The sequence below is a fragment of the Mesorhizobium waimense genome, assembly GCF_003601975.1.
Classification (GTDB): domain Bacteria; phylum Pseudomonadota; class Alphaproteobacteria; order Rhizobiales; family Rhizobiaceae; genus Mesorhizobium; species Mesorhizobium waimense.
Genome location: NZ_QZWZ01000019.1, coordinates 56,027 through 110,487, shown reverse-complemented (window position 1 = coordinate 110,487; position 54,461 = coordinate 56,027). Strand labels below are relative to the sequence as shown.

The window sequence follows — 54,461 nt, the reverse complement described above, 5'->3', positions numbered from 1 at the left end:
TGCTGCCGCCGGTTGTGGATATCGAATTTGGAGGCAATTGCCCGAAACGGCCGTCGCCCGAACATTTGAACGCCGAACTCCAAGCTTTCCTAGGTCCAGTGGAGGCAGCCTTCGGTAAGCCGGCGATCATCTATCTGATCGACGAGGCGGCGGATGCCTATTCCGGACAGATCGCCAGCCGCCAGCGCTGGGTCCGTTCACTGGCGCTGTGGCCAGGCCATGACGACTGGATTTACTGGCAATACCACAACAGGGGTCGCGTCGATGGCATCAGCGGCGATGTCGACATGAACGTCCTGCAGGGCGGGCAGGAAAAGCTGGCCGAGCTGTTTGCCAAGCCCGACTCTATCTCTGCAGAAACGCCGCGATCTCCCTGAACACGTTGACGAACATCGCTTCGGTCAAAACACCGGTATTGGTGTTGTAGCGCGAGCAGTGATAGCTGGAAAACAACGTGACGGCGCTGACCAGCTGCTGTCCGCCATGCCGGAACGGGTAGGCGGCGACGCGCCCACCCAGCGCCCGTACCGTCGACTGATGCGCGATCGAGCCGAGCGCCAGCACGACGCGCAAATTGGGAAAGCGGGCGATGGTCGGCACCAGGAATGTCCGGCAGGTGGTGATCTCCGCACCCACCGGCTTGTTTTCCGGCGGCACGCAGCGCACCGCATTGGTGATCGCCGTGCCGACGAGCTCCAGCCCATCGTCGGGTCTTGCCTTGAACTCGCCGCGCGCAAAACCATGCGCGATCAGCGTCGAGTAGAGCAGGTCGCCGGCATAGTCGCCGGTGAAGGGTCGCCCCGTCCGGTTCGCCCCGCGCAGGCCGGGCGCCAGCCCGACGATCAGCAGCTTGACGGCCTTATCGCCTTCGGGCGGCAGGAAGGTCGGCACCGGCGCGTTGAACCAGGACGGTTCGCGTTGCCGCCAGTCGGCGATGAAATCATGCAGCCGCGGGCAGAGCGGGCAGTCGCGGCCGGGTTCGGGTGAGGAAGCGGCGACCAAGGCCGCCGCCGTCAAAAATCATCCTCGTCGACTTCGGCCGGCTCGGGCCGGCGCACCGGCCGCTCGGACGGATCGCGGCCGACTTCGTTCTTCAGCGTCATCAGGTCCATGAAATGATCGGCCTGGCGGCGCAGATCGTCGGAGATCATTGGCGGCTGCGAGGCCATGGTCGAGACGATCGAGACCTTGCGGCCGCGCCGCTGCAGAGCCTCGACCAGGGTGCGGAAGTCGCCGTCGCCGGAGAAGATGACGTAGTGGTCGACGACATCGGCGAGCTCCAGCGCATCGACGGTCAGCTCTATGTCCATATTGCCCTTGATCTTGCGGCGTCCGGTCGAGTCGGTGAACTCCTTGGCCGGCTTGGTCACCACCTTGAAGCCGTTATAATCGAGCCAGTCGATCAGCGGCCGGATCGAGGAATATTCCTGATCCTCGACCAGGGCCGTGTAATAGTAGGCGCGCAGGAGATAGCCGCGCTTCTGAAAGCTCGACAGAAGCTTGCGATAGTCGATGTCGAAACCCAGCGCCCGCGAGGTGGCGTAGAGATTGGCGCCGTCGATGAAAAGGGCGATTTTCTCACGAGGGTCGAACATGGAAAAATTTCCTTTTCGAAAATAGGCGGTCGTCTAAATGCGTGCGTGACTATCGGCCGGTCTCTGAAAATGGACCTTATGGCCTTCCTTATCCGAGATAGCGCCAGTTTTACGGCAATCCAAGCTGCCTTGCCGCATTGCAAGCAATTGTGATCGGTGCGCAATCGTCGCAGCCAGGCGTGTCGCCAGATCTGGTACCGATCCGCCCTCCGCGCGGGCCAGGGGCGGGTATTGCCAAGAAGCTTGTATTTCGGCGGCGTTCGGGTTATGGACCGCGCCTGTTTTCCATCAAATCCAGGCTGAAAGGGGCAATTCATGGCCCGCGTAACCGTTGAAGATTGCATCGACAAGGTCGACAACCGCTTCGAGCTCGTGCTCTTGGCCGGCCACCGCGCCCGCCAGATCAGCCAGGGCGCGCAGATCACCGTGCCGCGCGACAACGACAAGAACCCGGTCATCGCGCTGCGCGAGATCGCCGACGAGACGCTGTCGCCCGACGACCTCAAGGAAGACCTGATCCATTCCCTGCAGAAGCATGTCGAGGTCGACGAGCCGGAAGCCGACGGCGAGGTGATCGCCGACCAGACCGGCACCGCCGTTGCGGCGACCGATGCCGACGACGCCGAGGACAACATCGCTTTTGATCGCATGACCGAGGAAGACCTGCTTGCCGGCATCGAAGGCCTAGTCCCGCCGGAAAAAAGCGACGACTATTGATCTTCGCCGACGCTGCCGACACTTTCGCGTCGGCAGTTTCGTGGCTATCTATGACATGCGCCGGATGCATATTCGGCGCATGATTCATTTCAGCACCGCGAGATCCCGCCCATGATGCGTCAGTATGAGCTTGTCGAGCGCGTCCAGCGCTACAAGCCTGACGTCAACGAGGCGTTGCTCAACAAGGCCTACGTCTATGCCATGCAGAAGCATGGCCACCAGAAGCGCGCCTCCGGCGACCCCTATTTCTCGCATCCGCTCGAAGTCGCCGCCATCCTCACCGAAATGCACATGGACGAGGCTACGATCGCCGTCGCACTGCTGCACGACACGATCGAGGATACGACAGCGACCAGGGCCGAGATCGACGAGCTCTTCGGCCCGGAAATGGGCAAGCTAGTCGAGGGCCTGACCAAGCTGAAGAAGCTCGACCTCGTCTCCAAGAAGGCCGAGCAGGCGGAGAATTTACGCAAGCTCCTGCTGGCGATCTCGGAAGATGTGCGCGTGCTTCTGGTCAAGCTCGCCGACCGCCTGCACAACATGCGCACCCTCGACCATGTGCCGGAAGCCAAGCGCTTGCGCATTGCCGAGGAGACGATGGAGATCTATGCGCCGCTTGCCGGCCGCATGGGCATGCAAGGCATGCGCGAGGAGCTGGAGGAGATCGCCTTCCGCTACATCAATCCGGAAGCCTACCGCGCCGTCACCGCCAGGCTCGCCGAGATATTCGAGCGTAACAAGGGCGTGCTGTCTGAGATCGAAAAGTCGCTGTCCACGCTGTTCGAAAAGCACGCGATCAAGGCCGGCGTGAAAAGCCGCCAGAAGAAGCCGTGGTCGGTGTTCCGCAAGATGGAAGCCAAGGCGCTGTCCTTTGAGCAACTGTCCGACATTTTCGGCTTTCGCGTCGTGGTCGATACGGTCGAGGACTGTTACCGCGCGCTCGGCGCCATCCACACCGCCTGGTCGATGGTGCCCGGCCGCTTCAAGGACTACATCTCGACGCCAAAGCAGAACGACTACCGCTCGATCCACACCACCATCGTAGGGCCCTCTCGCCAGCGTGTCGAACTGCAGATCCGCACCCGCGAGATGAACAAGATCGCCGAATATGGCGTTGCCGCGCATTCGATCTACAAGGACACCGGCGGCAAGACGAACGGTGCCGCCCACGCGATCTCGAAGGAGACCAACGCCTATGCCTGGCTGCGGCGCACCATCGAGCAGCTGGCCGAAGGCGACAATCCCGAGGATTTCCTCGAGAACACCAAACTGGAACTGTTCCAGGACCAGGTGTTCTGCTTCACGCCCAAGGGCATGCTGATCGCGCTGCCGCGCGGCGCCACGCCCATCGACTTCGCCTATGCCGTGCACACCGATGTCGGCGACACCTGCGTCGGCGCCAAGGTCAACGGCCGCATCATGCCGCTGATGACTGAATTGAAGAATGGCGACGAGGTTGAGATCATCCGTTCCAAGGCGCAGGTGCCGCCGGCGGCGTGGGAATCAGTGGTCGTCACCGGCAAAGCGCGCTCCGCCATCCGCCGTGCCACCAAGAACGCCATCCGCAAGCAATATTCGGGTCTCGGCGCCCGCATCCTCGAGCGCGCCTTCGAGCGCGCCGGCAAGAGCTTCACCAAGGAAGGCCTCAAACCGGTGCTGCACCGGCTGGCGCGCAAGGACATCGAGGATGTGCTGGCCTCGGTTGGCCGCGGCGAACTCGCCTCCTCCGACGTCATGAAGGCAGTGTTCCCCGACTACAAGGACGAACGCGTCACCGTTGCCGCGCCCAAGCAACGCGAGGAGGGCTGGTCGAAGATCCGCAATGCCGCCGGCATGCTGTTCCAGATCCCGGGCCGTGCGGTACGCAAGGACAAGGACCAGCCTCGCGACGGAGCGGTTCCCATCCGCGGCGTGCGCGGCGATCTGCCGGTGCGCTTCGCGCCGGAAGGCGCGGTGCCCGGCGACCGCATCGTCGGCATCGTACAGCCTGGAACCGGCATCACCATCTATCCGATCCAGTCGCCGGCGCTGCAGGCCTTTGACGACCAGCCCGAGCGCTGGATCGACGTGCGCTGGGACATTGACGAGCGCACCAAGGAACGGTTCCCGGCGCGCGTCTCGGTCACAGCGATCAACGCGCCTGGCTCGCTGGCCGACATCGCCCAGGTCGTTGCCTCCAACGACGCCAACATCCATACATTGTCGATGGTGCGCACCGCGCCCGATTTCACCGAAATGCTGATCGATCTCGAAGTCTGGGATCTGAAGCACCTCAACCGGCTGCTGTCGCAGCTCAAGGACAATTCGAGCGTCAGCGATGCGCGGCGCGTGAACGGCTAACCACAAATTTTCGAGGACAAGGCAGGATGAATACCGACGAAGTGCTGGGCATTTTCCGCGAGGCCGGCGCCGTTCTCGAAGGCCATTTCATCCTGACGTCGGGGCTGCGCAGCCCGATCTTCCTGCAGAAGGCCCGCGTCTTCATGCATGCCGACAAGACCGAGCGCCTGTGCAGTGCGCTGGCCGAAAAGATCCGCAACGCCGTGCCCGGCCGCATTGACTATGTCGTCGGCCCGGCGATCGGCGGGCTGATCCCGGCCTATGAGACCTCGCGCCATCTCGGCGCACCTGCGATCTGGGTCGAGCGGGAAGGGGGCGAGTTCAGGCTGCGCCGCTTCGAGATCGCCAGGGGATCGCGCGTCGTCATCGTCGAGGACATCGTCACCACCGGCCTGTCGATCCGCGAGACCATCGACTGCCTGCGCGAGCTTGGCGCCGAGGTGGTGGCGGCCGCCTGCATCATCGATCGCTCGGCCGGCAAGACCGATGTCGGCGTGCCGCTGATCGCGCTCGCCGAATATGAGGTTCCGGCCTATCCGGCCGACAGGCTGCCGCCCGAACTCGCCGCCATACCGGCCGTCAAGCCCGGCAGCCGCAATATCTGATGCCGCCATGCATGGAAACAAGCACTTGAGCGCGTCGCTTGAATCGCTTCGGGCGCGGCGCGCGCTGACCGTGGCGCCGTGATGATCGCCGGTATCGATCATTTCGTACTGACAGTTCGCTCGGTGGACGACACCTGTGACTTCTACCAGCGTGTGCTTGGCATGACGCGGCACGACGAGCCGAACCGGCCGACTGGATCGCAGAAGATCAATCTGCACGAGGTCGCGCGGACCTTCGAGCCGAAGGCCAAGGTGCCGACGCCGGGCTCAGGCGATTTCTGCTTGGTCGCCGCTAGGCCGCTTGCCGAAATCTGCGCCAGGCTCGCCGCCAACAACGTTGCCGTCGAAGTCGGGCCCGTCGAACGCACCGGCGCTCGCGGCCCGATGATGTCGGTCTATTTCCGCGATCCGGACGACAACCTCGTCGAGGTCAGCGATTACAATAGGTAACCGGTATTTTCCGCGGGTTGCGGCCAACCCTGTTCACGCCCGCCGCAGCGGTTAGGCCATCGTCCAGGTATGGCGAAAGCTTGGTTTTGCCATAGCCACAGCTCAGGCAAGTTCCGCTTCCACAGGGCAGTCGAGGCAAGCGGTATAGTTGCAGAGCCGGCAAATACGGTATGCATGGTCCTCGGTGCCAACGAGCCCACGCAGCAGTTTAGCGGCAAGTTTGCCGAATTCCTGCAACTCCTCCGAGCTTAGAACGGCGAGCGCCGACGCGAGCCCCGTCTGACGAGCAGCAAGGATAGCACTGCAGGTCGTCTCTCCCAAAGGCGTGAGCCTTAGCGCTACCGCGCGATGGTCGTCAGGCACCGAGAACCGAGCCGCCAATCCTTCCGCGACCAGTCGATCGACCAGTCTAACGGTGCCCGAATGGGACAGTGACAATGCGCGGCGCAGCCTCTCGATCGACAGGCCCGGTACGTGGCCAATCAGGGTGATCGCCGAAGCCGCAGGGCCGGGCTCCGGTGCTTTGGCTTGAGCGTCCCGCTGCAAGGTGTCCGCAAAGGCGAGCGCCAGGGCGCCAATCACATTTTCAATCTTGGAATCGGCCATCGGCAAAAAATATATGCTCCGAGCATATACATCAAGGTCAAATTATTATATGCTTGGAGCATACAAATCGAAGGAGGAAGGCTATGTTTACCTCTGCAACCGCCAACGCGCCGTTCGTGGCGCGTATCAACAAAGCTGGCAATCGCCTCACCGCCGTCGGTCGCGCGGTAACCCTTTTGGGGGTGGTGCTCCCTCTGCTGCTAATTGGCATTTTAAAATTCACCGCAATCGAGATCGAGGCGCTTAGGCCATTCGTCGAGAATACGCCTTGGCTGGCATGGCTCTATCCCGCATTCGGATCTGCGGGGGCCTCCTACTTCTTGGGGGTGGTCGAACTGGCCACCGCGCTTCTGCTGATGGCATCTGTCCGTAGCGTCTGGGCTGGCCTCGTGGGGGGTGCCATCGGTTCAGTCACCTTTGCGCTGACATCCTCGACAATGCTCACCCTGCCGATTTGGGAAACGGGATCTGGAGGGTTTCCCTTCCTCAACGGGTTAGGTGCCTTTCTTATCAAAGATGTTGCCTTGCTCGGAGTTAGCTTGGTCATATTGGGGAGCAGCCTTCAGCAACTCGTATCCGACCTCTACCGGGAAGTCGATCGTAGCGACGAACAACCAAGCAAGGGGTGGAGATCATGACTCTGCTCGCTATCTGGCGCAGGACGGACGAACCAGGTCACGATGTCGTGGAGCCAAAGCAGACTGACCTCGGCTGGCTCTTGAATGGAGCCGCCGTGTACCTGTCGGATGCGGGACCGGCACGGTTGGACTACACTGTGCAACTGGCCGAAGATTGGATGACCAATTCCGGCAGCGTTCGCGGGTTCATCGGTTCCCAGTCAGTTGATCTCACAATCATCCGCGACGAGATCGGCTGGACTGTCGATGGGCAGCGGCAGTCGGCGGTTCAGTCGATGGTCGACCTGGACTACGGTTTTACGCCGGCGACGAACCTGCAACAAATTCGCAGAATGAACCTGAAGGTCGGCGACAAGGCGGATTTTCCGGTGGCTTGGCTGGTTGCCGGCGCCTCGAGTTTGGTTGTTCTGCCGCAAACCTACCATCGTGTGAGTGAGACCGAGTACATCTACGAGGCTCCCGCAGTGCCCTATAGTGCCACGCTGCTCATTCCCGAGGCTGGCTTTGCTCAAGATTACCCCGACGGCTGGGTTTTCGAGACCGGCAGCGCCGGCCGTGCGCTATAGGATTGCGGCTGAAGCTTGGCTGCTCGCAAGCTGACCTTCAAAGGCACTTGCTACTTCGGGTGCCACCAAGGCGAACCGCCGCATCCCGGTGGCTCGGGCGGCGCCTTCCATACAGGTGCCCTGAAGTCGTCTCCTGTGTCAGAGCATCGCGGCAGCGTTTCGTTGTCTTGGGGCTTGGGCGTCGCTATATCAAAGCGTTATTGCCTTCCGGCGTGCTTGAAGCGCAAGATGTAAAGTCGCGACCGTTTATGGGATGGCCGGGGCCGGCGTGGTTAGTGGATCAGGGACTGGAAGAGAGTGCTTTTTCGACGCCGAGAGCCTGATCGCCTTGTAGAGCGGGTGCGTACCTATCTGTGGCCGCGCCGCTCGTTCTCTCGTTCGCTGCGGTATTTCTCCAAGCGGATTCTCCGGCTTAAGGCCACGCCGCACGCGGTTGCCGCCGGTGTCTCAGCCGGTGTCTTCGCCTCGTTCTTCCCGCTCGGCTTCCACTTCGTCATCGCCGCCGTGCTTTGCTGGGTGATCGCCGGCAATCTGGTGGCGGCCGCGCTTGGCGCGGTGTTCTTCGGCAATCCGCTGACCTTCCCACTGCTGTGGGGCGCATCCTGGGAAACCGGCAAGCTGATCCTGCACGAACACTTGCCGAAGCACGGGCCGCCTGAGCATCTAGGCGAAATGATGCACACGCTTTCATTTGCGAGGTTGTGGCACCCGGTGCTGGAGCCGATGCTGATCGGCGCCGTACCGCTCGGCCTGGTCTTCGGGTTTGTGTTCTACGGCATCACCCGCTGGGGCATGACAGTCTTTCGCGAGCAGCGGAAGAGGCGCATGGACGAGCGGGCGCAGAAGGCCAGGCACGGCGGACGGGAAGTTCCCGCGGCATGATCATCGGCATCGGCAGCGACCTGATCGATATCAGACGCATAGAGAAGTCGCTGGAGCGGCATGGCCCGCGCTTCATCCAGCGCATCTACACCGAGGTCGAGCAGGCGCGTTCCGAAGCTCGCCACGGGCGCGCCGCCTCCTATGCCAAGCGCTTCGCCGCCAAGGAGGCCTGCGCCAAGGCGCTGGGCACCGGTCTGGCGCAAGGCGTGTTCTGGCGCGACATGGGCGTCGTCAACCTTGCCAGTGGCAAGCCGACCATGGCACTGACCGGGGGTGCTGCCGCCAGGCTGGACAAGATCCTGCCGGAAGGACACCGCGCGGCAATCCACCTCACCATCACCGATGATTTTCCGCTTGCTCAAGCCTTTGTGATCATTGAGGCGTTGCCCGTCGAACAAGCGCCACATTGATTGCATCTGACGACCGGCATGACGTTGCCCAGCGCGCGCCGAGACTCTATACCATCCAACGCACAATCGAGGACGACATGAGCGTGGCTGAAAAATCCGAGAAGAAATCCGGCGGGCTTGGCGAAACCGTCAGCGTCATCATTCAGGCGTTGGTGCTTGCGCTGGTCATCCGCACGCTCCTGTTCCAGCCGTTTTCGATCCCGTCCGGGTCGATGCGGCCGACCCTGCTCGAAGGCGACTATCTGTTCGTCACCAAATGGTCCTACGGCTATTCGCACTATTCGCTGCCGTTCGGCCCCGACATCTTTTCGGGCCGCATCTGGGGCGCCGCGCCAAAGCGCGGCGATGTCGCGGTGTTCAAGTTCCCGCCGGACCCGTCCGTCGACTACATCAAGCGAGTCGTCGGCCTGCCGGGCGACAAGATCCAGGTCAAGGACGGTCAACTCTTCATCAATGGCGTCGGCGTGCCGCGCGTGAAGACGGGACAGATCGACAACCCCGACATCACCGAGGCCCAGGGGCCGGTCGACGTCTATCGCGAGACGCTGCCCAACGGCGTTTCCTATGACACGCTCGACCTGACGCCCAATTCGATCGGCGACAACACGCGCGAATTCGACGTGCCGCCCGGCCATTATTTCATGATGGGCGACAACCGCGACAATTCCTCCGACAGCCGCTTCACCGTCGGCTTCGTACCGGAGGAGAATCTGGTCGGCCGCGCCAACATCATCTTCTTCTCGATCGCCGACGGCGCCAGCCCGCTCGAGATCTGGAAGTGGCCGTCGCTCATGCGCGTGTCGCGCCTGTTCAACTTCGTCGACTAGGCATGGCGGCGACAAAGCGGTTGACCGCCGATGCGCTCGCCGAAGCGCTTATGCAGCGCACCGGCCATGCCTTTGCCGACCGCCAGCGTCTGCAGCGCGCGCTCACCCATGCCAGCGCCCGCTCCAGCCATGCCGGCGTCGACTATGAGCGCTTCGAGTTCCTCGGCGACCGCGTTCTCGGCCTTGTCGTGGCCGATATGCTGCTCGCGGCATTTCCGGACGCCGCCGAGGGCGAACTGTCGCTTCGGCTGAACGCCCTGGTCAATGCCGAGGCGCTGTCCGAGATCGCCGAGGAGATCGGGCTGCCGGAACTGATCCGCGCCGGTTCCGACGTGCGCGGTCTCGATGGGCGCAAGCGCGTCAATTTGCGCGCCGATGCGCTGGAATCGCTGATCGCCGTGCTCTATCTCGACGGCGGCCTGGAAGCCGCCCGTGCCTTCATCCATAAATACTGGCAGCCACGCTCGCAGGCCATCGGGGCCGCTCGTCGCGATGCCAAGACCGAATTGCAGGAATGGGCGCATCAGGCGGCGGCAGGCGCCATGCCGGCCTATCGTATCGACAGCCGCGAGGGACCCGACCACGATCCCTTGTTCACCGTCAGCGTCAAGGTCGGCGCCTTTGCGCCGGCAACCGGCAACGGCCGCTCCAAGCGCGAAGCCGAGCAGGCCGCGGCCGCCGCGCTGCTTATGCGCGAAGGCGTCTGGATCACCGCATCGGCCCAAAAATCGGACTCGATTTTTGGAAAGCACGATGCGTAATTTCAAAGTTCTAGAGCGTCCTTTGCGCATCCAAAAGGACGCGCGGCGCTCTTGTGAAGGGAGCGCGGCATGACCGCCACCGAAGACCTCGTTCCGGCAACAGAAGTTCCCGCCACGCGCTCCGGCTTCGTCGCGCTGATCGGCGCGCCCAATGCCGGCAAATCGACGCTGGTCAACCAACTGGTCGGCGCCAAGGTGTCGATCGTCACCCACAAGGTGCAGACCACCCGCGCCATCGTGCGCGGCATCGCCACGCATGAGAACGCGCAGATCGTCTTCGTCGACACGCCCGGCATCTTCAAGCCGAAGCGGCGGCTGGACACGGCCATGGTGACCACCGCCTGGGGCGGCGCCAAGGATGCCGATGTCGTGCTGCTCTTGATCGACGCCGAGCGCGGCATTCGCGGCGATGCCGACGCCATCCTCGAGCGGCTGAAGGATGTGCGCCAGCCGATGGTGCTGATCCTCAACAAGGTCGACCGCGTCAAGCACGAGGCGCTGCTGGCGCTCGCTGCAACCGCCAACGAACGCGTGCCGTTCAAGCGCACCTTCATGGTCTCGGCACTGACCGGCTCCGGCTGCAAGGACCTGCTCGACTACCTGGCGGAGACGCTGCCGGCCGGTCCTTGGTATTATCCGGAGGACCAGATCTCCGACCTGCCGATGCGCCAACTGGCGGCCGAGATCACCCGCGAAAAGCTGTATCTGCGGCTGCATCAGGAACTGCCTTACTCCTCCCATATCGAGACCGAGAAATGGGAAGAGAAGAAGGACGGCTCGGTGCGCATCGACCAGACGATCTATGTCGAGCGCGACAGTCAGAAGAAGATCGTGCTCGGTCACAAGGGCGAGACCATCCGCGCCATTGGCCAGGCGGCGCGCATGGAAATCGCAGGCATCCTCGAGCAGAAGGTGCATCTCTTCCTGTTCGTCAAGGTACGCGAGAATTGGGGCGACGACCCCGAGCGCTACCGCGAGATGGGGCTCGAGTTTCCGCACTGAACCGGAGAAAGGCACGGCACCGGGTATGGCGCCGCGCTCATTTTGCGGGATTGGTTCAGGCGCCGGCGACGGCAAGCTGCGTCTTTTGCCGGCGCACGAAACTCTCGGTGCCGTACCAGGCGACGATTGCCGCTGCGATCGCTGCCCAGATTGCAACACCGATCCATTGCTGCTGCACAGAGTCGCCGCCGGTGAACACCTTGCCGAGGAAGCGCACGCTGTTCTGATGCGCGACGTGCATGATGAAGGCGAGAAACACGCTGCCGGTGTTCTGGTAGAGCCAGGTGAACACCACGGCTGCCAGTACGACGTTGATCGTGCCGTAGAGGCTGAGGTCACCGACCAGGCCGAGCGGGACGTGCCAGATGGCCCAGATCGCGCCGAGGATCAGGCTACCGGTGAGCGCCGAATGACCGGCAAGCAGGCGAGGCGTGGCAAAGCCGCGCCATCCGGGTTCTTCGCCGAGCGGGCCGCTGAAGACGGCATAGAGCGCGATGATCGGCAGCATCTCGGCCATGGCGGGAATGTTGCCCCAGGCGGGTGTCGCGGCTCCAAACAACGGATTGATCAGGATCGAGACCAACTGGGCCCCGAACGGCAGGCCGAACGCCACCAGGTACCAGACCGGATGCACCCGCCACTTCACCATCGAGGCGAGGATGACCTTGACCGAACCCCAGCCACCGGACAGGGCCGCGACGATGAAACCGGAAACGATCGGGCCGAAGGTGAACCAGGGAATGCTGTCGCCATTCGACAGCCAGAACGGGATGAAGGCCAGCCAGGTCAGGCCGAGCGCCAGCGAAAAGAAGGATATCAGCTGGTGCCTCCGCACCAGGTCCAGGAAGGAAGTCATGTCGGGTCCTCTCAGCGGGCAGGTTTGATCGCGAGAGGTCGCCGGGCTGCCCGATCGGTCGACATGCATCTGGGAGCGAGCCCGGCGAATTGTTCGGCAGGCTGCGTCGACCGCGTCGGTCAACCCGTCTCTATTGCCGCCAGCGCGGCAAAAAATCCCGAGCGCTTTCTGATGGATTTCCGATATTTGCTATTGGCAGCATTCCCCGAGGCCGGCCCATCCCAATCTTGATTTCGCCCTCCAATAGGTGAAATGCTCCGGCATGGAATGGCGCGACGAGGGAATCATTCTCGGCACCCGCAAGCATGGCGAAACCAGCGCCATCCTCGAGGTGATGACGCGCGCCCATGGCCGCCACCTCGGCCTGGTGCGCGGCGGCCGCTCGCGCAAGCAGCAGCCGGTGCTGCAGCCCGGCAACCGCGTCGACCTGCTGTGGCGGGCGCGGCTCGACGAGCATCTCGGCACCTTCCAGGCCGAGGCGATCGAGATGAACGCCGCCCGGCTGATGGACAGCGCTGTCGCCGTCTACGGCCTGCAGACCATGGCAGCGCATCTGCGCCTGCTGCCCGAACGCGACGCCCATGGCGGCCTCTACGAGACGCTTGCCGTGATGATCGCCCATCTCGACGATGCCGACGCCGCCGGCGAACTGGTGGCGCGCTTCGAGCTGCTCATCCTCGACGAGCTTGGCTTCGGCCTCGATCTCAGCCAGTGCGCGGCGACTGGAGTGAGGCAGGATCTCGCCTATGTCTCGCCGAAATCCGGCCGAGCCGTCTCGCGCCAGGCCGGCGCGCCCTGGCACGACAAGATGCTGGCGCTGCCGGCCTTCCTGCAGCGCGGCTCGGGTTTGCGCGCCGATCCGGCGGCGCTGGAGGACGCCTTCCGGCTGACCGGCTTCTTCTTCACCCGCCATGTCTACGAGCCGCGCGGCCTCGAACCCCCGGACGCCCGCGCCGGTTTCCTCGCCGCGCTGCGCAGGCATCATGCGCCGGGCAAGGTGCCCGCTGCAGAAACCACCGGACAGTAGCGAGGCACCTATCCCGCTTTCCGCCGTTCCACGAAATCGTCCAGGATGGCGCGCTGACCTTTGAGGATCTTGAGACCGGCGTCGTGTAATGAAAACCAGCCGGCCCTGTCCACTTCGGGAAATTCCTTCATCGAGCCCGACCTTGGCGGCCACTCCATGGTGAATGTGTTGCTTCTAACGGCGTCCGTATCGACGTCTGATTCGACGCTCCATGCGATCACGATCTTGCCGCCCGGTTGACGATAGCTGCCGACAGGCTCGAAATGTCCGTCGATCGCGACGCCAAGTTCCTCTTCGGCCTCGCGCCTGGCTGCTGCCAGTTCATTTTCGTTGTCGTTGACAAGGCCCTTTGGGATCGACCACGCCCCTTCATCCTTTTTTGCCCAGAACGGTCCACCGGGATGGACCAGCAGAAACTCAAGAATGCCGACGTTTCTCCTGTAGATCAGCAGCCCTGCACTTCGATTCGGCATCGACAATCCCCATCGCATTTGCCGCAAGCAGCCGAGGATACCACGAGCATTTGGCAGCTGGCGGCAGGCAACTTCGTTATCAGCTCCATCCCGGCCTTTTCGACGCGACGGTGAGGGATAACGGCTGTAAGCCGCTGGCATTTGCCAACGAAACATGCTCGATCTTTCCTGCCGCCCGTCTGGCAGTGCGTTGAGCCTAGGAGCCGGCCGTCTGGCCGCCGCATTTGCCAGTGACAACTGGCCTGGTTTGGGGGAACCGCCATGTTTGAGAGCCTGATCGGCCTTGCAGCGATTATAGCACTCTTCGTCATCATCTCGCGCCAGCAGAGCCGCATCGGCCTGATCGAGCGCGAGCTTGGGGCGCTGCGCAGCCTGGTGCTTTCCAGCGCGGTGCCATCAGCGGCCAGGCCCGTCGAACAGAACGCCGCCGACGACAAGCCGGTCGAGGCGGCTGCTTTCGCGGACATGATTCCACCTTCGACGGCCAATGCCGAAGCACCAGCCGCGCAAGCCGGCGCTGCCGGCAGCGAAGCGGTGTCCGGCCCGTGGGCCACGGGCGAGGCGCCATCGGAAACGGCAGGGCCGGTCACGGCCGAACCCGCCGAGTCGGCCAAGCCAGCGGCGAAGGCCGCGCGCCAGTCCGACGTCGAGACGGCGCTCGGCACCCGTTGGGCGGTCTGGGTCGGCGGCATTGCGCTGGCGTTGGGTGGGCTGTTCCTGATCCGCTACACCATCGAGGCCGGCATTTTCGGCCCCGGCGTGCGGCTCACCATGGCAGCACTCCTCGGCCTGGTACTGATCGCCGGCGGTGAGTTCATCCGCCGCACCGGCTTCAGGGTGCCGGTGCAGGGCGCTGCCGGCGCCTACATCCCGGCAATCCTGACGGCGGCCGGCGCCTTCATCCTGTTCGGCACCGTCTATGCCGCGCATGGAATTTACGGCTTCATCGGCCCAACGCTCGCCTTCACCTTGCTTGGCGTCATCGGCGTGGCGACGATTGTTGCCGCACTGGTCCACGGCCAGGCACTGGCCGGCATCGGCCTAGTCGGCGCCATGCTGACGCCGATGCTGATCGCCGCCGAGGCACCCAATCCCTGGGCGCTGTTCGGCTATCTGGCGATCGTGCTCGCCGCTACCGGTGTTATCGCCCGCATGCGCGACTGGAAGGCGCTGATGGCGGCGGCCTTCGCCGGCACCGGCATCTGGACCATCCTCTACATGACCGACGCGCCCGGCGCGAACCTCTCCACCATCCTGTTCATCGATGCCGTCACGCTTGCCGTGCTCGCCTTTGTCTGGCTCGGCGGCCGCGGCGAGGAAGGACCGGCAAGCCGGTTCGATTGGCCGTCCATAGCGCCCGCTTTCTTCGTCGCCTTTTCGGCACTGGGCCTGTCCGTCGATCCGGCCTTTGCCGCCGCCGGCTATGCCTTGCCGGGCGCCGTTCTGCTCGCCGCCATGCTGGCCGTCGCGCTCTATCGGCCAACAGCGCTGCCGCTTCTCCATGCCGCCGGGCTGGTCACAGGAATGATCTATCTCGGCATCATCCCGCCGACCACCATCGCCTCCGATATCATCGGCGGCAGCCTTGGCGTCGGCGGCCAGCCGGCGGTGGTGTCCGACGCCCTAACGCGCAACATCGGCATCGGGGTTGGCCTGCTGTTCATCGCCGCCGGCTTTTGGGCCGCTCGCAGATGGGCGGCGACCGCCTGGATACGATCCGCTTCATGGGCGGCTTGGGGCGTCATCGCCCCGCTGGTCGTTCTGCTGGCGCTCTGGTTCACCTTCGGCAATCTCGATCGCGATCTTCTCTACGCTGCGGTTGCTGCTCTTCTGGTCGTCGTCTTTGCCGCCGGCGGCGAGTGGATTGCGCGCGCCGAGGAGCCGCCGCTCAAGGGCGATGCGTCCGTGTCCTTCGCGCTCGCTGGCGCGGCGGTCGCCGGCCTACTGCTGCTGCACATGGCTTTCGGCTCCGGCTGGACCACCGTCCTCATCGGCGCCACGGCCATCGTGCCGGCGCTGGCGACGCGCTGGCGCTCCTATCCGGTTCTCGGCTGGATCTCGGTCGCCGCCGTCATCGCCGTGCTCGGCCGCGTCGCCTACGACCCGACGATCGTCGGCGCCGGCTTGCTGTCGACGACGCCGGTCTTCAACTGGCTGCTGCTTGGATATGGCGTGCCGGCGCTGGCCTTCGGCTTTGCCGCCTGGCAGCTTGCCCGCACCACCAATGGCCGGCCGCGGCTCGCCATGGAAGCGGCGGCGGCGCTGTTTGCGCTGCTCACGCTCGCCATGCTGGTGCGCCACGCCATGCATGGCGGCGTCATCGACACCGGTGTGATGACGCTCGCCGAACAGGCGATCTACACGCTGATCGCCATCGGCGCCGGCGCCATCCTGGTCGCCATCGACATGCGATCGCCAAGCTCGGTACTGCGCTATGGTTCGATGGCCGCCGGTGTGGCTTCGGTCGCCTTCATCGTTGTCCGGCATTTCGTGGTGCTGAATCCGCTGTTGTCAGACGAATCGATAGGCCAGATCCCGGTGTTCAACCTGTTGTTCCTCGCCTATCTCTTGCCGGCGGTCGCCGCCGGGGGACTGGCGCTCTACGCTAGGGACAAGCGGCCGAAATGGTATGCGCAGATGCTGGCCGTGGTGGCGGCCCTGCTTGCCCTGGCCTACGCCACGCTGTCGGTCAGGCGCCTGTTCAAGGGCGAGTTCATCGGCCTGTGGAGCGGGCTTGGCCAGCTCGAGACCTACACCTACTCGGCGCTGTGGCTCGCCATCGGCGTGGCGCTGCTCACCGCCGGCGTCTGGCTGAAGTCGCAGGTGTTGCGCATCGCCTCTGCGGCCCTGATTGCGATTGCCGTGCTGAAAGTCTTCCTCTTCGACATGTCGGAGCTGGAAGGCGTGTTGCGCGCGCTGTCCTTCATCGGTCTCGGCGCCGTGCTGATCGGCATCGGCCTGTTCTACCAGCGGCTGCTGACAAGGGCGGCGAAGGACGCGGATAGAGACGAGCAAGAACAGACAGATTCCAATCCCGTCCGGGAATAAACCACTGGGCGCCAACGTTATTCCTTTGCTTGGGTGACTGGAGCGCCGACCGCTTCGCGCTGGCCGCTTGCGCCGCGTCGTGAAGGCGCGTTCAATCGCGATGAAACAGAGGCGACCTCGAAAACAGCGGTCATGAACGAGAAGAAGGCAGCGATCCTTGGCGAAATACCGCGTCTGCGCCGCTACGCACGCTCGCTGCTGCGCGACCGCGATTCAGCCGACGATCTTGTCCAGGACTGCCTGGAGCGCGCGCTGGTCAGGCTCGACAACTGGCAGACGGGAGAGAGCCCCAGGAGGTGGCTGTTTACGATCATGCATCATTTGTTCATCGACCAGATGCGCAAGGTGAACCGCCGCGGCGAGGCGCAGATGCTGCCGCTCGAGGCCGGTGAGGCGCAGGCCGCCCCCGCCGAGCAGGTCGAAAGCATCGCCTCGCGCGAGATCGTCGACGCATTGCAGGCGATCAGCCCCGACCGCCGCGCCGCCCTGGTGATGGTCGCCATTGAAGGCTTTTCCTATGCCGAGGCCGCCAACATCCTCGGCGTGCCGGCCGGCACGCTGATGTCGCGCATCGCACGTGGCCGCGAAGAGTTGCGCGGGTTGCTTGACGACAGCGCGCGCCGCCGCTCGATAAGGGTTGTCGAGAAATGACCCGGCGCGATTTCTCCGAACGCGATATCCACATGGCCCTCGACGGCGAGCTGCCGGGCGAGGAGCGCGTGGCCTACGACAGCTGGCTCGAGGCCAGTCCCGAGATGAAGGCGAAAAGCGTCCGCTACATCGCCGACCGGGCGGCACTGCGTGCCGCCTTTGCCGGCGTGATGGACGAGCCGGTGCCGGCAAGGCTCAGGCAGACCGTGCTCGGCGAAGCGACGGTGAGGGCGGCCGCCTGGCGCTCGCGCTGGTGGCTTTCGGCGGCCGCGGCCGTGGTGCTGGTGGCCGGCGGGCTCGCGGGTTATGTCGCCGGCATTGACGGTATCGGCAGGGGAGACAGCGCTGACGATCAGCTCGCCGAGCAGGCGATCGCCGCCCATGTCATTTATGCCGCCGAGAAGCGCCATGCGGTGGAGGTGCCGGCCAGCGACATGGAGCATCTGCAGACCTGGCTGTCCAACCGCGTCGGACTGAAACTGGTGGCGCCCGATCTGATGGCCGAAGGCTTCCAGCTCGTTGGCGGCCGGTTGCTGCCCGCCGGCCATGGCAAGGCGGCGATGCTGCTCTACGAGGACGCCAAGGGCGAGCGCATCTCGCTGTTCGTCACCGCCGAATCGGCCGACAAGGCCAAGGGCACCTATATGGCGGAGCAGGGCGGCCCCGAGGCCGTCTACTGGCTGGACAAGGGCTATGGCTGCGCCGTCGTCGGCTCGCTGCCGCGCGAGCGGCTGGCCGCGGTGGCCAAGAGCGCCTATGGCCAGCTTCTGGCCGGGCTGGCGAGCTGAACCGGCTGCTGTTTTCCGCAGCCGGCACCTCTCGAAGCAGCGGTCTTGTTCAAGGCCTCCGTGTTGCTGGACCACTATGCAACCTGTCACAATTCGGCCCTAATCGGGGTGCGAAAGCGCTTGATCAATACCGGCGCTTCGGCTGGTATGACCGATGTTTCGACCAGGGCCGTTTCCACAACCCAATCAAGGTTTTCTGAGCCCGCATGCCTGCCGAGATCCGCAAGGCCCGCGCGTCCGACGTCGATGACCTCGCCGCCATCGAGAAGGCTGTTTTCGCAAGCGATCGCATCTCGCGCCGTTCCTTCCGCCAGCTGATCGAGCGCGAGACCGCAGAGATGCTGGTCGCTGAAAACGATGGCCGCATTGCCGGCTATGCGGTGGCGCTGTTTCGCAAGGGCAGCGGTGTCGCCCGGCTCTACTCCATCGCCATCGGCCCCTTCTTCGGTGGGATCGGCATTGGCCGCCAGCTGCTGGCGGCGGCCGAGGAGGCGGCCTTCGAGCACGACCGCATGTTGCTGCGCCTGGAAGTGCGCGAGGACAATGCCCGCGCCATCCGCATCTACGAGCAGGGCGGCTACCGCAAGATCGGTCGCGAGCCGGGCTACTACGAGGACGGCGCCACGGCGCTGCGCTACGAGAAGACCTTGCGCGGCGAGATTCCGGTCGCCACCGAAGTGCCGTTCTACCAGCAGACCTGCGAGTTCACCTGCGGTCCGTGCTGCCTGATGATGGCGATGGCCAATTTTGATGCCGGTTTCGTGCCCGATCCGGTCATGGAGATCCGCCTGTGGCGCGAGGCGACGACCGTCTTCATGATGTCGGGGCCGGGCGGCTGCGAACCGTTCGGCCTCGCCGTCTCCGGCCATGAAAGCGGGCTTGCGGCGGAGATCTACGTGTCCTTCTACGGCGCACTGTTCCTGCAGTCGGTGCGCAGCGAGGACAAGCGCCGTGTGATGGAGCTTGCCCAGGTCGACTTTCGCCGCCGCGCGGAACAATACGGCATCCCGGTGAATTACCGTCCATTCGCCCTCGACGATGTCCGCAGCGCGATCGCCGAGGGAAAGCTGGTGCTGGTGCTGATCAGCGGCTTCCTGATGTTCGGCAAGAAAGTGCCGCACTGGGTGTTGGCCATCGGCGACGACGGCGACCATATCCTGATCCACGATCCCTGGGTCGAAGACGAACGGCAGGAGACCATCCTTGATGCGGCCAACATTCCCGTGCCTTACGGCATCTTCATGAACATGGCGCAGTTCGGCCGCGACGGACTGCGTGCCGCCATCACTCTGGGGAAGCGCGACATAAAATGACCTGGGTCATACTAACAGGCAGGCAGAACGACCTCGACCAGGTGGCGACGCCACACAAGATCATCACCAACCGTGATTATCTTGCGCATCCGGCGCTGTTTCGCGGCCAGCGGCCAAAGGTGATCAACCTGTCGAACAACTACGGCTACCAGAGCCGCGGCTACTATGCCTCGCTGCTCGCCGGCTCGCGTGGCCACAAGGTCATCCCGACGGTCGAGACAATGATCGACCTGTCGGAGCGCAAGCTCTACGAGCACGCGCTGCCGGAGCTGGAACTGGCGCTGAACAAATGCCGCAAGGATCTCGGCGGCGTCTTTCCGGCCAAGGTCGCAATCTTCTTCGGCATCGGCCCGTCGAAAGTATGGGACCGTTTCGCCAAGCTCCTGTTCGACTGGTTCCGCGCGCCGGCGCTGGAGGTGCACATCAAGGACAGCGCCGAATGGGCCTCGATCCGCAAGATCGGCTTTCTTCCGCTGGCCAGGATGACCGAGGACGAAGAGGCCTTCTTCCTGCAGTGCCTGGAGACCTACACCAACCGCGAGTGGCGTGACACCAAGGGCCGCACCCCGGCGCGCTACACTTTCGCCACGCTGGTCGATCCGCACGAGGAACTGCCACCGTCGGAGATTTCCTCGCTGCGCTATTGGGCGAGGATCGCCGAAAAGATGGGCGTTGAAATCGAGCCGATCACCAGGAAGGATCTGGCCAAGCTCGCCAATTACGACGCGCTGTTCATCCGCGAGACCACCTCGATCTCCAACCACACCTACCGCTTCGCCCGCCGTGCACAGCAGGAAGGCATGCCCGTCATCGACGATCCGCTGTCGATGATCCGCTGCACCAATAAGGTCTATCTCAACGAGCTGATGACCTACAACAAGGTGCCGGTGCCGCCGACGGTGATGATCGCCGGCACCTCGGATCTCGAAGTGGCGGCGCAGACGCTCGGTTTCCCGCTGGTGCTGAAGATCCCGGATTCATCCTTCTCGCGCGGCGTCAAGAAGTGCGCCAACCTCGAAGAGCTGAAGACGCTGGCCACTGAATGGCTGGAGGATTCCGACCTCCTGATCGCCCAAAAGTTCATTCCGACCGAGTATGACTGGCGCGTCGGCGTGCTCGGCGGCCAGCCATTGTTTGCCGTGCACTATCTGATGGCCAAGAAGCACTGGCAGATCGTCAACCACAAGGCCAATGGCAAGCCCGACCAGGGCGGCATCAAGACCTTCACGCTGAAGGAGACGCCGCCGCATGTCGTCGAGACGGCGGTCATGGCAGCGCGCTGCATCGGCGACGGCCTCTACGGCGTCGACCTCAAGGAGACCAAGGATGGCGTCTTCGTCATCGAGGTCAACGACAACCCCAATCTCGACCATGGCTGGGAAGATTCCGGCGAGAAGGACGAGGTCTGGGTGCGGCTGACGCAATGGTTCCTGGAACGGCTCGATCGGCCAGGGCGGTAATTCACCGAGGGGAAAAGATGCAGTTCATCGTAATTGAGGATTTTACCGGCTGCGATCGCAAGGAGATCTACCGTCGCTTCCGCGACCGTGGCCGCCTGAAGCCGGACGAACTTCTCGTGCACCATAGCTGGATCGCTGCGGATATGAGCCGCTGCTTCCTGCTGGTTGAGGCCGATGACGTCACCTTGCTTCAACGCTGGGTCATCGAATGGGCGGATCTGGTGGAGTTCGAGATCGTTCCCGTGGCGACGAGCAAGGACATGACAGAGACATTGAGCGGGCACCTCTGACCGGTGCAAACCGGCGCCGGCTGTCGGGTCACCGAGGGATCAGCGACGGCGAACCCACCGACCGCTGGCACTCGTCGGTCAGCCATGTCCTGAACGCCGCCACCACCTCGCGCCGGATGCTTCGCTGCGGGATCGTCAGGCAATAGGTCTGGCTGAGTTCGAGCGCCCGCGCGACGGGCCTGACCAGCTTGCCGTCTTCGAGCGCCTCGGCGCAGTAGATGCCTTGCGCGAGCGTGACGCCGAGGCCGGAAATAGCCAGGTCGAGCGCCGCCCGCGACGAGTTCGCCGACAGGCCGCGCTGCCCGGCCTGCCCGGGCGCCATGCCGGCGGCCCCGAACCAGTTGCGCCAGGACGGAAAGGATGCGCCGGTCGGTCCCCAATCCGTATGGATCAATGGAAGGCGGGCGAGGGTACTTTCCGAGCTGCCGATCTCGCGGGCGATGCCTGGCGCACAGACCGGATAGACGGCATCCCTGACGATCTCCTCGGTGACCTCGTCGCGATAATGGGAACGCCCATAAGACAGCCGGATGTCGATCAGGTCGTGGTCGAACGACACCGGATCGTCTTCGCCCCTGAGAGCGATGTCGACCGCGCCATGGCCGACGACGAACTTCGCCAGCCGCGTCGACAGCCAGCCCATCGCCATCGAAGGCGGCACCGAGACGACCAGCCGCGACCGCAGCTCAGCACCGCCCAATTCGCGCGACACGCTGCCGATCTCCTCGAAAGCCGTCGTCAGCCTGGGCAGCATCTCGCGCCCCGCATCGGTCAGCACGGCGCGGCGGTTCACGCGCAGAAACAGCTTGCGGCCCATCTGCTCCTCGACGGTGCGGATGAGCTGGCTGACCGCGGCCGCGGAAACCGAAAGCTCCTCGGCCGCCGCGGCAAAGCTGCCGCAGCGCGCCGCCGCCTCGAAAGCCTGCAATCCGCGCAAGGATGGAAGTGCGACCATGTCCACCAACAGATAAGTTCAGCTTATCTATCTGTCAGGATTCCTCGTTTTGCGAAAGCTATATTGTCGATTAGGGTCTTCCGATCGGCAAGCAGGGGAACGGAACACCAATGGATCATCGCGACGTGATCGCATCGTTGACGCAGCAGCAGCGTGACCGGCTGACCGCCAAGTCGGACCGCCTCGGGCTGGCTCAACTCGCCGCGCATTGGGGCGCGATCGTCGCCCTCGGCGCGCTGATCGCCGCGAAAGTGCCGTTCTGGCCGCTGCTGATGCTGCCGCAGGGCATATTGATCGTGTTCCTGTTCACGCTGCTGCACGAGACGATCCATCGCACCGCCTTCGAGACGCAGCGGATGAACGATCTGGCGGCGCGCGCCGCCAGCCTGGCGATCGCGCTGCCGGCGGACTGGTTCCGCTATTTCCACTTCGCGCACCATCGTTTTACCCAGGATCCCGAGAACGACCCGGAACTCGCCTTTCCCAAACCGGAAACCTGGCGGCAGTACCTTGTCCACGTCTCCGGCATTCCAGTGTGGTGGGGGCATGTCAAGACGCTCTACCTCAACGCCACCGGCCAATGCAGCGGCAGCTACGTGCCGCCGAAAGGCCATCCTAAGGTGCGCGCCGAGGCGCGCGCCATGATCGCCTTCTATGCCGTCCTGCTCATGCTGGCGCTATGGTTCAAGGCGACGGTGCTGCTCTACGTCTGGATCGTGCCGGCGCTGCTCGGACAGCCGTTCCTGCGCCTCTATCTGCTGGCCGAGCATGGCCGCTGCCCGCTGGTCGCCAACATGCTGGAGAATACCAGGACGACGCTTACCAACTGGTTTGTCCGCAAGCTCGCCTGGAACATGCCCTACCATGCCGAGCATCATGCCTATCCGGGTGTGCCCTTCCATCAGCTGCCGCAGTTTCACGCCCTGATCGAGCGCCATCTCAAGGAGATCGAGAACGGCTATGTCGGCTTCCACGAAAAATACATCGAGACGCTGCGCTGACGGCGGCTTCACCCGGACTGGCGCAGCGCCATCCCTGATCTCAGCAGCCGGTTGATGTTCGCTGCCTTCGACGGCACGCCGATCAAATAGCCCTGTGCCTCGACGCAGCCTGCCTCGCGCAGCATGTCGAGCTGCGCTTCGGTTTCGACGCCTTCGGCGGTGACCGTGATGCCGAGCTGCGCGCCGAGCCCGATGACCGTGCGCACGATCGCTGCCGTGTCGCGATTGTCGATGTCTCGGATGAAGGAACGGTCGATCTTGATCTTGTCGACGGGAAAGCGCCTGAGATAGCCGAGCGACGAATAGCCGGTGCCGAAATCGTCGAGCGCGATGCGGATGCCGAGGTCGCGCAATTGGCTGAGCGTCTTCAGCACCGTGTCGCTCTCGTCCATCAGCACCGTTTCGGTGATTTCCAGCTCGAGCCGGTCGGCCGGCACGCCAGAAAACGCCAGCGCCGAAATCACGCTGCGGGCGAAGGTGCCGCTTTTGAGCTGCACCGCCGAGACATTGACCGCAATGCGCATCGCATGCGGCCAGCCGGCGGCCACAGTGCAGGCTTTTCTCAGCGCCCAGTCGCCGAGTTGCACGATCAATCCGGTTTCTTCGGCGGCCGGGATGAAATCGTCGGGCGATACCAGGCCGCGCGCCGGTGAACGCCAGCGCATAAGCGCTTCCGCGCCGACGATGTCGCCGGAGGCGATGTTCATGATCGGCTGGAAATCGAGCTCGAATTCGCGCCGCGGCAGCGCCGCCTCGAGGTCGGTTTCGAGCACCCGACGCTCCCGCACCATGGCGTCCATGCCGGGTTCGAAGAAACGGTAGACGTTGCGGCCTTCGCTCTTGCCCCGATAGAGCGCCATGTCGGCATTCTTCAGCAGCATGTCGGCGTCCTTGCCGTCGTCCGGGTAGAGTGCGATGCCCAGGCTGATGCCGATATGCATGTCGCGGCTCTTGTCACGATAGGGCTTGCCAATGACCTCGACGATGCGCCTCGCCAGGCGTTCGGCATCGGCCGCGCCTTTGACGTTGAACTGGATGATGGCGAACTCGTCGCCGCCGAAGCGAGCGACCACATCCGTCTCGTTGCGCAGGCAGCGCATCAGGCGCTCGGCCACGCATTTCAGCAGCCAGTCGCCGGCCGGGTGCCCGAACGTATCGTTGACGGCCTTGAAGCGATCGAGGTCGAGCGAGAAGATCGCCAGCGGCGCGACCATGGACTCGCTCAGGGCCTGGTCGAGGCGCTCGCGGAACATCGAGCGGTTGGGCAGGTTGGTCAGCGTGTCGTGATGCGCAAGATGCGTCATGCGCTCTTCGGCGCGGCGGCGTTCGGTGATGTCGTCGAAGGTCGCCACCCAGCCGCCGCCGGCAAGCGGCCGGCGCGCTATCAGAAGGGTCCTGCCATCGGCAAGGCTGCGGTGGGTTGAACGCGATTCGCCGGCCTCCAGGCAGGCCATGGTCTTCGAAATTTCCCCGTCGATATCGATCTCGGCATAGATGCCGAGACGCACCAACTGCACCAGCAACTCGCGGTGGCTCATGCCGAGCGGGAAGTCGGCCGGTGCGACGTGATAGAGATCGAGGAAACGCTGGTTGCGCACGATCAGCCTAGCGTCGGTGTCATACATCAACAGGCCTTGCGACATGTTGGCTAAGGCGGCGTCGAACCGGCGGTGCTGTTCTTTCAGCTCCTGCCCGGCGTGCCGCTGCTCGGTGATGTCCTCGTAGATCGACACCCAGCCGCCGGACGCCAGCGGCCGGTGCGAGATATTGACGATGCGCCCATCCGACAGAACTTCCTCGTAGGTCGAGGCCCTGGCCTGGTCGATATAGGGTTTGCGGATGGCATAGAGCTCCTCGGCGCTGTGCGAGGCGACGCCGATGTCGACGCTGTGCTGGAGGATGTCGAAGAAGCGTATGCCGGGCCGCACGATCGCCGCGTCGAGGCAGAAGATGCCGAGATAGTTGCCGTTGCAGATGATCATCCGCTCGTCGGCGTCGAACATGCACAGCCCGTGCGACATGTTCTCGACGGCCGCCGAGAAGCGCTCGTTCTGGTCGCGCAGCTGGTCTTCGATCCGCCGTGGCTGGCCGATGCTTCCGGCGCTCCGCCTGCGCGCGGGCGAACCAGCCTTGACGTGTGCGACGGGCATGTAGGCGCCTGCGGACCGTGATCTGACACGGTACTGTGGTAGTCGCCGGTTAATTTAGCGTTCGTTCAGTCAGCCGAATGCACGGTAACCGTTGCCTGACGTGCGGAGCGTCCCTTTTGGACGCGTGCTGGTGCGGGGATCTAAAGGTTCCAGCATTTCAACTTTGATCGACCAGAATAAGGGCGATTTAAGGGGGCGACTCTATCAAGTATTCAGAAATTTATTTCTTGGGGGAAGAAATTAGGCGATGCTAAAATTGTTTCAATCAGGAAGCTGCGGCCCTATCGCTTATTTTTGCTTGCTTGTCCTTCTTCTGGCATTCGACTTCGCCAAGGGGCCGATTGAAACATTCCTCGTCCGAACCACGGAGGGCATGCAGCAACAGATCAGTGCCGCTGACGGCGAGAAGCTGCGGCAAGCGCAGGAGTCTTTCGTCAATGGGCTGAGAACCGGCAAACCCCCGATGGGCAAGGACGGAGCCTGGCGAGATCAGGTGCAAAACCACGCCTCGGCTATGGTGGCGGAAGCGCTGGCAATGGAAGCAAAGCGAACAGCTGCCGGATCGCTCTATGTTGTGATATTGATCGCGTTGGGCTTCGCGACGTTGGTTGCGATCATATGGCTGGTGTTCGCGCGGCTGCGCGACATCGGCTGGCCGGCCCGGGTAGGCTTTGCCGTCCTTGCACCAAAGCTTGCCCTTTCGCTTTACCGCGGAGACCTGCCCCCGCTGGCCTTCGATGCCCTTCACTACGGCTTTTTCGCCGCCCTGATCGTTCTGGGCTGCATTCCAGGTGGCTTTGGCACCCGCACGCCGTTCGAACCCGACACGAGGGCGCCGGCCGGACCTGAAACAAGGATGCCGATCAAGTCCGAGACGAAAGCGGCGAGCGCACCGCCGGTTTCGCGTGTTGCAGGGCAATTCGGCAAACGAGGCGCATAGACCGGACACGGCGGCGTCGGCCGGAGTTCTATCCCGGTCGATGCTACCGCTGCTTTTCAAGCGCCGCGTAACGCTTGAGGAATGCGGCCTGCGCCCAGGTCACCGAGCGTGGCGTGAAATCGAAGCGGTCGGCGTTGAAGCCGCGCGGGCGGCCGAAAAACTCCGTCGCCTCGCGAGTGGAGAAGCCGGCAAGCAGCGTCGCCTCGTAATAGGCGGCGATCTGGTCGGCGCGCTTGATCTCCTTGCGCAGGCCAGAACCGAGTTCCGCCGGCAGCGAAAAGCGCAGATGGATGGCGCGCTGCAGCCTCAGCTCGCAGTCCTTGTAGGAGCCGCCCATCACCGATTTGAACGGCGAGATCATGTCGCCGATGACATATTCCGGCGCATCGTGCAGCAGCGCCGCCAGCCGGGCACCGGCCGAAGCTGCCGGCACCAGTTCGGAAAACAGCGCCTCGACCAGCAGCGAATGCTGGGCAACCGAAAGGGCATGCTCGCCGCTGGTCTGGCCATTCCAGCGGGCAACGCGGGCAAGCCCGTGCGCGATGTCGGATATCTCGATGTCGAGCGGCGAGGGGTCGAGCAGGTCGAGCCGCCGTCCCGACAGCATGCGCTGCCAGGCGCGTGGCGGCGCCCCGGCACGATCGGCCGCCATCAGGCCTCCTCCGCGCCGACAGCATCCTGCGGAAAGCTGAACTTCGCCCAGGCCGGGACGGCGAGCGAAACTGCGACGTCGCCTGCCATGACCGACTGTCCCGCGTCGAGCGCCGCCTTGACCCGATCGATGCGAGCAATGGCGAGACCTGCGGCCCCTTGGGTCGAGCCGAGCGTTCCAACCGGCCGTCCGGAGACCGTCAGATCCGTGCCGGGCGCGGGCAGGGGAGCTTGCGCCGAGGCGATCAGCACGCGGCGCCTGGCAGTGCCGCGATGCTGCATGCGCGAGACCACCTCCTGGCCGACATAGCAGCCTTTCTTGAAGCCGACGCCGCCGGTCTCGTCGAGGAGCACGTCATGCGGAAAGGCATCGCCGAGCGCGTAGTCGCTGCCGCTTTCGGCAATGCCGTGGGCGATGCGCAGAACCTGCCATGCGGCGGCATCGCCGCCCTCGGCCGCGCCGCCATATCCGCGCCTGACGGCAATGTCGCGGAAGCGCGTGTCGGAAACTTCAGTTGAATCAGAGCGTGAAGCGGTTGAATCACTTCCCCACGCGACGCTGACAAGTGCCTTATCGGCCTTGGCAATCTCAACCTTGGCGCGCAAGCGGTAGAGCATCAGCCGGCGAACGAAATCGTCGGCAACGTCGGCACGACAATCGAGCCGCAAGGCATCCTCTCCATTACGCGAAATCAGAAAATCGAACAGAATCTTGCCCTGCGGCGTCAAAAGCGCACCCGGTTTTGCTTCGCCGGCAGCCAGCGCGTCGAGATCGGTGGTGAGGATGTTCTGCAAGAAATTCTCGGCGTCCGGGCCTGACACGGAAATGAGCGCGCGGTCTTTCAGCAGGGCAAAGGGCATGGGCGGAAACGAACCTGATCTTGCAAAACGGTCGGCCTTTACGTAAGCCGCTGATACTCCCCCCGCAAGAGACCGGACGCCCATGGCCAGCACCTACGACCTCATCCTGACAGGCGGCACGGTGGTCAACCATGACGGCGAGGGTTTTCGCGATGTCGGCGTGAAGGACGGCCGTATCGCGGTAATTGGCGATCTCGGCCAGGCCTCCGCCGGCGAGACGATCGACTGCCGTGGCCTGCACATCCTGCCCGGCGTCGTCGACAGCCAAGTGCATTTCCGCGAACCGGGGCTGGAGCACAAGGAAGATCTGGAGACAGGCTCGCGCGCGGCGGTGCTCGGTGGCGTCACCGCTGTGTTCGAGATGCCCAACACCAACCCGCTGACCACCAGCGAGGCGGCACTTGCCGACAAAGTGAACCGCGCCTCCGGCCGCATGCATTGCGACTTCGCTTTTTGGGTCGGCGGCACGCGCGACAATGCCGGAGATGTCGGCGACCTCGAACGGCTGCCGGGCGCGGCAGGAATAAAGGTGTTCATGGGTTCGTCGACTGGCGATCTGCTGGTCGAGGACGACGAAGGGGTCGCCGCGATCCTCAGAAACACGCGCCGCCGCGCAGCCTTCCACTCCGAGGACGAGTTCCGGCTGCGCGAGCGGTTGGGCGAGCGCATCGAAGGCGACCCGTCCTCGCACCCGGTCTGGCGCGACGAGATCGCAGCGCTGCGCTGCACCGAGCGCCTGGTGCGCATCGCCCGCCAGGTGCGCGCCCGCATCCACGTGCTGCATATTTCGACGGCGGAAGAAATCCTCTTCCTTGAACAGCACAAGGACGTCGCCACCTGCGAGGCGACACCGCACCATCTGACGCTCGCCGCCGACGACTATGCGCGGCTGGGCACGCTGATCCAGATGAACCCGCCGGTGCGCGCCGCACGCCACCGCGACGGCGTCTGGCACGGCATTTCGCAAGGCATCGTCGACGTGCTCGGCTCCGACCATGCTCCGCATACGCTGGCCGAGAAGGCAAAGCCCTATCCGGCCTCACCATCGGGCATGACCGGCGTGCAGACGCTCGTGCCGATCATGCTCGACCACGTCAATGCCGGCCGCCTGACCCTGCAACGCTTCGTCGATCTCTCCAGCCACGGTCCGCAGCGCATCTTCGGCATGGCCAGGAAAGGCCGCATCGCCGCCGGCTACGACGCCGACTTTACCATAGCCGACCTGAAGCGCCGCGAGACCATCACCAACGCGCAGGCGGGGTCAAAGGCTGGTTGGACGCCTTATGACGGCAAGCAAGTGACTGGCTGGCCGGTGGGCACAATCGTGCGCGGCCGGCGTGTGATGTGGGACGGCGAGATCGTCACGCCCAGCCAGGGCAGGGCGGTGGAGTTCTCCGAGGCGCTGGCGGGCTAGGCATCCACGGCGTTGGATTTGTTAAGCGCTCTGCACTATGTCGAGAGCGCTATGAATGCAGAAATCGCGCCAATGATTGTCCCTGCTGAGTTCCCGGAACTCCAGGCGCTCGCCTGGAACCGCGGCGCGGCGCGCCCGATTCCAGCCGAATAGGCATTTGCGCTGTACGAGCGCATTTGGCGTTTTGTCGATCAAAAGTGCCTTACGGCGCGTGAAAAACTGCTTATCCAGAATCTGGCCAAAAAATTCGGTCATGGCGTGCTTTTGACCACCAGCTGAGGTTTCGTTCCTCTCCTGATCTTCTGCTCGCAGTTGCAAATGGATGCTCACGTGGCGGCCGATGCGATTTCGTTGCTTCGGCAGGAAGGCATTCGCATCTGGCTGGATACGGATATCGACAGCGACATTATCCATCCGCGTCGACAGCTGACGAAGCTCAATCCCCGGCGACGAAGAACATCCACTGGCCGGCGGGCGTGATGCCGACACGGTAGAAGATGTAGGCGCCGAATTGTTTCATGCCGTCAAAGTCGCCGGCGGTGACGATCTTGAACAACTCGACGCGCTGCTTGGCGTCGAGCTTGTCGAGCGGCAGCGCGAAGAAATACGGCCAGACATAGAGTTCTTGCGGCGTGCCTGCATCGACATGGACGTAGCCGGCGCTGAGCACCTCTTCCATGATGGCCAGAATCTCCTGGCCCTCGCCATCGCCGGACAACCCCTTGAGGAAGGCGATCGGGTCGCCGTCGATGTCGCCCAGCGACAATTGCGTCATCTGATCACCCGTGCCGATCAAGGGCCTGAGCTTTTCTACGTCGCCGCTCCGGCAGGCCTCGACGATCAGATCGTGCATGCGCCTGACCGGCTCGGGCAGCTTGGTGAGGTCGTAGACGACTTCCGGTGGGGGCGTATCCGGGTCGGTGCGCGGGTTGGCCACGCCGCCATCGTTCGCAGGTCCTTCCGGCTCGCTCTTTTCGGGCTCGTCGGCGGGCGTCGGCTCCTTGGCTGCGGGCGGGGTCGTGCCGAGCGGATCGGGCGCCGGCACGGCGCTTCCGGGCGGGGCAATGTCGTCATCGGCGGGTGGCGTGATGGGCGAGGGAAGCTCCTCACGCTTGATTTCGCTCAGCGCGTGAGCCGGGCTGGTCGTGAGACAGAGCGCCAGCGGAATCGCGGCGCAGAAGGCGGCGAGCCAGATGCTGTAAACCAGGCCCCGCGGCTGGCCTGACGTCGAAAAATTCACCGCCTGCCTCTCCATGCTGCCCAGGCTTTCCGGGGCAGTTCAAGCGCCCCGACCCTGTCCGGATGTTCCGGGCATGATGCCCAAACGGTGCGCCATCGTCAAAGAACCGTACGTCGTTTAAGGGACGCGCGGCGCCTAGTGTCGCAGCCGCTCCGGCTCGAAAGCGCCAGCGACCACCTTTTCACGCATGCGGTCGAGCAGGGCAAGGGCCGATGTTTCGCCATTGGCGCGCAGCATCTCGCCGAAAGCGGTTTCCAACGCCGCCTCGGCAATGATCTCGGGCTCGATTCCGGCCGACAACCCTTCCGCCCAGGCCTCGCTGTGGCTTTCCACGGCAGTCAGGCGCTTTTCTTCCCTGACCAACGCGTCGATGTCGTTGACGGCATGTTCCATTGCGATGTCCACCCTTTTCAAGCGGCGATCCGTGGGTGCGGATCAGGCTTGGGCTGTCCCTTTCATGCGCAGGTCTCAGTAACTATTTGTAAATACGACATTTTTTTGGTCGTGCTCTACAAAGTCCGTCGCGTTGCAAAAACCTGCCTTCGATCGTTTTCAAACTTAGCCGATTAGACCGGCGAGCGGCATCAAAACCTTCAGTTTGAGTTAATTCCACATCTGCGCCGTAACGTTTCGTTAATATAGTTGCAGAAGTGCAACATCAGGATTGCACCAAGACGTCGGTGGACACAAGCAGGGAGCGGTGAAAAGCCTGTTGGTATCGAACGGGACAGCGACCCGGATGCCGGTCAGTTGCCGTAGCGCGAGGCGATGTCGCGCGTCAGCGTCTCGCCTTCCTTGGTGTAGCGACTGATGGCTTCTATCGCCGACGCCGTGCATTGCGTGTAGGTGCCGCCGAAGGAGCGGTAGCCGCGGTTGAAGCTGGCGATGAAGCGGGCGCGTCGCTCGGGATCGGGATTTTCCGAATCAAGCAGCTTTTCCATCTCGACCCGCCACTGGTCGCCCTTCTCGCCGCAGAGGTTGCGCAGGAAGTGCAGGGAGCCCAGAACCTCCGCCAGCCGCATCAGCCCAGGCTCGAACGGCGCCTCGGTGGCTAAAGCCGGCCGCGCTGCGGTGCTGGCGGCGAGGCATGCGGCGAGAAACAGCGAGGCACGTGTCATCAGGCTTTGTGGCCAAACAATTTGTCGCCCGCAAGACGATTTCTCATGGCCGGGCGCCAGCACCCTTGCCGGCGCCGAGCAACTGTTCCGCCACGGCAAACACCGCATCGGCGAGCGGCAACGCGGTCATCTCGGTGAGCGTATAGAAGGCAGCGGTCTCGGCATCGTCGCTGGCCATCGCTTCGCCGCCGGCATGGGTGGCGCCGAACACCGTCAGCAGATAGTCGACCGGGTGGTTCTCGCCGCTGCCGTCGACGTGGATTTCGCGCAGCGGCTGGTAGCCGTTCGCGCGCAGACCGGTTTCCTCCAGCAATTCGCGGGCTGCCGCTTGCGCAAGCGTCTCTCCGGGCTCGACCTTGCCGCCCGGAAAGGCATAAACCCCTTGCGAAGGCGGCCTTGCCCGCTTGACCAGCAACACCGTGTCGCCGCGCACGACGGCAACCGAGACTGCTGGAAGTGTCTTTCGCTTCTCGTCCATCAAATCCTCGATCTGCAGCCCTTGTGGACCAGCAGGAAGCAAACAGCTTTAGCGGTTGCGCAACGCCGGTTCCATCGCCACTTTCGCGTCTGATCAATTCAACGGGCTTGCCAATGTGCGGACGCTTTGCCTTGACCGCGACGCCGGATCAGACCGCCGCTCTTCTCGGCCTGGCGGAACTGGAGGATTTTCCGGCGCGCTACAACATCGCGCCGACGCAGCCCGTCCTGATCACGCTCGCGGGGTCGCCGCGGATGCCGGGCTCGAACCTGCCGGACCGGCAGGCGATGCTGGTGCGCTGGGGGCTGATCCCGGCCTGGGTCAAGGACACCAGGGAGTTTCCGCTGCTGTTTAACGCCCGCTCGGAAGGGGCGGTGGAAAAGGCTTCATTTAAAGCCGCCATGCGCCATCGCCGCGCTCTGGTGCCGGCTTCGGGCTTTTACGAGTGGCGGCAAACAGCTGGCAAGAAAGGCCAGCCCTACTGGATCCGTCCGAAACATGGCGGGCTCGTCGCCTTCGCCGCGCTGGTCGAGACCTATGCCGAGCCGGGCGGTTCCGAGATGGACACCGGCGCCATCCTGACCGTCCATGCCAATGCCGACATCGCCCATATCCATGATCGCATGCCGGTGGTGATCGCGCGTGAGGATTTCGACCGCTGGCTGGACTGCCGCACGCAGGAGCCGCGCGACGTGGCCGACCTGCTGAAGCCCGCACAGCCAGATTTCTTCGAAGCGATTCCCGTATCCGACCTCGTCAACAAGGTCGCCAACACCGGGCCGGAGATTCAGGAGCGGGGCGTGGTCGGGCCGGAACCCGAGAAGGTCAGGCGCCAGAAGCCCGGCGCGGACGACAGTCAAATGACCTTGTTTTAGAGCATGATCCCGAAAAGTGGTTCTGGTTTTCGGGAAAGATCATTCTCAATCAAAGAGACAGAAGCCGTTGTTTTCAGGCGCGCTTCAACGTCTCTGTTGCCGGCGCTCGGCGCCGGCTACATGCCTGTTCAGGCAGCCCGCGGCGACACGATCTTCTGCGCCGGCTTCTTCTTCTTCGCGGTGTGGAGAAGGGCAGCGACGATAGCGGCCGGGCCGATCGCGCGGTAGTGGCTGGCGAGCGCCGGTTGCTTGGCGCGGTTGGATTCCTGCTTGGTTCGGGGCATTGCTCTCTTCCCTGGTAACATTTCCGTGTCTGCATTTGATGGCCGATTCCGACCAAATCGTGACATCTGGTGACCTAGCCGGCGAATGTTTCATGACTGTGCCGACATGTTTAAGAAAGTGTTTCAGTGCCTCATTTCCTGTGATCCACCGACTCTTTTGCCTGTTGTTGCGACTTGACGGCAACACCGGGCAAGGCGATAAAGCCGCGCATGAAAACGTTTTTCGCCATTTGTGGCATTTGCATTATTGGCTAGCCTCGCGCTGGTCCGGACGTTTTCGCCTCATCTTTCCCCAGATTGGACAAACGCCCCGGCCAGCAGGCTGGAATCCGGTTTGCGTGTCGGCGCAAGCCCATCCAAACTCACGGACCGGGAAGGCACGCATGTCTGACGCATCGAAGGGTCTCAGCCTCTACAACACGCTGACGCGGACCAAGGACGAGTTCGTTCCGATCGATCCGCTGAACGTGCGCATGTATGTCTGCGGCCCGACGGTCTATGACTTTGCCCATATCGGCAATGCGCGACCGGTGATCGTCTTCGATGTGCTGTTCCGTTTGCTGCGTCATCTCTACGGCGAAAGCCACGTCACGTATGTGCGCAACATCACGGATGTCGACGACAAGATAAATGCGCGTGCGCTGCGCGATTTCGGCGACGAGATTGCTTCGGGAAAACTCTCGCTCAACGAGGCGATCCGACGCGTCACCGAAAAGACCGCCGACCAGTACCACAAGGATGTGGCGACGCTGGGCTGCCTGGAGCCGACGGTCGAGCCACGCGCCACCGAATTCGTCGAGCCGCGTGCCGACGGCAAGGCCGACATGATCACACTCATCGAGCGCCTGATCGGGCGCGGCCATGCCTATGTCGCGGCGGGCGAAGTGCTGTTCGATACCGCCTCGATGCCCGATTACGGCCAGTTGTCGAAACGCAATCTCGACGAACAGCAGGCCGGCGCGCGCATCGCCGTCGATACGCACAAGAAGAACCCGGGGGACTTTGTCTTGTGGAAACTGTCCTCGCCGGAAGAGCCGGGCTGGGACAGCCCATGGGGCAGGGGGCGTCCGGGCTGGCACATCGAATGCTCGGCCATGTCGGCCGCCTATCTCGGCGAGGTCTTCGACATCCATGGCGGCGGGCTCGACCTGATCTTCCCGCACCACGAGAACGAGATCGCCCAGTCGCGCTGCGCCCACGGCACCGCGGTGATGGCCAATGTGTGGATGCACAACGGCTTCCTGCAGGTCGAGGGGCAGAAGATGTCGAAGAGCCTCGGCAATTTCTACTCGATCAACGAATTGCTGGAGACATCGACCTTCGGCGGCCGCAAATGGCCGGGCGAGGTGCTGCGGCTGGCAATGCTGATGACGCATTATCGCGAGCCGATCGACTTTTCGGTGCGCAAGCTGGAGGAGGCGGAGAACACGCTGCGCAAATGGAAGCGCGCGGCGGACCTGGCGCCGGCGGCGGGGCAACTGCCGGCGGCGGTCGTGGCGGCGCTGTCGGACGATCTCGCCACCTATGCCGCCTTCCAGGTCCTGACGCAGCTTGCCGGCGAGGCGGTGGAAGGCAATGATGCCGCCGCTGCGCTGAAGGCCTCTCTTGTCTTCCTCGGCTTCGATGTCGGTGCGGCCAAGGTCGACGAAGGCGCGATCGCCAAGGCCATTGCCAGACGCCTCGAACTGATCGCCGCCAGGAACTGGGCCGAAGCCGACCGCATCCGCGACGAGCTTCTGGCGCAAGGCGTGCAGTTGAAGGACGGCAAGGACCCGGTCAGCGGCGAGCGCATCACCACCTGGGAGGTAAAAAGATGATTGACCATCTCGGCATCACCGTTTCGGATTTCGACGCCTCGAAGGCTTTCTACGACAGGGCGATGGCGCCACTCGGCGCGTCACTTCTTTACATGGTGCCGCTGGAATACACCGGCGGCGCCAAGGTTGGCGGCTATGGCCGCGACCGGCCGGTGTTCTGGCTGAGCAGCGGCAAGGACAGACCGAGGGACCACCAGCATGTTGCCTTCACCGCGCGCAGCCGCGCCGAGGTCGATGCTTTCCATGCCGCGGCCCTCGCTGCCGGCGGCAAGGACAATGGTGGGCCGGGCCTGCGGCCGCACTACCATCCGAATTATTACGGCGCCTTCGTCTTCGATCCCGACGGCAACAATGTCGAAGCCGTCTGCCATGATCCGGAGTGAGAGATGATGAGCCTCGATAACCGGCCGGTCTACACAGGCGGCTGCCAGTGCGGTGCGGTGCGCTTCCGCGTCGAGGGTACGCTCGGCGATGCCTCGATCTGCCATTGCCGCATGTGCCAGAAGGCGAGCGGCAATTTCTACCTGCCTCTGGTGTCTGTTCGCGGTGCGAAGGTAGACTGGACGCGTGGCGATCCCAAGCGCTTCCGCTCGTCCAACGCCGCCTGGCGCGGCTTCTGCGCCGATTGCGGCACGCCGCTGACCTTCGAGGCGCCCGATGGCATGGCGCTGGCGATTGGCGCCTTCGATGATCCGGCAGGCATCGCGCCGACCATCCAATGGGGCACCGAGGCAAAGCTGCCCTATGTCGATGCCATCCCGCGATTGCCGGGCGAGGACACGTCGGCCGACATCTCGTCCGCCCCCTATCTCGCCGAGCTTGTCTCTTATCAACATCCCGACCACGACACCGAGCAATGGCCGCCAGAGGAAAGATCATGACCGAGACCGTTCGAACCGGCGGCTGCCAATGCGGCGCCGTGCGTTTCCGCATCAAGGGGGCGCTCGGGCGCCCGTCCGTCTGCCATTGCCGCATGTGCCAGAAGCAGTTCGGCTCCTTCTTCGGTGCCCTGGTGACGGCGCCCAAGGACGGCGTCGAATGGGTGCGTGAGGAGCCGAGCTACTTCCAGTCGTCGGTCAACATCGATCGCGGCTTCTGCGCCCGTTGCGGCACGCCGCTGACCTACCGCCAACCCGGCGGGCTGGAGATCGCCATCGGCGCCTTCGATGACCGCTCCGACCTGGCACCGCAGATCCAGGTCAATTACTCCGCGCGGCTGCCCTGGGTGGAAAAGATCTTTGAGGCACCGGTGCATGACGATCCCGATTACTACGCCAGGCAGGAGCAGATCATCTCCTTCCAGCATCCGGATCACGAGACGGCCAACTGGCCGCAGCAGGGCCTGAAACTATGAGCTTGCGTACCCTCTATCCGGAGATCGAGGCTTACGAGTCCGGCATGCTCGATGTCGGCGACGGCCATCAGATCTATTGGGAGCGCTCCGGCACCAAAGGCGCGAAGCCCGCGGTGTTCCTGCATGGCGGACCGGGCGGCACCATCTCGCCAAAGCACCGGCGCCTGTTCGATCCAAAACTCTACGACGTCGTCCTGTTCGACCAGCGCGGCTGCGGAAAATCGACGCCCAACGCCTCGCTGGACGCCAATACCACCTGGCATCTGATCGCCGACATCGAGCGGCTGCGCGCAATGTGCGGCTTCGACAAATGGCTGGTGTTCGGCGGCTCCTGGGGCTCGACGCTGGCGCTCGCCTATGCCGAGACGCATCCCGATAGGGTCAGCGAAGTGGTGGTGCGCGGCATCTATACCCTGACCCGCGCCGAGCTCGAATGGTACTATCAATTCGGCGTCTCCGAGATGTTCCCCGACAAATGGGAGCGTTTTTTGGCGCCGATCCCCGAGGCCGAACGGGGCGACATGATGGCCGCCTACCGCAAGCGGCTGGTCGGGTCCGACCGCAAGGCGCAGGTCGAGGCCGCGCTTGCCTGGAGCCTGTGGGAAGGCGAGACGATCACGCTGTTGCCGGAGCCGGAGACCAGCGGCAAGTTTGGCGAGGACGACTACGCCGTCGCCTTCGCCCGCATCGAGAACCATTACTTCATCCATGCCGGCTGGCTGGAGGAAGGGCAACTGCTGCGCGACGCCTGGAAGCTGAAGGACATCCCCGGCACCATCGTCCACGGCCGCTACGACATGCCGTGCCCGGCGCGCTATGCCTGGGCGCTGCACAAGGCCTGGCCGAAGGCGGATTTCCATCTGATCGAAGGCGCCGGCCATGCCTACTCGGAGCCCGGCATCCTCGACCGGCTGATCCGGGCGACCGACCAGTTTGCAGGGAAATGATCATGGCTCGCGAGCGCCTCTTCTTCTTCGACACAACCCTCCGCGATGGCCAGCAGACGCCGGGCATCGATTTTTCCGTCGAGGACAAGATCGCCATCGCCAAATTGCTGGACGAGTTCGGCATCGACTATGTCGAGGGCGGCTATCCTGGCGCCAATCCGACCGACACGGGCTTCTTCCAGCAGAAGCGGACGCAAAGCGCTAAATTCGTCGCCTTCGGCATGACCAAGCGAGCAGGGGTGTCGGCCTCCAACGACCCAGGCCTTGCAGCCCTTGTCCAGTCGAAGTCCGACGCCATCTGCTTTGTCGCCAAGAGCTGGGACTATCATGTCCGCGTCGCGCTCGGCTGCACCAACGAGGAGAACCTCGAGTCCATCCAGGCTTCCGTCAAGGCGGCGACCGGTGCCGGCAAGGAAGCGATGGTCGATTGCGAGCATTTCTTCGATGGCTTCAAGGCCAATGCCGACTATGCGCTGGCCTGCGCGAAAACAGCTTACGATGCCGGAGCGCGCTGGGTGGTGCTGTGCGACACCAATGGCGGCACGCAACCCTCGGAAGTGCGCGTCATCGTCGAGAAGGTGATTGCATCCGGAATCCCTGGCGACCATCTCGGCATCCATGCCCACGACGACACCGGCCAGGCGGTGGCGAATTCGCTGGCCGCCGTCGAGGCCGGCGTGCGCCAGATCCAGGGCACGCTGAACGGCATCGGCGAGCGCTGCGGCAACGCCAATCTGATCTCCATCGTGCCGACGCTGGCGCTGAAGCCGGCCTTCGCCGACCGTTTCGAGACGGGCATTTCGGCCGAGGCACTGACCGGCATATCCAGGCTTTCCCGTGCCTTCGACGAACTCTTGAACCGCGCCCCTGAAGCGCAGGCGCCCTATGTCGGCGCCTCCGCCTTCGCCACCAAGGCCGGCATCCATGCCTCGGCGCTGGCCAAGGAGCCGGCGACCTATGAGCACATTCCTCCGGAAATGGTTGGCAACCGCCGTCGCGTCATGGTCTCGGACCAGGGCGGCAAGGCCAATTTTCTCGCCGAGCTGAAGCGGCGCGGCATCGATGTGCCGCGAGACGACCACCGGCTCGACGCGCTGATTGCGGTCGTCAAGGAGCGCGAGGCCGAGGGCTATGCCTACGAAGGCGCCGACGCCTCGTTCGAGCTTCTGGCGCGCAAGATGCTGCATGGCCTGCCGGAGTTCTTCAACGTCACCTCGTTCCGCTGCATGGTCGAGCGCCGGTTCGACGCCAACGGCCAACTCAAGACGGTCTCCGAGGCGATCGTCAAGGTGCTGGTCGACGGCGAGGAGAAGATGTCGGTGGCCGAAGGCCATGGCCCGGTCAACGCGCTCGACATCGCGCTGCGCAAGGATCTCGGCAAATACCAGAACGAGATCGCCGATCTCGAGCTTGCCGACTTCAAGGTGCGTATCCTCAATGGCGGCACCGAGGCGATCACCCGCGTGCTCATCGAATCGCATGATGCGACCGGCGCCCGCTGGTGGACGGTCGGCGTCTCGGAAAACATCATTGACGCCTCCTTCCAGGCGCTGATGGATTCGATCGTCTACAAGCTGATGAAGAACCGCGACATGGCGGGGCTGGTGGCGGCGGAGTGAGGTTCTGCGAAGGCAGCCGCAGGGTAGGGCTGCGAGCCACTTGAACCATCAGCGAAAGTCCATTGATCCATCAGTAATTTGCGATGGTCTTGGGCAAGCCGCTGGCGCATAGCGTTGGGCCATGGCAACCGAAACAGCTCACCTCGACGAAGACGCCAAGGCCCGCCGCGGCTTTCTGCTGGCGCTGGGCGCCTATCTCCTGTGGGGGATGCTGCCCTTCTACATGAAGGCGGTGGCGCATCTGCCGCTTATCGAGGTCATCGCCCACCGCATCGTCTGGTCGGTGCCGATCGCCGCCGCCGTTCTGGTCTGGGCCGGCCGCACCGCCGATTTCAAGGCTGCGATCCGTTCGCCGCGCAGCATTGCCATGGCGGCGCTGACGGCAACGCTGATTTCGGTCAACTGGGGCATCTATGTCTGGGCGATCGCCGTCGACCGCACCGTCGAGACCGCGCTCGGCTATTACATCAATCCGCTGGTGGTGGTCGTGGTCGGCGCGGTGCTGCTCGGCGAGCGGCTGGACCGGCTGCAGATCGCGGCGGTGATGCTGGCTGCGGTCTCGGTCACGGTGCTGACCTTCGAGGGCGGCAAGCTGCCCTGGGTGTCGCTGGCGCTGGCCTTCTCTTTCGCCGCCTACGGTTTCTTCCGCAAGACGCTGCCGATTGGCCCGAGCCAGGGCTTTCTGCTCGAAGTGCTGCTGCTTTCGGTGCCGGCACTTTGCTACATCGCCTACCTGATCGCCACCGGGCAGGACCATTTCGTCTCCGGCACCACCAACGACACCGCACTGCTCGTCGGTTGCGGCCCAGTGACGGCGGTGCCGCTGCTGCTGTTCGCCTTTGGCGCCAGGCTGCTGCGCCTCTCCACCATCGGCATCATGCAGTACATCGCGCCGACCATGGTGTTCCTGATTGCGGTGCTGGTTTTCGGCGAGCCGTTTGGCAACGTCCAGGCTATTGCATTCGGCCTGATCTGGACAGCGCTGGCGATGTATAGCTGGTCGATGTTCCGCGGCCGCGAGATCCGGCCGGCGGCACCGGCAGCTCGGTAGGCAAGGGGTTTCCGATGTACGTTCTGCATATCGCCAACAAGAACTATTCGTCATGGTCGCTGCGGCCGTGGGTGCTGATGCGTACCCTCGACATCCTGTTCGAGGAGCGGCTGACGCCGTTCCCCACGGGATCAAGCTGGGACCTGTACCGGCCGTTCTCGCCCAGCGGCCGGGTGCCGTGCCTGGTCGACGAGGGCTGGGCTGTCTGGGATTCCCTGGCCATCGTCGAATATCTCGCCGAGCGCCACCATGGCGTCTGGCCTGTCGAAGCCAAGGCGCGCGCCTGGGGGCGCTCCGCAGCCGCCGAGATGCATTCGAGCTTTACTGCGCTGCGCAATCTATGCCCGATGAGTTGCGGTCTGCGCGTCGAGCCATTTGCGATGTCCGATGCGCTGAAGCACGATCTTTTCCGCCTCGGCGACCTGTGGAATGACGGCCTTGCCCGCTTCGGCGGGCCGTTCCTGGCCGGCGATCATTTCACTGCTGTCGATGCCTTCTTTGCCCCGGTGGCGTTTCGGGCGCAGTCCTATGGCCTGTCATTCGAGGGCGCGGGCGCTGACTATCCGGCGCGATTGCTCGACCTGCCGGCGATGCGTGAATGGTATGAAGCAGGCCTTGCCGAGGCGTGGCGCGAGCCCGACCATGAGGCGGAAGTTCGCGCCGCCGGCACAATCACAAGGGATCTTCGCGCCACGGCGTAGCAGGACGCTGCGCTACATCCGCCCAAGCCGCCTGACGAAGAGATAGACGGCAGCGGCGACAAACAGCGCCACTGCCGTCACAACCCAGAATCCCATCGGCGTGTCGACCAGCGGCAGGCCGCCGACATTCATGCCGAACAGGCCCGAAATGATGGTCATCGGCAACAGCACCGCCGTCATGACAGACAGTATGTAGAGCAACTGGTTCGACTGCATCGTCAGCTTGGCCATCAGCTCGTCCTGCAGCAGCCGCGTGCGGGCCTGCAATTGTTCGCCGTCATGGTAGAGCGTATGCGCCCGGTGCGAGAGGCGTGCGGCCATGTCATTGATCGCATCGGGCAAATCGTTGCGATGCGAATGGTCGAGATGCCGGAACAGGCTGGTCAGCGTCGCCATCTGCCGGTGGATGACCACCAGTTGCCGGCGTGCGGCGACCAGCGACTGCCGCTCGCTGTGCCATGCGTCGCACACGATGCGGTCTTCGATGCCGTCGAGCGTCTCGGAGAGGCCGCCGAGTTCCGCGGCCATGCCGTCCAGCGACTGGCCCATGACCGCCTCGATCAGTTCGGCCGGCGAGCGGAATTTTCGCGTGCCGTTCTCGACCGCCTTGCGGATGGTATCGACGGACTGCAGCGGCTGCTTGCGGGCGCCGATCAACATCGTTTCGTTAAGGGCGAAGCGGAAATGGCCGAGCCCGCGCGCCTCCGCCGAATAGTCGTGGCGCAGATCCGGCAGGTCGCCATAGAGCCAGTCGTCCTCGAGGTCGATGTGGCAGCCATGGCTGGCGGTCAGGAAGGCCTCGCGCACCGGCGGCGGCAAGGCCTGCTCGGACGCGATTTCATGGCGCGCGCGCATGTCGGACAGTTGGTAGCTGCGCCAGGTCCATTGCGCTTGCGCCACATCCTTCGTTCGCACGCCCTCGGCGGTGAAATGATAGAGGAAGAATAGCCCGTGCTCGTCGGGCAGGTAGGGAGACAGGTCGCTGCCTTCCGGGTTGAGAGCGATGTTCATGGTCGCTTCGCCAAATGCGGGTTTCCAAGGCAGCCCGCACGGGCAGGCTGCGAAATTCCTAGCATGCGGCAGCCCGGTTTCGTGTGACGGTTTCTTGACAGCCGATCACAGCGTGGCGAGCGCCGGCCGACGGCGGCGAGCGCCGCCAGCAGCGCCGTTTGATGCCGTTCAGCGCTTCGGGCCGAAGCCGGGATAGGGGTTGAGTGGCACCACCGCGGCAATGTCCATCATGCCGGCCTTGACCAGCGGCAAGGTGGCGAGATGGCCGCGCACGTCGGCATCGCTGCCGGCCTCGAACATCATGCCGCTGCCCGGAATGTCGCCGCGGTTCCACACCTGGCGCACCGCACCTTCGGCATAGAGCGTGCGGCGCTGTTCGGCTTCGCCAGGCAGCAGCGGCGCGAAATCGGCGTCGCTGAACTTTTCGGTGTTGCGGGTGAGAAGGGCAAAGAACTGCATGGCGGTTTCCTGTGGTTTCCGGTTTGGAATGGCGACAGTGTCGCCGTCACTGGTCAGACTGTCCAAGACTGATTAGGCTAAAGTTCAGACCTGAGAGGAATAGATTCAGGAGTAAAAATGTTCGACCTGCGCCAGCTTCGCTATTTCGTTGCCGTGGCCGAGGCGGGCAATGTCGGCCGCGCCGCCGAACTGCTGCATATCTCGCAGTCGCCCTTGAGCCGGCAGATCATGCAGCTCGAGGCGCAACTGGGTGTCGCCTTGTTCGAACGGGCAAAGCAGCGGGTTCATCTCAATGCCGAGGGCAAGGCTTTCCTTACCGAGGCCCGCGCCCTGCTGGCCAATGCGCGGCGCTTGGAGGAGCTCGGCCGCGACCTTGCGAGCGGTGCTGCCGGCCGTCTCGCCATCGGCTATGTCGAGGGCGCGGTGCATGCCGGGCTGGTCGCCGGCATGCTCAGGCAGTTCCGCCGCGATAGGCCCGACTTCCATCTGCGATTGATGAGCCAGCGCTCGGCAGCGCAGGTCGAGGGGCTGCGCCGGCGCACGCTCGACCTCGGCCTCGTCTATTCGCCGCCGGCCGATGATGATCCCGACATTTCCTCGTTGCTCGTCAGGCGCGAGCCGCTTTTGCTGGCGATGCCGCAGGGCGATCCGCTTGCCGATGTCGCCGACATCCTTGCGCATCATCTCGACGGCCGCACCTGGATCACCGTGGTGCGCCAGCCCGAAGATACCAATCGCGGCCAGTTCCTCGCTGCCTGCGCCAAGGGCGGCTTCGTGCCCGACATCGCCTACGAGACGGCCGATCCGCTGACTTCCCTCGGCCTGGTCAGCGCCGGGCTCGGCCTGGCGACGGTGCAGGCCAGCCTGCAAAGCGCCGCACCACCCGGGATCGTCTTTCGCGACTTGCCCTGGTTTGAGCGCAGCGTCTCGATCCATCTCGCCTGGCGGCGCCAGGACAAGCGCGCGGTGATCGCGGATTTAAGGAGGGCAGTAGGGCAGTAGGGCACAGTAGGGTGTGGGTGTCAGGAGCTCACATACTGCCTTACTGCCCTACACCCTTACTCCCCTACATCTTGTCTATCACCGACTGCACACCCTCGGTAGGCGCATCGACAGACGATCCCGCCACCATGATGGCGGCGACGATCGCTTCTGGGTCTTCGACCACCAGCGGTTTGACCCGCTGTGCGGTGTGGATGAAGCCTTCAGCCGACATATGGTCGAGCAGCGAAAGCATCGGATCCCAGAACCCCTTGATGTTGGCGAACACGATCGGCTTGCGGTGATGGCCGAGCTGGCCCCAGGTCATGATCTCGACGATCTCCTCGACCGTGCCGATGCCGCCCGGCAGCGCCACAAAGGCGTCGGATTTTTCGAACATCCTGTGCTTGCGCTCGTGCATGTTGTCGGTGATCACGAGCTCGTCGAGCCGGTCAAGCGCGGTTTCGGTTGCTTCCCTGTTGATCAGGAAGCGTGGAATGATGCCCGTCACCTTGCCGCCGGCCTTGAGCGCGCCCTCGGCGACGGCGCCCATGATGCCTTTGGTGCCGCCGCCATAGATCAGCCGCAGGCCGGATCTGGCGAGCGAGCGGCCGAGCAGATGTCCGGCCTTGGCATAGGTTTCATCGCGGCCCGGAGACGAGCCGCAATAGACGCAGACGGATCGAATCGTGTTCATGTAGTGATTGGTGATAGGGACGGCAGACGGGGTCAAGCCCGGGCGGGCTTTTTCTTGTCGGACTCGCCAAAACAGGCTAGACCGGCGTTAGGTGGCTAAGGGGCAGGGAGACTATGGCAATTAATCCTTTGAAGGCGTTTTTGTTCGCGGCGGGTGGGACCGTTGCGGCCGCAGGAACCGCCTATGTATCGGGCGCGCTCGACACGTATCTTAATCACACGCCGCCGGCCGAGATCGCAGCACTAGCGCCGGCCGACACGAAGCCGGCGGAAACAAAACCGGCCGACGCGGGCACCGAAGGCCGGTTGCCAGCGGCACCGGCGCCCGCCACCGACGCCACGGCACCCGCTGCCCCCGCTGCTCCGGCGGCGCCCGCGGCAGAGGCTCCGGCGGCACCAGCCGCAGCGCCAGCGGCACCCGCCGCAACTGGGCCGATCGCCCCGACCTTCGATGTCGTGCGTGTCGAAGGCAGCGGCTCGATCGTCGTCGCCGGCAATGCCGCACCCAATTCCAAGGTCGAGATCCTCAACGGTGCGACGGTGCTCGGCTCGACGGTCGCCGGTGCCGATGGCGCCTTTGCCATCGTGCTCGACGATCCGCTGAAGCCCGGCGACTATACGATCACGCTGCGCTCGACGGCGGGCGATGTCGTGACCGCCTCGGCGCAGACCGCCGTCGTCTCGATCCCGCAGAACCCCGCCGGCCAGGTGCTGGCCATGGTCGAGGAGCCCGGCAAGCCGTCCGAGCTGCTCACCGTCCCTGCGCCCGACACCAAGCCCGCCGCACCCGCCACCGGAGACCAGGCGGCCGCGCCGGCGACCCCAGCGCCGACGCCTGAAGCGCCGGCTGCGCCAGCCACTGTTGAAGCCGCACCTGCGCCGGCAGCGCCTGCGGCGGCGCCCGGCGCATCGGTTGCCGAGCCCAAGATCGTCGTTGAGGCCGTCGAGATCGACGGCAACAAGATCTTCGTCGCCGGCATCGCCGATCCCGGCCGCAAGGTGCGCGCCTATGCCAACGACATCCTGCTCGGCGACGCGCTGACCTCGCCCGACGGCCATTTCCTGGTCGAGGCGACGCGCGACATTCCTGTCGGCAGCTACACCATCCATGTCGACGGCCTCGATGCCGACGGGGTGAAGGTGGTGGCCCGCGCCGCCGTGCCGTTCGAACGCGAGCCGGGCGAGTCGGTTGCCGCCGTCGCCCCGGCCGAAAGCAAGCCTGCCGAGCCAAAGCCGGCCGCGCCGGCGACGGACCTTGCCGCGCCTGCAACAACGGCGCAAACGCCTGCTGCCCCGGCCGCCGAAGCGCCGGCAGGTGCCGTTGCACCCGCCACCACGCCCGCACCCGCAGCCGAGGCTCCGGCCGAGGTGGCGGCGGCGACGCCCAACGTGCCCGAGACGGTGGCGCCCAAGCTCGAACCTGCCGACGGCGCCGTCATCATCCGCCGCAAAGATACGCTCTGGCGGATCTCACGGCGCGTCTATGGCCGTGGCGTGCGCTATTCGACCATCTATCTCGCCAATCAGGACCAGATCCGCGATCCGGACCGCATCTGGCCGGGGCAGGTGTTCAAGGTCCCGCAAAAGTCGAAGGAAGGCGAGAACGCCGACCTCAAGGCAATGGGCGACCAGATGACGGCACCTCCGGCCAAGGCGAACTAGAGAATTCAGCAAGCCAGGGGCTTGGCGATCGCCTTCATCACGAGGCGCGAGCCCGTTCTGCGTCTGCGATGTGACCCGGCCATGCTCTGTTGCCGATGGAGTCGAGAACACTCGACGGTATGAACTCAGTCCATGCCTGCGCGACGCATATGGCGTTGGAGGAGCAGAGAAGGAGGGACAAGAATACTGGTTGCCCGCTATAATCTGCCTGCAATTATAGATGGGGGTTATAAATGAGAAAAGGCGACTTCAGTGAACTGGCCATGTTCATCGCGGTCGCCGAGGAGGGAAGCTTTACACGCGCAGCCGCAAAGCTTGGCCTTTCCCAGTCGGCACTTAGCTATGCCGTCCGCATGCTCGAGGAGCGGCTCAAAGTCCGATTGATCTCACGAACGACTCGCAGCCTGTCATTGACGGACGCCGGAGAAAAGCTGCTTCACAGCCTGCGACCGGCATTCGAGCACATAGACAGCGAGATCGCCCAACTCACCGCGCTTCGCGACAAGCCTGCGGGCACGATCCGCATCACGACGTTTCGCCACGCCGCAAGAACGGTCCTCTGGCCTGCCTTGGTGAAGTTCCTGCCGGAGTATCCGGACATCGCTGTCGAGATCAATGTCGATGAAGGCCTCATCGACATTGTCGCTGGCCGGTTCGACGCCGGCATCCGTGTGGGAGAGCAGGTCGAGAAGGATATGGTGGCGGTCCGGGTGAGCGCGGATTTCCGCATGGCGGTGGTAGGCTCCCCACTCTACTTCGCCAACCGGGAGGTGCCGCAAACGCCACGTGATTTGAGCAACCACAATTGCGTCAGCTACCGGCAGAGCGCCGGAGGTGGACTCTATGCCTGGGAGTTCGAGCGCGATGGTGTCGAGCTCGAGGTCCGGGTCAATGGGCCGCTCGTCATCAACGACAACGAGATGCTGGTGAACGCCGCCCTCGACGGACTGGGGCTGGTCTACACGTTCGAAACTCAAATTGCCCAACATGTTGCCGACGGACGTTTGATCCGGGTGCTGGAAGATTGGTGCCCGCCATTCTCCGGCTGTCACCTCTACTATCCAAGCCGGCGGCAACATACACCAGCCTTCGCCCTCCTGCTCGAAGCGCTTCGCTACAAGGGCTAGTGACCGGCGCTTCGTTCTGAAAGCGACCTTCATTTATCAATTCCATTTCTAACTACATGCAGATTATGCCGGCTAATCGGATAGAGCTGCGCGGCCTACCTTCCTGTTCATCGAAAACAGGAGTTAGAAATGAACAAGGTCTGGTTCATCACGGGTGCCGGCAGCGGCATCGGCGCCGCAACCGCCAGGGCGGCTCTGAAGGCAGGCGATCGGGTCGTCGCGACCGGCCGCAATCTCGACAAGGTCCGCAACGCGCTGAGCGACCTGGCAGGCGATAAGCTCGCCTTCGTCCAGTTGGACGTCGCCGACGAAGCACAGGCAAGGGCGGCGGTCGACAAGGCGATGCAGGCGTTCGGCCGCATCGACGTTCTGGTCAACAACGCCGGCTACAGCCTGCTCGGCAATTTCGAGGAATTGAGCTCCGCCCAGATCGAGGGGCTGGTCTCGACCAATCTGTATGGCGTGATCCACGTCATGCGTGCCGTCCTTCCGGTTATGCGCAAGCAGCGGTCAGGCCGGATCATCAACATCAGTTCCCTTGCCGGGATAATGGGCTTCAAGCACTGCGGGGCCTATAGCGCCGCCAAGTTTGCCGTCGAAGGCCTTTCCCTTTCGGTGGCTGAGGAGGTCGAACAGTTCGGCATCAAGATCATGGTGGTCGCACCGGGCTTCTTCCGGACGGACCTTCTCGACGCGCAGAACGCCAAGTATAGCGCGGGCACCATCGAGGACTACGCCGCCGAAGGTAGCGCCGAAGCCATGTGGTCGGGCTATGACGGCAAGCAGCAAGGTGACCCCGCCAGGCTCGGCGACGTCTTCGTGAAGCTCGCCGGGATGGAAAATCCTCCACGGCAGTTCCTGGCTGGCAGCGACGCCCTTGCGGCATTCAAGCCGGTCCTCGAAGGGCGCCTCGAGGACCTGCGCGCCTACGAGGATCTGTCCACGTCGACAGATGGTTCTTTCTGATCACCAAGGCTCTCAAACCAAAGGAACTAGTACAATGAAGAAACTCGTTGTCGGCGCGACCGCCGCCGTGGCCCTCGCCATCGCTCTTGCCACAACCGGCTATGCCCAGGATTCGCAGGCGCCCGGCTACATGATTGCCAACTACACGATCAACGATCAGGCCGGGTTCAAAAAATACATGGAGGAGGCGGGTCCGCTGGCTCCGAAGTTCGGTGGCAAGATCATCGTCTTCAACCTGAATGCGACCGCTGTGGAAGGCGAGCCGAAAAAGGTCATGGCCATCGCCGAGTTCCCGAGCCTCGCCGATGCGCAGCGCTTCTACAAATCGCCGGAATATACGGCCGCGCGGAAGTTCCGCGTCGCCTCGACCGAAGGCTCGGTCATCATCACCGAAGGGTTTTTCCCACCGCAGCACTAACAGGCGAATGGGGCGGGGCGACAATCCCCGCCTGTCAAATCTGTGCTGACATCGACGTTCAACAACAATGCGAGGAGCCCCTCATGGGCAACCAACGTAACAATTCTGTTCAGCAGGAAGGCGCTCCATCGAATGGGCGCCGGCAGCTTCTGAAAGCCGGAGCAGCACTCGCCGCTTTCCCCATCATCGCCGCCACATCTGTTGGTGCACAGGCAGCGGACAACCAAACGATCATGGGTGCAATCGTGACCGATCCAAAATCCGAAGACTTCATCAATGGCATGGCTGACTTGATGGCGCATTCAACCCGCACGCCTGTCCTGCGGTGGCCGAACGAGTACGGCCTGGACTACGAGGAGATTTTCTTCCCGGCGCTGGATGGCGTGACCATCGAGGGCTGGTTCATTCCTGCCGACTCCGACAAATTGCTCATCTTCAATCACCCCATGCCCTGCAACCGCTATGGCTATCCGGGCCATCTGGAGCCCTGGACAAATTTCGGCGGCTTCGAAGTCAATTTCCTGCCGGAATACAAGCTTCTGCATGATGCGGGCTACAACATCATCACCTACGACATGCGCAACCACGGCCGCAGCGGAACGGGCAGCGGCGGCATCAATGGTCATGGTGTGCTGGAGTATCGTGACGTGATCGGATCGTTGCGCTACGCGAAATCCCGGCCCGATACCAAGGACATGAAGACGGCCCTTTACAGCCGCTGCCTGGGCGCCAATGCGACGATTGTGGGCATGAAGAAGCACCCGCAAGAATTCGCCCACATCAAGGCGATGATAGCCTTGCAGCCGGTGTCGCCGGCGGTGTTCGTCCAGACGGCGATGGAGAATCAGAAAATCGCAAATGGTGCCGAACTGTTCGATGTGGCCTTTCACAAGCAGACCGGCTTTCACCTCGCTGACGTCTGGCCGATGGAATATGCCAAGGCGGTGACGGTTCCGACCCTCGTCGCGCAGGTCCGCAACGATTTCCTGACCAAGCCCTCCAACGTGCAGGAAATCTACGACACCATCTCTTCCCAGGGCAAGAAACTGTTCTGGATCGAAGGGACGGACCAGCGTTTCGAGGGCTACAACTATTTCGGCAAGAACCCGCAACCGGTGCTCGATTGGTTCGGCTCGCACATTTCATGACGTAACGGCCGACCTGCCCATCAGGGTGGCTTGCCGCAGGACCGGTCATCGTCTATCGCCGATGGACGATGACCGAATCCCTCCGCCAAACAGACGCACGCTGCTGCGCTCCGGACAGCCGTGCCGTCGCCGCCAGGCTGGCGGCGCTTTCACATCCGGCGCGCATCGAGATCCTCAAACATTTGTCGGCCAGAAACTCCTGCTGTTGCCGCGAGGTCGTTGATCATCTCGACCTGGCGCAATCCACCGTGTCCCAGCACCTGAAGATACTGGTCGAGGCCGGACTGGTGCGCTTTGCGCCGGACCGCCAGCGCTCGCGCTATGAGGTCGACCGCGCGGCACTCGCCGATGTTTCCGCGTCGGTGACCGCACTCGTCAATTCCTGCTGCTCCGGCCGCTAGAATAAGAAGAAAGCACCAAAAAAATGGCCGAAAAAACTGTCTCCGCCGATTCCTCGACCTTCAGGACCTTGCGCAATCTGTGGCCCTATATGTGGCCGGCCGACCGCGCCGACCTCAGGGCGCGGGTCACCTGGGCGACGCTGTTGCTGGTCGTCGCCAAGCTGACGCTGGTCGCCGGACCCTACTTCTTTAAATGGGCGACCGACGCGCTGGCCGGCGACGCCAAATCGGCGCCGCCGCTGCCGGCCTTCATGCTGGCGCCGGTCATGCTGGTCATCGCCTACAATGTGCTCAGGCTGGTGCAACTCGGCTTCAACCAGCTGCGCGATGCGCTGTTTGCCCGCGTCGGGCAACATGCGGTGCGCCAGCTCGCCTTCCGCACCTTCGTCCACATGCACCAGCTGTCGCTTCGCTTTCATCTCGAGCGGCGCACCGGCGGCCTGTCGCGCATCATCGAGCGTGGCACCAAGGGCATTGAGACGATCGTGCGCTTCATCATGCTCAACACGGCGCCGACCATCCTGGAATTCGCGCTGACCGCCGGCATCTTTGCCGTCACCTATGGCTGGAAATACGTGGCGGTCGTCGCCGTGACGGTGTTGCTCTATGTCTGGTTCACGGTCAGGGCCAGCGACTGGCGCATCTCGATCCGCCGCGACATGAACGACAGCGACACCGACGCCAACACCAAGGCGATCGATTCGCTGCTCAATTTCGAGACCGTCAAATATTTCAACAACGAAGCCATGGAGGCCGAGCGCTTCGACCGCTCGATGGCGCGCTATGAGATGTCAGCGACCAGGATCTGGACCTCGCTCGGCTGGCTGAACTTCGGCCAGGGCGTCATCTACGGCGTCGGTACCGTCATCGTCATGTGCATGTCGGCGCTGGAGGTGCAGGCTGGCACGCAGAGCGTCGGCGACTTCGTCTTCATCAACGCCATGCTGATGCAACTCTCGGTGCCGCTCAATTTCATCGGCTTCATCTACCGCGAGATCCGCCAGGGCCTGACCGACATCGAGCAGATGTTCGACCTGCTCGACGTGCCGCAGGAGATTGTCGACAAGCCCGATGCAAAGGCGCTCGCCGTCGGCGCGGGCAAGGTCGAATTCCGCAACGTGCATTTCTCCTATGATCCGAACCGCAAGATCCTGAAGGGCGTCTCCTTCGAGGTGCCGGCCGGCAAGACGGTCGCGATTGTCGGGCCCTCGGGCGCCGGCAAGTCGACCATCTCGCGGCTGCTGTTCCGCTTCTACGACATCCAGTCGGGCCAGGTGCTGATCGACGGCCAGGACGTCAGGGACGTGACGCAGGAGAGCCTGCGCGCGGCGATCGGCATGGTGCCGCAGGACACCGTGCTGTTCAACGACACCGTTGCCTACAACATCCGCTATGGCCGCATCGGAGCCAGCGAGGAGGAGGTGCGCAAGGCGGCCGAGCTCGCCCAGATCGGACCGTTCATCGAGCGGCTTCCGGATGGCTATCGCTCGATGGTCGGCGAGCGCGGGCTGAAACTGTCGGGCGGCGAGAAGCAGCGCGTGGCGATCGCCCGCACCATCCTGAAAGCGCCGTCGATCCTGATGCTCGATGAGGCGACCTCGGCGCTCGACAGCCACACGGAGCAGGAGATCCAGGCCGCGCTCGACCTCGTCAGCCAGGGCCGCACCACCATCGTGATTGCCCACCGGCTGTCGACGGTGATCACGGCCGACGAGATCATCGTGCTCAAGGACGGCCAGATCGCCGAGCGCGGCACCCATGCCGAACTGATGCGCAAGCACGGCCTCTACGCCTCGATGTGGGACCGTCAGCGCGAGGCGACCGAAGCCGAAGAGCGACTGCGCATCGCGCGCGAGAGCGACGAGCTGGGTGTCATCGTGCGCCGGCGGACGTCCGAGGTCGGGTAGGCTTCCTTCTCCCACAAGGGAGAAGAGAAAGCGCTTCGCCCTTTTTCCACTTGACCTCAACTTAAGTTGAGATCGTAGACCGCCGATCGAAGGTGCGTGACGCGCCTGTTCCGACCATGATCCCGAAAAGTGGAAGCCGGTTTTCGGAAAAGATCATGGTCAAACGAGAGATCGGAGATGCAGGAAATGGATCAGCTGAATCAAAAGCTTGGCAATGAAGCCGTGTTCAGGGTCGACAAGTTCGTCGTCCCCGCCGACGCCCGCGAGGAGATACTTCGCAAGGTCAGGGCGACGCATGAATTGCTGCGCCTGCAGCAGGGCTTCGTGCAGGATTTCCTGCTCGAGCAATTCTCGGGACCGGGCGAATTCAACCTCGTCACCATTGTCGAATGGGAAAGCCAGGTGGCCGTCGACAACGTCGTGCCGATCGTCAAGGCGGCCCACGAGCAGGCCGGCTTCAACCCCCAGGAGACGATCGCCCGGCTCGGGGTAAGGGCCGATATCGCCAACTATCAGCGCCTGCCCGAAATGTAGGAAGGCCAGCCCGCCCCGGATACCGGTGCCTCGACGCTCAGCACCTGGCCGGTGCGGGCATCGCTGATCATGTGTTCGAAGCCGCGCCATTCGGCGGCGACGATGAACAGCGTATCGCCGTTGGCGCCGCCGAGCATGCAGGCAAAGCAGCCGCGATCGGCGCTGACGGTTTGCAGTATTTTGCCGCCCTCGCGCACCCGCACGCAATGCCGGTTGGGCACGTCGGCATACCAGACGGCGCCCTCGGCATCGATTGCGATACCATCGGGAAAGCCGTTGCCGAGATCGGCCCACACCCGCCTGTTGGAAAGTCCGCCGTCGGCCGCGATGTCGAAGGCGGTCAGCCGGTTGGCGTGCGATTCGGCGACAATCAACGTCTTGTTATCAGGTGTCACCGCCATGCCGTTGGCAAAGGCGATGTTCTCGGCCACCTGGCGGATCGTGCCATCAGGCGTGATCAGCACGATGGTACCCGGCCCGAAATGCTCGCCCGGAGCAGGCGCTGGCCCGCCGCCATTGACATAGATGTTGCCGCGCCCGTCGACGACGATCTCGTTCCACGGGCTCTTTGACAGCGGTCTGAGGTCGGCATGGGTGGCGAGCGTTCCATCCGCCTCCTGCCGCAGCACCAGGCCCTCGCGGCCCGACACCACGAGCAGCCGGCCGTCCGGCAGCCAGTCGATGGAATAGGGCAGGGTGGCCGGCACGGTCAGCACGACCTTGCTGTTGCCCTGGGTATCAATAACAACGATCTCACCGGTGCCCCAGTTACAGACCCAGAGCCGCCCCTCATGCCATCGCGGTGACTCGCCGAAGGCAAGGCCGCTCGTCACGATACGCGCTTGTTTGGATGCTGATTTCTGCGACGGCATTGCAGGCTCCATGGTTGGTTCGACGAGCGCTTCGCGCCGTTTCTCCAAGGACGGGCGAGCGCGGCTGGCCCCGACAGCAGCGGTGGATTTTCTCAACCGGCTCAAACGCGTCCGCCCGGCGGCCCATCCTCCCATTGTTGCGTTGCGACGACGGGGCCTTTCCGCTATTGAGGCCGGACCTGAAACAAGGGCTGCCCCCATCCCATGAACCTCGTCGACACGATCAAGAATGCGTTCGTTCCGATCCATCGCGAAGGCTATCCGTTCATTGCCGCCTTTGGCGCAGGTACGCTGTTTCTCGGTTATTTCTCCTCGATCCTGTTCTGGATCGGCCTGATCCTGACGGCTTGGTGCGTCTATTTCTTCCGCGATCCCGAGCGCGTCACACCGGTCGATGACCGTCTAGTGGTAAGTCCGGCCGACGGCATCATCTCGGCGGTCGGCCCGGCGGTTCCGCCGCGCGAGCTTGGCCTCGGCAACGGCGAGATGACCCGCATCTCGGTGTTCATGAATGTGTTTTCCTGCCACGTGAACCGCGCGCCGGTGCGCGGCCGCATCGCCAGGATCGAGCATCGGCCCGGCAAATTCCTCAACGCCGAGCTCGACAAGGCAAGCACCGAGAACGAGCGCAACGGCGTTGTCATCGACAGCCCCAACGGCACCGTCGCCGCCGTGCAGATCGCCGGCCTTGTGGCGCGCCGCATCGTCTGCTGGGCCGAGACCGGCGGCTCGATCGCCATCGGCGAGCGCTTTGGGCTGATCCGCTTCGGCTCGCGCGTCGACGTGTTCCTGCCGGTTGCCGCGACGCCGCGCGTCGCCGTTGGCCAGACGGCGGTCGGCGGCGAAACGGTGCTGGCGGAATTCGGCGGCGCCGCCGCGACGCCGCTCGTCAGGATTTCGTAAGCGGTGGGCGCGCCGTTCAAAAAGTTCGAGGCGCATGGCAGCGGCGGTCCGCGCATCCGCGAGATCCCGATGCGCATGGTGCTGCCCAATCTGGTCACCGTGCTTGCCATCTGCGCCGGCCTTTCCGGCATCCGCTTCGGCTTCGAAGGCCGTTTCGAGCCGGCGGTGGTCATGGTGCTGCTCGCCGCCTTCCTCGACGGCATCGACGGGCGCCTGGCGCGCATGCTGAAGGCGACGTCGAAATTCGGCGCTCAGATGGATTCGCTGGCCGACATCGTCAATTTCGGCGTCGCACCAGCGCTGGTGCTCTATGCCTTCATGCTCGATCGCGCCGGTTCGTTCGGCTGGATCGCGGCACTGCTCTTCACCATTGCTTGCGGCTTGAGGCTTGCCCGCTTCAACGTGCTCGACGAGGAGACCGACCGCCCGATCTGGCAGACCGAGTATTTCGTCGGCGTGCCGGCTCCGGCGGGCGCGGTGCTGGTGATGTTGCCGCTCTATCTATCCTTCCTCAGGCTGGGCATTGAGCCCAGCCGTCCTGTCGCTCTTATCGCCACCGGCTTCACCGTCCTGGTCGCCTTCCTGCTGGTCAGCCGGCTGCCGGTCTATTCCGGC

Annotated in this window: 60 protein-coding genes and 1 pseudogene (2 of these 61 running past the window's edge); 43 read left to right on the top strand and 18 right to left on the bottom strand. The window is 63.7% G+C overall.

All coding sequences use genetic code 11. From position 1 onward, the window contains the following. A protein-coding gene (locus tag D3227_RS23215) for a glycoside hydrolase family 25 protein (protein WP_120016615.1) crosses the window boundary here: on the top strand, positions 1–377 show its 3' portion. It extends 364 nt beyond the left edge of the window; the window shows 377 of its 741 coding nt (coding positions 365–741); the start codon falls outside the window, past its left edge; its stop codon occupies positions 375–377. Here D3227_RS23215 and D3227_RS23210 read toward each other — a convergent pair. Next, on the bottom strand, positions 346–1,017 hold the full coding sequence (locus tag D3227_RS23210; protein ID WP_245451838.1) for a uracil-DNA glycosylase: 672 nt from the start codon (positions 1,015–1,017) through the stop codon (positions 346–348). The two genes, D3227_RS23215 and D3227_RS23210, sit on opposite strands and share 32 nt — an antisense overlap. After that, positions 1,014–1,595: a LabA-like NYN domain-containing protein gene (locus D3227_RS23205; RefSeq protein ID WP_006202226.1), complete on the bottom strand. Its 582-nt coding sequence runs from the start codon at positions 1,593–1,595 to the stop codon at positions 1,014–1,016. Before D3227_RS23205 ends, D3227_RS23210 begins: the two co-directional genes overlap by 4 nt. Positions 1,596–1,910: 315 nt before the next feature. Between D3227_RS23205 and rpoZ the strand changes: the two genes are divergently transcribed. The 4 genes from rpoZ (at position 1,911) to D3227_RS23185 (ending at position 5,707) form a co-directional block, all read left to right on the top strand. Further along, a complete protein-coding gene (rpoZ, locus tag D3227_RS23200) occupies positions 1,911–2,312 on the top strand; it encodes a DNA-directed RNA polymerase subunit omega (protein ID WP_006202227.1) in 402 nt (133 codons plus the stop codon). Positions 2,313–2,423: 111 nt separating this feature from the next. After that, positions 2,424–4,652 carry a RelA/SpoT family protein gene (locus tag D3227_RS23195; protein WP_120016613.1) on the top strand — a complete coding sequence of 743 codons (2,229 nt, stop codon included), beginning with the start codon at positions 2,424–2,426 and terminating at the stop codon, positions 4,650–4,652. A gap of 26 nt (positions 4,653–4,678) precedes the next feature. After that, on the top strand, positions 4,679–5,257 hold the full coding sequence (gene pyrE / locus D3227_RS23190) for an orotate phosphoribosyltransferase (RefSeq protein ID WP_120016612.1): 579 nt from the start codon (positions 4,679–4,681) through the stop codon (positions 5,255–5,257). Positions 5,258–5,338: 81 nt separating this feature from the next. Further along, positions 5,339–5,707 (top strand): VOC family protein, encoded by a 369-nt coding sequence (locus D3227_RS23185; RefSeq protein WP_120016611.1) that lies wholly within the window; start codon positions 5,339–5,341, stop codon positions 5,705–5,707. Between the two features lie 102 nt (positions 5,708–5,809). Here the strand turns inward: D3227_RS23185 and D3227_RS23180 are convergent, their stop codons facing one another. Continuing rightward, positions 5,810–6,313 carry a MarR family winged helix-turn-helix transcriptional regulator gene (locus D3227_RS23180; protein ID WP_120016610.1) on the bottom strand — a complete coding sequence of 168 codons (504 nt, stop codon included), beginning with the start codon at positions 6,311–6,313 and terminating at the stop codon, positions 5,810–5,812. 83 nt (positions 6,314–6,396) lie between these two features. On the opposite strand from D3227_RS23180, the gene D3227_RS23175 reads away from it, so the two are divergent. From D3227_RS23175 to era, 7 genes are all read left to right on the top strand, one after another. Continuing rightward, entirely contained in the window at positions 6,397–6,951 is a 555-nt protein-coding gene (locus D3227_RS23175) for a DUF417 family protein (protein ID WP_120016609.1), read from the top strand. Beyond that, complete coding sequence (locus D3227_RS23170) at positions 6,948–7,517, top strand: putative glycolipid-binding domain-containing protein (protein WP_120016608.1); 570 nt, start codon at positions 6,948–6,950, stop codon at positions 7,515–7,517. The genes D3227_RS23175 and D3227_RS23170 overlap by 4 nt, the downstream gene beginning before the upstream one ends. A 297-nt stretch (positions 7,518–7,814) precedes the next feature. Further along, complete coding sequence (locus tag D3227_RS23165) at positions 7,815–8,399, top strand: DUF2062 domain-containing protein (protein ID WP_120016607.1); 585 nt, start codon at positions 7,815–7,817, stop codon at positions 8,397–8,399. Further along, positions 8,396–8,809, top strand: a complete 414-nt coding sequence (gene acpS, locus D3227_RS23160; protein ID WP_120016606.1) for a holo-ACP synthase — start codon at positions 8,396–8,398, stop codon at positions 8,807–8,809. The genes D3227_RS23165 and acpS overlap by 4 nt, the downstream gene beginning before the upstream one ends. A gap of 77 nt (positions 8,810–8,886) precedes the next feature. Further along, positions 8,887–9,636, top strand: coding sequence for a signal peptidase I (lepB, locus tag D3227_RS23155; RefSeq protein ID WP_120016637.1), 750 nt, complete (start codon positions 8,887–8,889; stop codon positions 9,634–9,636). 2 nt (positions 9,637–9,638) lie between these two features. Next, positions 9,639–10,397, top strand: coding sequence for a ribonuclease III (gene rnc / locus D3227_RS23150; RefSeq protein WP_120016605.1), 759 nt, complete (start codon positions 9,639–9,641; stop codon positions 10,395–10,397). A gap of 69 nt (positions 10,398–10,466) precedes the next feature. Next, the gene (gene era / locus D3227_RS23145) at positions 10,467–11,399 is read left to right on the top strand and encodes a GTPase Era (protein WP_120016604.1); all 933 of its coding nucleotides are present in this window, start codon (positions 10,467–10,469) and stop codon (positions 11,397–11,399) included. Between the two features lie 55 nt (positions 11,400–11,454). Here era and D3227_RS23140 read toward each other — a convergent pair whose 3' ends face one another. Next, complete coding sequence (locus D3227_RS23140; RefSeq protein WP_120016603.1) at positions 11,455–12,255, bottom strand: CPBP family intramembrane glutamic endopeptidase; 801 nt, start codon at positions 12,253–12,255, stop codon at positions 11,455–11,457. Between the two features lie 262 nt (positions 12,256–12,517). Here D3227_RS23140 and recO point away from each other — a divergent pair, with 262 nt between their 5' ends. Further along, entirely contained in the window at positions 12,518–13,282 is a 765-nt protein-coding gene (gene recO, locus D3227_RS23135; protein ID WP_120016602.1) for a DNA repair protein RecO, read from the top strand. An 8-nt stretch (positions 13,283–13,290) separates the two neighbouring features. Here recO and D3227_RS23130 read toward each other — a convergent pair whose 3' ends face one another. After that, a complete protein-coding gene (locus D3227_RS23130) occupies positions 13,291–13,755 on the bottom strand; it encodes an NUDIX hydrolase (protein WP_120016601.1) in 465 nt (154 codons plus the stop codon). Between the two features lie 261 nt (positions 13,756–14,016). On the opposite strand from D3227_RS23130, the gene D3227_RS23125 reads away from it, so the two are divergent. From D3227_RS23125 to D3227_RS23100, 6 genes are all read left to right on the top strand, one after another. Continuing rightward, on the top strand, positions 14,017–16,803 hold the full coding sequence (locus tag D3227_RS23125) for a DUF2339 domain-containing protein (protein ID WP_120016600.1): 2,787 nt from the start codon (positions 14,017–14,019) through the stop codon (positions 16,801–16,803). A 132-nt stretch (positions 16,804–16,935) separates the two neighbouring features. Further along, entirely contained in the window at positions 16,936–17,454 is a 519-nt protein-coding gene (locus D3227_RS23120; protein WP_120016636.1) for an RNA polymerase sigma factor, read from the top strand. After that, a complete protein-coding gene (locus D3227_RS23115) occupies positions 17,451–18,242 on the top strand; it encodes an anti-sigma factor family protein (protein WP_120016599.1) in 792 nt (263 codons plus the stop codon). Before D3227_RS23120 ends, D3227_RS23115 begins: the two co-directional genes overlap by 4 nt. A 206-nt stretch (positions 18,243–18,448) precedes the next feature. Beyond that, positions 18,449–19,555 (top strand): peptidase C39 family protein, encoded by a 1,107-nt coding sequence (locus D3227_RS23110; protein WP_120016598.1) that lies wholly within the window; start codon positions 18,449–18,451, stop codon positions 19,553–19,555. After that, positions 19,552–21,015 carry a RimK family protein gene (locus D3227_RS23105; RefSeq protein WP_120016597.1) on the top strand — a complete coding sequence of 488 codons (1,464 nt, stop codon included), beginning with the start codon at positions 19,552–19,554 and terminating at the stop codon, positions 21,013–21,015. The genes D3227_RS23110 and D3227_RS23105 overlap by 4 nt, the downstream gene beginning before the upstream one ends. Positions 21,016–21,032: 17 nt before the next feature. Continuing rightward, the gene (locus D3227_RS23100; protein ID WP_120016596.1) at positions 21,033–21,305 is read left to right on the top strand and encodes a DUF3303 domain-containing protein; all 273 of its coding nucleotides are present in this window, start codon (positions 21,033–21,035) and stop codon (positions 21,303–21,305) included. A 28-nt stretch (positions 21,306–21,333) separates the two neighbouring features. On the opposite strand, the gene D3227_RS23095 is transcribed toward D3227_RS23100, so the two are convergent. Further along, positions 21,334–22,260: a LysR substrate-binding domain-containing protein gene (locus D3227_RS23095; RefSeq protein ID WP_120016595.1), complete on the bottom strand. Its 927-nt coding sequence runs from the start codon at positions 22,258–22,260 to the stop codon at positions 21,334–21,336. A gap of 110 nt (positions 22,261–22,370) precedes the next feature. Between D3227_RS23095 and D3227_RS23090 the strand changes: the two genes are divergently transcribed. Then, positions 22,371–23,261: a fatty acid desaturase family protein gene (locus tag D3227_RS23090; protein WP_120016594.1), complete on the top strand. Its 891-nt coding sequence runs from the start codon at positions 22,371–22,373 to the stop codon at positions 23,259–23,261. An 8-nt stretch (positions 23,262–23,269) separates the two neighbouring features. On the opposite strand, the gene D3227_RS23085 is transcribed toward D3227_RS23090, so the two are convergent. Next, on the bottom strand, positions 23,270–25,411 hold the full coding sequence (locus tag D3227_RS23085) for a putative bifunctional diguanylate cyclase/phosphodiesterase (RefSeq protein ID WP_120016593.1): 2,142 nt from the start codon (positions 25,409–25,411) through the stop codon (positions 23,270–23,272). A 247-nt stretch (positions 25,412–25,658) separates the two neighbouring features. Between D3227_RS23085 and D3227_RS23080 the strand changes: the two genes are divergently transcribed. Next, a complete protein-coding gene (locus D3227_RS23080) occupies positions 25,659–26,351 on the top strand; it encodes a hypothetical protein (RefSeq protein WP_147377657.1) in 693 nt (230 codons plus the stop codon). A 43-nt stretch (positions 26,352–26,394) separates the two neighbouring features. On the opposite strand, the gene D3227_RS23075 is transcribed toward D3227_RS23080, so the two are convergent. Both D3227_RS23075 and ygfZ read right to left on the bottom strand, forming a co-directional pair. Then, positions 26,395–27,003 (bottom strand): HD domain-containing protein, encoded by a 609-nt coding sequence (locus D3227_RS23075; protein WP_120016591.1) that lies wholly within the window; start codon positions 27,001–27,003, stop codon positions 26,395–26,397. Continuing rightward, a complete protein-coding gene (ygfZ, locus tag D3227_RS23070) occupies positions 27,003–27,863 on the bottom strand; it encodes a CAF17-like 4Fe-4S cluster assembly/insertion protein YgfZ (RefSeq protein ID WP_120016590.1) in 861 nt (286 codons plus the stop codon). Before ygfZ ends, D3227_RS23075 begins: the two co-directional genes overlap by 1 nt. 82 nt (positions 27,864–27,945) lie before the next feature. On the opposite strand from ygfZ, the gene D3227_RS23065 reads away from it, so the two are divergent. Together D3227_RS23065 and D3227_RS42840 are read left to right on the top strand one after the other, a co-directional pair. After that, positions 27,946–29,277: a dihydroorotase gene (locus D3227_RS23065; RefSeq protein WP_120016589.1), complete on the top strand. Its 1,332-nt coding sequence runs from the start codon at positions 27,946–27,948 to the stop codon at positions 29,275–29,277. 51 nt (positions 29,278–29,328) lie between these two features. Then, positions 29,329–29,556 (top strand): annotated as a pseudogene (locus D3227_RS42840) (hypothetical protein). 157 nt (positions 29,557–29,713) lie between these two features. Here D3227_RS42840 and D3227_RS23055 read toward each other — a convergent pair. The 4 genes from D3227_RS23055 to D3227_RS23040 form a co-directional block, all read right to left on the bottom strand. Further along, positions 29,714–30,517 (bottom strand): hypothetical protein, encoded by an 804-nt coding sequence (locus tag D3227_RS23055; protein ID WP_167480808.1) that lies wholly within the window; start codon positions 30,515–30,517, stop codon positions 29,714–29,716. A 135-nt stretch (positions 30,518–30,652) separates the two neighbouring features. Next, on the bottom strand, positions 30,653–30,910 hold the full coding sequence (locus D3227_RS23050) for a hypothetical protein (protein WP_006202258.1): 258 nt from the start codon (positions 30,908–30,910) through the stop codon (positions 30,653–30,655). A 353-nt stretch (positions 30,911–31,263) separates the two neighbouring features. After that, the gene (locus tag D3227_RS23045; protein WP_120016587.1) at positions 31,264–31,635 is read right to left on the bottom strand and encodes a TIGR02301 family protein; all 372 of its coding nucleotides are present in this window, start codon (positions 31,633–31,635) and stop codon (positions 31,264–31,266) included. A 43-nt stretch (positions 31,636–31,678) separates the two neighbouring features. Beyond that, positions 31,679–32,113, bottom strand: a complete 435-nt coding sequence (locus D3227_RS23040) for an NUDIX hydrolase (protein WP_120016586.1) — start codon at positions 32,111–32,113, stop codon at positions 31,679–31,681. A 113-nt stretch (positions 32,114–32,226) separates the two neighbouring features. Between D3227_RS23040 and D3227_RS23035 the strand changes: the two genes are divergently transcribed. Then, on the top strand, positions 32,227–32,988 hold the full coding sequence (locus D3227_RS23035) for an SOS response-associated peptidase (protein ID WP_120016585.1): 762 nt from the start codon (positions 32,227–32,229) through the stop codon (positions 32,986–32,988). Positions 32,989–33,116: 128 nt separating this feature from the next. On the opposite strand, the gene D3227_RS23030 is transcribed toward D3227_RS23035, so the two are convergent. Then, a complete protein-coding gene (locus D3227_RS23030; RefSeq protein ID WP_095086527.1) occupies positions 33,117–33,272 on the bottom strand; it encodes a hypothetical protein in 156 nt (51 codons plus the stop codon). A 383-nt stretch (positions 33,273–33,655) separates the two neighbouring features. Between D3227_RS23030 and cysS the strand changes: the two genes are divergently transcribed. The 8 genes from cysS to D3227_RS22990 all read left to right on the top strand — a co-directional run bounded on the left by cysS (position 33,656) and on the right by D3227_RS22990 (position 40,761). After that, on the top strand, positions 33,656–35,089 hold the full coding sequence (gene cysS / locus D3227_RS23025; RefSeq protein WP_120016584.1) for a cysteine--tRNA ligase: 1,434 nt from the start codon (positions 33,656–33,658) through the stop codon (positions 35,087–35,089). Beyond that, positions 35,086–35,472: a VOC family protein gene (locus D3227_RS23020; RefSeq protein ID WP_120016583.1), complete on the top strand. Its 387-nt coding sequence runs from the start codon at positions 35,086–35,088 to the stop codon at positions 35,470–35,472. Before cysS ends, D3227_RS23020 begins: the two co-directional genes overlap by 4 nt. Before the next feature lie 6 nt (positions 35,473–35,478). Then, complete coding sequence (locus tag D3227_RS23015; RefSeq protein WP_120016635.1) at positions 35,479–35,970, top strand: GFA family protein; 492 nt, start codon at positions 35,479–35,481, stop codon at positions 35,968–35,970. After that, complete coding sequence (locus D3227_RS23010; protein WP_120016634.1) at positions 35,967–36,443, top strand: GFA family protein; 477 nt, start codon at positions 35,967–35,969, stop codon at positions 36,441–36,443. The genes D3227_RS23015 and D3227_RS23010 overlap by 4 nt, the downstream gene beginning before the upstream one ends. Continuing rightward, positions 36,440–37,390: a prolyl aminopeptidase gene (gene pip / locus D3227_RS23005; RefSeq protein ID WP_120016582.1), complete on the top strand. Its 951-nt coding sequence runs from the start codon at positions 36,440–36,442 to the stop codon at positions 37,388–37,390. The genes D3227_RS23010 and pip overlap by 4 nt, the downstream gene beginning before the upstream one ends. Beyond that, complete coding sequence (gene cimA / locus D3227_RS23000; RefSeq protein WP_208646415.1) at positions 37,387–39,009, top strand: citramalate synthase; 1,623 nt, start codon at positions 37,387–37,389, stop codon at positions 39,007–39,009. The genes pip and cimA overlap by 4 nt, the downstream gene beginning before the upstream one ends. 121 nt (positions 39,010–39,130) lie before the next feature. Then, complete coding sequence (rarD, locus tag D3227_RS22995) at positions 39,131–40,060, top strand: EamA family transporter RarD (protein ID WP_120016581.1); 930 nt, start codon at positions 39,131–39,133, stop codon at positions 40,058–40,060. A 14-nt stretch (positions 40,061–40,074) separates the two neighbouring features. Continuing rightward, the gene (locus D3227_RS22990; RefSeq protein ID WP_120016580.1) at positions 40,075–40,761 is read left to right on the top strand and encodes a glutathione S-transferase family protein; all 687 of its coding nucleotides are present in this window, start codon (positions 40,075–40,077) and stop codon (positions 40,759–40,761) included. 12 nt (positions 40,762–40,773) lie between these two features. On the opposite strand, the gene D3227_RS22985 is transcribed toward D3227_RS22990, so the two are convergent. Beyond that, entirely contained in the window at positions 40,774–41,772 is a 999-nt protein-coding gene (locus tag D3227_RS22985) for a transporter (protein ID WP_120016579.1), read from the bottom strand. A 168-nt stretch (positions 41,773–41,940) separates the two neighbouring features. After that, positions 41,941–42,231, bottom strand: coding sequence for a muconolactone Delta-isomerase family protein (locus tag D3227_RS22980; RefSeq protein WP_120016578.1), 291 nt, complete (start codon positions 42,229–42,231; stop codon positions 41,941–41,943). A gap of 117 nt (positions 42,232–42,348) precedes the next feature. Here D3227_RS22980 and D3227_RS22975 point away from each other — a divergent pair, with 117 nt between their 5' ends. Further along, entirely contained in the window at positions 42,349–43,233 is an 885-nt protein-coding gene (locus tag D3227_RS22975; RefSeq protein ID WP_120016577.1) for a LysR substrate-binding domain-containing protein, read from the top strand. A gap of 64 nt (positions 43,234–43,297) precedes the next feature. On the opposite strand, the gene D3227_RS22970 is transcribed toward D3227_RS22975, so the two are convergent. Next, positions 43,298–43,909, bottom strand: coding sequence for an LOG family protein (locus D3227_RS22970; RefSeq protein ID WP_120016576.1), 612 nt, complete (start codon positions 43,907–43,909; stop codon positions 43,298–43,300). Between the two features lie 113 nt (positions 43,910–44,022). On the opposite strand from D3227_RS22970, the gene D3227_RS22965 reads away from it, so the two are divergent. The 8 genes from D3227_RS22965 (at position 44,023) to D3227_RS22930 (ending at position 52,071) form a co-directional block, all read left to right on the top strand. Beyond that, on the top strand, positions 44,023–45,570 hold the full coding sequence (locus D3227_RS22965) for a LysM peptidoglycan-binding domain-containing protein (RefSeq protein ID WP_120016575.1): 1,548 nt from the start codon (positions 44,023–44,025) through the stop codon (positions 45,568–45,570). Between the two features lie 233 nt (positions 45,571–45,803). Continuing rightward, entirely contained in the window at positions 45,804–46,697 is an 894-nt protein-coding gene (locus D3227_RS22960; RefSeq protein WP_120016574.1) for a LysR family transcriptional regulator, read from the top strand. A 129-nt stretch (positions 46,698–46,826) separates the two neighbouring features. Then, positions 46,827–47,663, top strand: a complete 837-nt coding sequence (locus tag D3227_RS22955; RefSeq protein WP_120016573.1) for an SDR family oxidoreductase — start codon at positions 46,827–46,829, stop codon at positions 47,661–47,663. 34 nt (positions 47,664–47,697) lie between these two features. Beyond that, a complete protein-coding gene (locus D3227_RS22950; protein ID WP_120016572.1) occupies positions 47,698–48,081 on the top strand; it encodes a DUF1330 domain-containing protein in 384 nt (127 codons plus the stop codon). A gap of 83 nt (positions 48,082–48,164) precedes the next feature. Beyond that, entirely contained in the window at positions 48,165–49,229 is a 1,065-nt protein-coding gene (locus D3227_RS22945; RefSeq protein WP_120016571.1) for an alpha/beta hydrolase family protein, read from the top strand. A 68-nt stretch (positions 49,230–49,297) separates the two neighbouring features. After that, the gene (locus D3227_RS22940) at positions 49,298–49,630 is read left to right on the top strand and encodes an ArsR/SmtB family transcription factor (RefSeq protein ID WP_120016570.1); all 333 of its coding nucleotides are present in this window, start codon (positions 49,298–49,300) and stop codon (positions 49,628–49,630) included. Positions 49,631–49,653: 23 nt separating this feature from the next. Then, entirely contained in the window at positions 49,654–51,537 is a 1,884-nt protein-coding gene (locus D3227_RS22935; RefSeq protein WP_120016569.1) for an ABCB family ABC transporter ATP-binding protein/permease, read from the top strand. 186 nt (positions 51,538–51,723) lie between these two features. Then, the gene (locus D3227_RS22930; protein ID WP_120016632.1) at positions 51,724–52,071 is read left to right on the top strand and encodes an antibiotic biosynthesis monooxygenase family protein; all 348 of its coding nucleotides are present in this window, start codon (positions 51,724–51,726) and stop codon (positions 52,069–52,071) included. Here the strand turns inward: D3227_RS22930 and D3227_RS22925 are convergent. Next, complete coding sequence (locus D3227_RS22925) at positions 52,050–52,943, bottom strand: SMP-30/gluconolactonase/LRE family protein (RefSeq protein WP_120016631.1); 894 nt, start codon at positions 52,941–52,943, stop codon at positions 52,050–52,052. The two genes, D3227_RS22930 and D3227_RS22925, sit on opposite strands and share 22 nt — an antisense overlap. 204 nt (positions 52,944–53,147) lie before the next feature. On the opposite strand from D3227_RS22925, the gene D3227_RS22920 reads away from it, so the two are divergent. Together D3227_RS22920 and pssA are read left to right on the top strand one after the other, a co-directional pair. Then, positions 53,148–53,846, top strand: a complete 699-nt coding sequence (locus D3227_RS22920; protein ID WP_120016568.1) for a phosphatidylserine decarboxylase — start codon at positions 53,148–53,150, stop codon at positions 53,844–53,846. A 3-nt stretch (positions 53,847–53,849) separates the two neighbouring features. Further along, on the top strand, positions 53,850–54,461 hold the 5' portion of the coding sequence (pssA, locus tag D3227_RS22915) for a CDP-diacylglycerol--serine O-phosphatidyltransferase (RefSeq protein WP_120016567.1). The gene runs 204 nt beyond the window's last position; 612 of the gene's 816 nt are visible here — the first part of the coding sequence; its start codon is at positions 53,850–53,852; the stop codon falls past the right edge of the window.

Coding starts and splice junctions, on each gene's coding strand:
- D3227_RS23205 (WP_006202226.1), bottom strand. CDS start 1,595: ATGTTCGACCCTCGTGAGAAAATCGCCCTTTTCATCGACGGCGCCAAT.
- rpoZ (WP_006202227.1), top strand. CDS start 1,911: ATGGCCCGCGTAACCGTTGAAGATTGCATCGACAAGGTCGACAACCGC.
- D3227_RS23195 (WP_120016613.1), top strand. CDS start 2,424: ATGATGCGTCAGTATGAGCTTGTCGAGCGCGTCCAGCGCTACAAGCCT.
- pyrE (WP_120016612.1), top strand. CDS start 4,679: ATGAATACCGACGAAGTGCTGGGCATTTTCCGCGAGGCCGGCGCCGTT.
- D3227_RS23185 (WP_120016611.1), top strand. CDS start 5,339: ATGATCGCCGGTATCGATCATTTCGTACTGACAGTTCGCTCGGTGGAC.
- D3227_RS23180 (WP_120016610.1), bottom strand. CDS start 6,313: ATGGCCGATTCCAAGATTGAAAATGTGATTGGCGCCCTGGCGCTCGCC.
- D3227_RS23175 (WP_120016609.1), top strand. CDS start 6,397: ATGTTTACCTCTGCAACCGCCAACGCGCCGTTCGTGGCGCGTATCAAC.
- D3227_RS23170 (WP_120016608.1), top strand. CDS start 6,948: ATGACTCTGCTCGCTATCTGGCGCAGGACGGACGAACCAGGTCACGAT.
- acpS (WP_120016606.1), top strand. CDS start 8,396: ATGATCATCGGCATCGGCAGCGACCTGATCGATATCAGACGCATAGAG.
- lepB (WP_120016637.1), top strand. CDS start 8,887: ATGAGCGTGGCTGAAAAATCCGAGAAGAAATCCGGCGGGCTTGGCGAA.
- rnc (WP_120016605.1), top strand. CDS start 9,639: ATGGCGGCGACAAAGCGGTTGACCGCCGATGCGCTCGCCGAAGCGCTT.
- era (WP_120016604.1), top strand. CDS start 10,467: ATGACCGCCACCGAAGACCTCGTTCCGGCAACAGAAGTTCCCGCCACG.
- D3227_RS23140 (WP_120016603.1), bottom strand. CDS start 12,255: ATGACTTCCTTCCTGGACCTGGTGCGGAGGCACCAGCTGATATCCTTC.
- recO (WP_120016602.1), top strand. CDS start 12,518: ATGGAATGGCGCGACGAGGGAATCATTCTCGGCACCCGCAAGCATGGC.
- D3227_RS23130 (WP_120016601.1), bottom strand. CDS start 13,755: ATGCCGAATCGAAGTGCAGGGCTGCTGATCTACAGGAGAAACGTCGGC.
- D3227_RS23125 (WP_120016600.1), top strand. CDS start 14,017: ATGTTTGAGAGCCTGATCGGCCTTGCAGCGATTATAGCACTCTTCGTC.
- D3227_RS23120 (WP_120016636.1), top strand. CDS start 16,936: ATGAACGAGAAGAAGGCAGCGATCCTTGGCGAAATACCGCGTCTGCGC.
- D3227_RS23115 (WP_120016599.1), top strand. CDS start 17,451: ATGACCCGGCGCGATTTCTCCGAACGCGATATCCACATGGCCCTCGAC.
- D3227_RS23110 (WP_120016598.1), top strand. CDS start 18,449: ATGCCTGCCGAGATCCGCAAGGCCCGCGCGTCCGACGTCGATGACCTC.
- D3227_RS23105 (WP_120016597.1), top strand. CDS start 19,552: ATGACCTGGGTCATACTAACAGGCAGGCAGAACGACCTCGACCAGGTG.
- D3227_RS23100 (WP_120016596.1), top strand. CDS start 21,033: ATGCAGTTCATCGTAATTGAGGATTTTACCGGCTGCGATCGCAAGGAG.
- D3227_RS23095 (WP_120016595.1), bottom strand. CDS start 22,260: ATGGTCGCACTTCCATCCTTGCGCGGATTGCAGGCTTTCGAGGCGGCG.
- D3227_RS23090 (WP_120016594.1), top strand. CDS start 22,371: ATGGATCATCGCGACGTGATCGCATCGTTGACGCAGCAGCAGCGTGAC.
- D3227_RS23085 (WP_120016593.1), bottom strand. CDS start 25,411: ATGCCCGTCGCACACGTCAAGGCTGGTTCGCCCGCGCGCAGGCGGAGC.
- D3227_RS23080 (WP_147377657.1), top strand. CDS start 25,659: ATGCTAAAATTGTTTCAATCAGGAAGCTGCGGCCCTATCGCTTATTTT.
- D3227_RS23075 (WP_120016591.1), bottom strand. CDS start 27,003: ATGGCGGCCGATCGTGCCGGGGCGCCGCCACGCGCCTGGCAGCGCATG.
- ygfZ (WP_120016590.1), bottom strand. CDS start 27,863: ATGCCCTTTGCCCTGCTGAAAGACCGCGCGCTCATTTCCGTGTCAGGC.
- D3227_RS23065 (WP_120016589.1), top strand. CDS start 27,946: ATGGCCAGCACCTACGACCTCATCCTGACAGGCGGCACGGTGGTCAAC.
- D3227_RS23050 (WP_006202258.1), bottom strand. CDS start 30,910: ATGGAACATGCCGTCAACGACATCGACGCGTTGGTCAGGGAAGAAAAG.
- D3227_RS23045 (WP_120016587.1), bottom strand. CDS start 31,635: ATGACACGTGCCTCGCTGTTTCTCGCCGCATGCCTCGCCGCCAGCACC.
- D3227_RS23040 (WP_120016586.1), bottom strand. CDS start 32,113: ATGGACGAGAAGCGAAAGACACTTCCAGCAGTCTCGGTTGCCGTCGTG.
- D3227_RS23035 (WP_120016585.1), top strand. CDS start 32,227: ATGTGCGGACGCTTTGCCTTGACCGCGACGCCGGATCAGACCGCCGCT.
- D3227_RS23030 (WP_095086527.1), bottom strand. CDS start 33,272: ATGCCCCGAACCAAGCAGGAATCCAACCGCGCCAAGCAACCGGCGCTC.
- cysS (WP_120016584.1), top strand. CDS start 33,656: ATGTCTGACGCATCGAAGGGTCTCAGCCTCTACAACACGCTGACGCGG.
- D3227_RS23020 (WP_120016583.1), top strand. CDS start 35,086: ATGATTGACCATCTCGGCATCACCGTTTCGGATTTCGACGCCTCGAAG.
- D3227_RS23015 (WP_120016635.1), top strand. CDS start 35,479: ATGAGCCTCGATAACCGGCCGGTCTACACAGGCGGCTGCCAGTGCGGT.
- D3227_RS23010 (WP_120016634.1), top strand. CDS start 35,967: ATGACCGAGACCGTTCGAACCGGCGGCTGCCAATGCGGCGCCGTGCGT.
- pip (WP_120016582.1), top strand. CDS start 36,440: ATGAGCTTGCGTACCCTCTATCCGGAGATCGAGGCTTACGAGTCCGGC.
- cimA (WP_208646415.1), top strand. CDS start 37,387: ATGATCATGGCTCGCGAGCGCCTCTTCTTCTTCGACACAACCCTCCGC.
- rarD (WP_120016581.1), top strand. CDS start 39,131: ATGGCAACCGAAACAGCTCACCTCGACGAAGACGCCAAGGCCCGCCGC.
- D3227_RS22990 (WP_120016580.1), top strand. CDS start 40,075: ATGTACGTTCTGCATATCGCCAACAAGAACTATTCGTCATGGTCGCTG.
- D3227_RS22985 (WP_120016579.1), bottom strand. CDS start 41,772: ATGAACATCGCTCTCAACCCGGAAGGCAGCGACCTGTCTCCCTACCTG.
- D3227_RS22980 (WP_120016578.1), bottom strand. CDS start 42,231: ATGCAGTTCTTTGCCCTTCTCACCCGCAACACCGAAAAGTTCAGCGAC.
- D3227_RS22975 (WP_120016577.1), top strand. CDS start 42,349: ATGTTCGACCTGCGCCAGCTTCGCTATTTCGTTGCCGTGGCCGAGGCG.
- D3227_RS22970 (WP_120016576.1), bottom strand. CDS start 43,909: ATGAACACGATTCGATCCGTCTGCGTCTATTGCGGCTCGTCTCCGGGC.
- D3227_RS22965 (WP_120016575.1), top strand. CDS start 44,023: ATGGCAATTAATCCTTTGAAGGCGTTTTTGTTCGCGGCGGGTGGGACC.
- D3227_RS22960 (WP_120016574.1), top strand. CDS start 45,804: ATGAGAAAAGGCGACTTCAGTGAACTGGCCATGTTCATCGCGGTCGCC.
- D3227_RS22955 (WP_120016573.1), top strand. CDS start 46,827: ATGAACAAGGTCTGGTTCATCACGGGTGCCGGCAGCGGCATCGGCGCC.
- D3227_RS22950 (WP_120016572.1), top strand. CDS start 47,698: ATGAAGAAACTCGTTGTCGGCGCGACCGCCGCCGTGGCCCTCGCCATC.
- D3227_RS22945 (WP_120016571.1), top strand. CDS start 48,165: ATGGGCAACCAACGTAACAATTCTGTTCAGCAGGAAGGCGCTCCATCG.
- D3227_RS22940 (WP_120016570.1), top strand. CDS start 49,298: ATGACCGAATCCCTCCGCCAAACAGACGCACGCTGCTGCGCTCCGGAC.
- D3227_RS22935 (WP_120016569.1), top strand. CDS start 49,654: ATGGCCGAAAAAACTGTCTCCGCCGATTCCTCGACCTTCAGGACCTTG.
- D3227_RS22930 (WP_120016632.1), top strand. CDS start 51,724: ATGGATCAGCTGAATCAAAAGCTTGGCAATGAAGCCGTGTTCAGGGTC.
- D3227_RS22925 (WP_120016631.1), bottom strand. CDS start 52,943: ATGCCGTCGCAGAAATCAGCATCCAAACAAGCGCGTATCGTGACGAGC.
- D3227_RS22920 (WP_120016568.1), top strand. CDS start 53,148: ATGAACCTCGTCGACACGATCAAGAATGCGTTCGTTCCGATCCATCGC.